Source organism: Sphingomonas hankyongi (assembly GCF_023516575.1).
Taxonomy (GTDB): Bacteria; Pseudomonadota; Alphaproteobacteria; order Sphingomonadales; family Sphingomonadaceae; genus Sphingomicrobium; species Sphingomicrobium hankyongi.
Map to the genome: position 1 here is coordinate 57,672 of NZ_JAMGBE010000004.1, position 42,329 is coordinate 100,000.

General features: G+C 63.8%; 43 protein-coding genes (2 of these 43 cut by a window edge). 31 read left to right on the forward strand and 12 right to left on the reverse strand.

Annotation, left to right across the window (positions count from 1 at the left end):
- A protein-coding gene (locus tag LZ538_RS12020; protein WP_249832274.1) for a S8 family peptidase crosses the window boundary here: on the reverse strand, positions 1 to 1,717 show its 5' portion. Its footprint begins 641 nt before the window's first position; 1,717 of the gene's 2,358 nt are visible here — the first part of the coding sequence; the start codon lies at positions 1,715 to 1,717; the stop codon falls past the left edge of the window.
- A 108-nt stretch (positions 1,718 to 1,825) separates the two neighbouring features.
- Between LZ538_RS12020 and LZ538_RS12025 the strand changes: the two genes are divergently transcribed.
- The 3 genes from LZ538_RS12025 to LZ538_RS12035 all read left to right on the forward strand — a co-directional run bounded on the left by LZ538_RS12025 (position 1,826) and on the right by LZ538_RS12035 (position 4,400).
- Positions 1,826 to 2,497 carry a pyrimidine 5'-nucleotidase gene (locus LZ538_RS12025; protein ID WP_249832275.1) on the forward strand — a complete coding sequence of 224 codons (672 nt, stop codon included), beginning with the start codon at positions 1,826 to 1,828 and terminating at the stop codon, positions 2,495 to 2,497.
- Positions 2,494 to 3,318 (forward strand): 2,3,4,5-tetrahydropyridine-2,6-dicarboxylate N-succinyltransferase, encoded by an 825-nt coding sequence (gene dapD, locus LZ538_RS12030; protein ID WP_249832276.1) that lies wholly within the window; start codon positions 2,494 to 2,496, stop codon positions 3,316 to 3,318. Before LZ538_RS12025 ends, dapD begins: the two co-directional genes overlap by 4 nt.
- A gap of 71 nt (positions 3,319 to 3,389) precedes the next feature.
- Positions 3,390 to 4,400: a DMT family transporter gene (locus tag LZ538_RS12035; protein WP_249832277.1), complete on the forward strand. Its 1,011-nt coding sequence runs from the start codon at positions 3,390 to 3,392 to the stop codon at positions 4,398 to 4,400.
- On the opposite strand, the gene LZ538_RS12040 is transcribed toward LZ538_RS12035, so the two are convergent.
- Complete coding sequence (locus LZ538_RS12040) at positions 4,339 to 4,923, reverse strand: TlpA family protein disulfide reductase (protein ID WP_249832278.1); 585 nt, start codon at positions 4,921 to 4,923, stop codon at positions 4,339 to 4,341. The genes LZ538_RS12035 and LZ538_RS12040 overlap by 62 nt on opposite strands.
- A 45-nt stretch (positions 4,924 to 4,968) precedes the next feature.
- On the opposite strand from LZ538_RS12040, the gene LZ538_RS12045 reads away from it, so the two are divergent.
- Both LZ538_RS12045 and LZ538_RS12050 read left to right on the forward strand, forming a co-directional pair.
- Positions 4,969 to 5,292, forward strand: coding sequence for a hypothetical protein (locus tag LZ538_RS12045; RefSeq protein ID WP_347402772.1), 324 nt, complete (start codon positions 4,969 to 4,971; stop codon positions 5,290 to 5,292).
- Positions 5,289 to 6,149, forward strand: coding sequence for a UTP--glucose-1-phosphate uridylyltransferase (locus LZ538_RS12050; protein ID WP_249832279.1), 861 nt, complete (start codon positions 5,289 to 5,291; stop codon positions 6,147 to 6,149). The genes LZ538_RS12045 and LZ538_RS12050 overlap by 4 nt, the downstream gene beginning before the upstream one ends.
- Here LZ538_RS12050 and LZ538_RS12055 read toward each other — a convergent pair.
- Positions 6,146 to 6,712, reverse strand: coding sequence for an HNH endonuclease (locus LZ538_RS12055; RefSeq protein WP_249832280.1), 567 nt, complete (start codon positions 6,710 to 6,712; stop codon positions 6,146 to 6,148). The genes LZ538_RS12050 and LZ538_RS12055 overlap by 4 nt on opposite strands.
- A gap of 174 nt (positions 6,713 to 6,886) precedes the next feature.
- Between LZ538_RS12055 and gluQRS the strand changes: the two genes are divergently transcribed.
- From gluQRS to LZ538_RS12095, 8 genes are read left to right on the forward strand one after another with little or no spacing between them, the layout of a single operon-like run.
- Positions 6,887 to 7,732: a tRNA glutamyl-Q(34) synthetase GluQRS gene (gene gluQRS, locus LZ538_RS12060; protein WP_249832281.1), complete on the forward strand. Its 846-nt coding sequence runs from the start codon at positions 6,887 to 6,889 to the stop codon at positions 7,730 to 7,732.
- A gap of 10 nt (positions 7,733 to 7,742) precedes the next feature.
- Entirely contained in the window at positions 7,743 to 7,949 is a 207-nt protein-coding gene (locus LZ538_RS12065) for a twin transmembrane helix small protein (protein WP_249832282.1), read from the forward strand.
- Between the two features lie 10 nt (positions 7,950 to 7,959).
- Positions 7,960 to 8,520 (forward strand): cob(I)yrinic acid a,c-diamide adenosyltransferase, encoded by a 561-nt coding sequence (locus tag LZ538_RS12070; protein ID WP_249832283.1) that lies wholly within the window; start codon positions 7,960 to 7,962, stop codon positions 8,518 to 8,520.
- A 42-nt stretch (positions 8,521 to 8,562) separates the two neighbouring features.
- Positions 8,563 to 9,798, forward strand: a complete 1,236-nt coding sequence (gene egtB / locus LZ538_RS12075; protein ID WP_249832474.1) for an ergothioneine biosynthesis protein EgtB — start codon at positions 8,563 to 8,565, stop codon at positions 9,796 to 9,798.
- A complete protein-coding gene (gene egtD, locus LZ538_RS12080) occupies positions 9,782 to 10,741 on the forward strand; it encodes an L-histidine N(alpha)-methyltransferase (RefSeq protein ID WP_249832284.1) in 960 nt (319 codons plus the stop codon). The genes egtB and egtD overlap by 17 nt, the downstream gene beginning before the upstream one ends.
- Positions 10,742 to 10,776: 35 nt before the next feature.
- Positions 10,777 to 11,079, forward strand: a complete 303-nt coding sequence (locus LZ538_RS12085) for a YggT family protein (protein WP_249832285.1) — start codon at positions 10,777 to 10,779, stop codon at positions 11,077 to 11,079.
- On the forward strand, positions 11,076 to 11,963 hold the full coding sequence (folD, locus tag LZ538_RS12090) for a bifunctional methylenetetrahydrofolate dehydrogenase/methenyltetrahydrofolate cyclohydrolase FolD (RefSeq protein ID WP_249832286.1): 888 nt from the start codon (positions 11,076 to 11,078) through the stop codon (positions 11,961 to 11,963). The genes LZ538_RS12085 and folD overlap by 4 nt, the downstream gene beginning before the upstream one ends.
- Entirely contained in the window at positions 11,960 to 12,592 is a 633-nt protein-coding gene (locus LZ538_RS12095) for a MarC family protein (protein WP_249832287.1), read from the forward strand. The genes folD and LZ538_RS12095 overlap by 4 nt, the downstream gene beginning before the upstream one ends.
- Here the strand turns inward: LZ538_RS12095 and LZ538_RS12100 are convergent.
- A complete protein-coding gene (locus LZ538_RS12100) occupies positions 12,589 to 14,385 on the reverse strand; it encodes an AcrB/AcrD/AcrF family protein (protein ID WP_249832288.1) in 1,797 nt (598 codons plus the stop codon). The two genes, LZ538_RS12095 and LZ538_RS12100, sit on opposite strands and share 4 nt — an antisense overlap.
- 46 nt (positions 14,386 to 14,431) lie before the next feature.
- Between LZ538_RS12100 and LZ538_RS12105 the strand changes: the two genes are divergently transcribed.
- Positions 14,432 to 14,833 carry a GtrA family protein gene (locus tag LZ538_RS12105; RefSeq protein ID WP_249832289.1) on the forward strand — a complete coding sequence of 134 codons (402 nt, stop codon included), beginning with the start codon at positions 14,432 to 14,434 and terminating at the stop codon, positions 14,831 to 14,833.
- Positions 14,833 to 15,561, forward strand: coding sequence for a class I SAM-dependent methyltransferase (locus LZ538_RS12110; protein ID WP_249832290.1), 729 nt, complete (start codon positions 14,833 to 14,835; stop codon positions 15,559 to 15,561). Before LZ538_RS12105 ends, LZ538_RS12110 begins: the two co-directional genes overlap by 1 nt.
- Here the strand turns inward: LZ538_RS12110 and LZ538_RS12115 are convergent.
- Both LZ538_RS12115 and LZ538_RS12120 read right to left on the reverse strand, forming a co-directional pair.
- Positions 15,495 to 16,508, reverse strand: a complete 1,014-nt coding sequence (locus LZ538_RS12115; RefSeq protein ID WP_249832291.1) for a glycosyltransferase family 2 protein — start codon at positions 16,506 to 16,508, stop codon at positions 15,495 to 15,497. The two genes, LZ538_RS12110 and LZ538_RS12115, sit on opposite strands and share 67 nt — an antisense overlap.
- Complete coding sequence (locus tag LZ538_RS12120) at positions 16,508 to 18,055, reverse strand: hypothetical protein (protein WP_249832292.1); 1,548 nt, start codon at positions 18,053 to 18,055, stop codon at positions 16,508 to 16,510. Before LZ538_RS12120 ends, LZ538_RS12115 begins: the two co-directional genes overlap by 1 nt.
- A gap of 178 nt (positions 18,056 to 18,233) precedes the next feature.
- Between LZ538_RS12120 and LZ538_RS12125 the strand changes: the two genes are divergently transcribed.
- The 4 genes from LZ538_RS12125 to LZ538_RS12140 all read left to right on the forward strand — a co-directional run bounded on the left by LZ538_RS12125 (position 18,234) and on the right by LZ538_RS12140 (position 22,219).
- Positions 18,234 to 19,280, forward strand: a complete 1,047-nt coding sequence (locus tag LZ538_RS12125) for a glycosyltransferase (RefSeq protein WP_249832293.1) — start codon at positions 18,234 to 18,236, stop codon at positions 19,278 to 19,280.
- Positions 19,262 to 19,915 carry a class I SAM-dependent methyltransferase gene (locus tag LZ538_RS12130; protein ID WP_249832294.1) on the forward strand — a complete coding sequence of 218 codons (654 nt, stop codon included), beginning with the start codon at positions 19,262 to 19,264 and terminating at the stop codon, positions 19,913 to 19,915. Before LZ538_RS12125 ends, LZ538_RS12130 begins: the two co-directional genes overlap by 19 nt.
- Positions 19,912 to 21,447, forward strand: coding sequence for an ArnT family glycosyltransferase (locus tag LZ538_RS12135; protein ID WP_249832295.1), 1,536 nt, complete (start codon positions 19,912 to 19,914; stop codon positions 21,445 to 21,447). Before LZ538_RS12130 ends, LZ538_RS12135 begins: the two co-directional genes overlap by 4 nt.
- Positions 21,448 to 21,520: 73 nt before the next feature.
- Positions 21,521 to 22,219 carry a CREC-EF hand family protein gene (locus tag LZ538_RS12140; protein ID WP_249832296.1) on the forward strand — a complete coding sequence of 233 codons (699 nt, stop codon included), beginning with the start codon at positions 21,521 to 21,523 and terminating at the stop codon, positions 22,217 to 22,219.
- Positions 22,220 to 22,270: 51 nt separating this feature from the next.
- On the opposite strand, the gene LZ538_RS12145 is transcribed toward LZ538_RS12140, so the two are convergent.
- Entirely contained in the window at positions 22,271 to 23,554 is a 1,284-nt protein-coding gene (locus LZ538_RS12145) for an SAM-dependent methyltransferase (RefSeq protein WP_249832297.1), read from the reverse strand.
- A gap of 95 nt (positions 23,555 to 23,649) precedes the next feature.
- On the opposite strand from LZ538_RS12145, the gene LZ538_RS12150 reads away from it, so the two are divergent.
- Positions 23,650 to 24,165 (forward strand): flavin reductase family protein, encoded by a 516-nt coding sequence (locus tag LZ538_RS12150; protein WP_249832298.1) that lies wholly within the window; start codon positions 23,650 to 23,652, stop codon positions 24,163 to 24,165.
- On the opposite strand, the gene LZ538_RS12155 is transcribed toward LZ538_RS12150, so the two are convergent.
- Positions 24,162 to 25,118: a DUF808 domain-containing protein gene (locus LZ538_RS12155; RefSeq protein ID WP_249832299.1), complete on the reverse strand. Its 957-nt coding sequence runs from the start codon at positions 25,116 to 25,118 to the stop codon at positions 24,162 to 24,164. The two genes, LZ538_RS12150 and LZ538_RS12155, sit on opposite strands and share 4 nt — an antisense overlap.
- Before the next feature lie 26 nt (positions 25,119 to 25,144).
- Between LZ538_RS12155 and serS the strand changes: the two genes are divergently transcribed.
- The 9 genes from serS to LZ538_RS12200 all read left to right on the forward strand — a co-directional run bounded on the left by serS (position 25,145) and on the right by LZ538_RS12200 (position 34,711).
- Entirely contained in the window at positions 25,145 to 26,434 is a 1,290-nt protein-coding gene (gene serS / locus LZ538_RS12160) for a serine--tRNA ligase (protein ID WP_249832300.1), read from the forward strand.
- 134 nt (positions 26,435 to 26,568) lie between these two features.
- Entirely contained in the window at positions 26,569 to 27,132 is a 564-nt protein-coding gene (locus LZ538_RS12165) for an alpha/beta hydrolase (RefSeq protein WP_249832301.1), read from the forward strand.
- Between the two features lie 163 nt (positions 27,133 to 27,295).
- Entirely contained in the window at positions 27,296 to 27,985 is a 690-nt protein-coding gene (locus LZ538_RS12170; RefSeq protein ID WP_249832475.1) for an alpha/beta hydrolase family protein, read from the forward strand.
- A 103-nt stretch (positions 27,986 to 28,088) separates the two neighbouring features.
- Entirely contained in the window at positions 28,089 to 28,340 is a 252-nt protein-coding gene (locus LZ538_RS12175) for a type II toxin-antitoxin system Phd/YefM family antitoxin (protein ID WP_249832302.1), read from the forward strand.
- Positions 28,337 to 28,603 (forward strand): Txe/YoeB family addiction module toxin, encoded by a 267-nt coding sequence (locus LZ538_RS12180; protein ID WP_249832303.1) that lies wholly within the window; start codon positions 28,337 to 28,339, stop codon positions 28,601 to 28,603. The genes LZ538_RS12175 and LZ538_RS12180 overlap by 4 nt, the downstream gene beginning before the upstream one ends.
- A gap of 97 nt (positions 28,604 to 28,700) precedes the next feature.
- Complete coding sequence (locus LZ538_RS12185) at positions 28,701 to 29,432, forward strand: ImuA family protein (RefSeq protein ID WP_249832304.1); 732 nt, start codon at positions 28,701 to 28,703, stop codon at positions 29,430 to 29,432.
- A complete protein-coding gene (locus LZ538_RS12190) occupies positions 29,356 to 30,858 on the forward strand; it encodes a DNA polymerase Y family protein (RefSeq protein WP_249832305.1) in 1,503 nt (500 codons plus the stop codon). The genes LZ538_RS12185 and LZ538_RS12190 overlap by 77 nt, the downstream gene beginning before the upstream one ends.
- Before the next feature lie 25 nt (positions 30,859 to 30,883).
- On the forward strand, positions 30,884 to 34,165 hold the full coding sequence (locus tag LZ538_RS12195) for an error-prone DNA polymerase (protein ID WP_430741984.1): 3,282 nt from the start codon (positions 30,884 to 30,886) through the stop codon (positions 34,163 to 34,165).
- A gap of 135 nt (positions 34,166 to 34,300) precedes the next feature.
- Positions 34,301 to 34,711, forward strand: coding sequence for a DUF2147 domain-containing protein (locus LZ538_RS12200; RefSeq protein WP_249832306.1), 411 nt, complete (start codon positions 34,301 to 34,303; stop codon positions 34,709 to 34,711).
- On the opposite strand, the gene hutH is transcribed toward LZ538_RS12200, so the two are convergent.
- From hutH to hutI, 3 genes are read right to left on the reverse strand one after another with little or no spacing between them, the layout of a single operon-like run.
- Positions 34,704 to 36,212, reverse strand: a complete 1,509-nt coding sequence (gene hutH, locus LZ538_RS12205) for a histidine ammonia-lyase (protein ID WP_249832307.1) — start codon at positions 36,210 to 36,212, stop codon at positions 34,704 to 34,706. The two genes, LZ538_RS12200 and hutH, sit on opposite strands and share 8 nt — an antisense overlap.
- Complete coding sequence (hutU, locus tag LZ538_RS12210; RefSeq protein WP_249832308.1) at positions 36,209 to 37,867, reverse strand: urocanate hydratase; 1,659 nt, start codon at positions 37,865 to 37,867, stop codon at positions 36,209 to 36,211. Before hutU ends, hutH begins: the two co-directional genes overlap by 4 nt.
- Positions 37,868 to 37,881: 14 nt before the next feature.
- The gene (gene hutI / locus LZ538_RS12215; RefSeq protein ID WP_249832309.1) at positions 37,882 to 39,093 is read right to left on the reverse strand and encodes an imidazolonepropionase; all 1,212 of its coding nucleotides are present in this window, start codon (positions 39,091 to 39,093) and stop codon (positions 37,882 to 37,884) included.
- A gap of 41 nt (positions 39,094 to 39,134) precedes the next feature.
- On the opposite strand from hutI, the gene LZ538_RS12220 reads away from it, so the two are divergent.
- On the forward strand, positions 39,135 to 40,016 hold the full coding sequence (locus tag LZ538_RS12220; RefSeq protein WP_249832310.1) for an arginase family protein: 882 nt from the start codon (positions 39,135 to 39,137) through the stop codon (positions 40,014 to 40,016).
- Between the two features lie 189 nt (positions 40,017 to 40,205).
- Here LZ538_RS12220 and LZ538_RS12225 read toward each other — a convergent pair whose 3' ends face one another.
- Positions 40,206 to 41,231, reverse strand: coding sequence for an ATP-dependent DNA ligase (locus LZ538_RS12225; protein WP_249832311.1), 1,026 nt, complete (start codon positions 41,229 to 41,231; stop codon positions 40,206 to 40,208).
- A gap of 87 nt (positions 41,232 to 41,318) precedes the next feature.
- On the opposite strand from LZ538_RS12225, the gene LZ538_RS12230 reads away from it, so the two are divergent.
- A protein-coding gene (locus tag LZ538_RS12230) for a M48 family metallopeptidase (RefSeq protein WP_249832312.1) crosses the window boundary here: on the forward strand, positions 41,319 to 42,329 show its 5' portion. 159 nt of this gene lie beyond the right edge of the window; only the first 1,011 of its 1,170 coding nucleotides appear in the window; it begins with the start codon at positions 41,319 to 41,321; the stop codon falls past the right edge of the window.

Consider the following 42,329-nt stretch of genomic DNA (forward strand, 5'->3'; position numbering starts at 1 on the left):
GCGTAACGCCGGTCTTGCCGAACTGATGGCGGAGCACGAAGCCGCCGTCCGCAATTGCGCTGAAGCCAGGATTCGCGGCGATGTCTTTCGCGATGAGGAAAGCTCCGGACGACGTTCCGTTCAGCCTCCGCTCCATCGCCTTCGCGCCCTCGGAAAAACCGAACGCGACGGCGGTTTTGTCGCTCAAGCGGGCGACGGCCGTGCCCGCGACGAGCCGAGCGTGGCGTGCGTCATCCGGACCGATGCCCATTCGCTCAACCTCGAAACCCTGCGCGAGGTCGTGTCGCTCGCGTACGGTCATTGCAACGCTGACCGGTCCTGCTGACGCGTAACCGGACCGCAGACCATTCTGAAGCGCGCGTTCGAGCGGATGCTGCTGCTCCGCCCGCCGCAGGGTCGCTGCCAAGTTCATCACATACGCGCGGTCGTACCCATCGAGGATGATCGCGCCCAGGGAAGCACCGCCGGTAGCATCACCGGCCGCCGCGGGAGCCTCGCCATTATCGGTCGTGCTGACAGGCGTCTGATTGCTCGCGAGGCTAGTGGCGCCGATCGGTTGCATCGCACGGCCGATGTTGAGGCGGCCATTTCCATAAACAGAATCGAGCCCGGCTTCGCCGAGATCGTCGGCGCTCTTGAACAGGATGTCGACAATGTCCTTGCCGCCAAGATTCGGGAACGCTTGAGCAAGCAATGCTACCGCACCGCTGATTGTCGGCGCCGAAAAGCTCGTGCCCGACCATAGATACTGCTTCCCGCTCTCGTCAGGTGCACGGTCGTTATAGCCGACCGCCGTCAGATAATATGACGCGCCAGTCCCTGCACGACTCGAGAAGGACGAAAGCTGACTGGGGTCGATCCCGCCATTGAGGCTGTCGACTCCCACGGAGCCGGCGATGATTACCATGCCGGGGAAGTTGCGCGCAGGGGTTAACGCGAACGGATCCGGGTTGGTCCCTTTCAACGTCTCCCCGTCATTGCCCGCCGAGATGACGAGCACCACTCCGGCGCTAACCGCGCGGTTCATTGCCGATAGCAAGGCCGTGCCCGGCGTCGATCCGCCGAGCGACAGGTTGATGACTCGCGCCCCCGCCTGACGCGCCGCATCGATGCCGGCGGCGATTGCGCCGTCGTAGAAAGCGCAGCCGTCATTGGTCGCGCAGCTTCCCGGATCGTCGGCCCGCTGGCTGACGATAGTGGCGTCGAAGGCGACGCCCATCGTGTTCGAGCCGTTGCGGGCGGCAGCGGCGACCGCACTTACCGCCGTGCCGTGCCCGCCCTCGTCGCTGACTCCGCGATTACCCGCGGCATCGCCGCTTGCCGGATCGATCTTGCCCGCGAACTCCGAGAGCGTTGGATTTATACCGCTGTCGACGACACCGATTTTGATTCCCTTGCCCGTTGCGCCGGCCTGGTAAGCCGTGATGGCATTGGCGGCGACCGAGTAATTGGACGCCTGATATTCAGCCGTGTTGAAGTTGGTGGTCGACGGCGTCGGTGTCGGCGTCGGCGTGGGTGTCGGAGTAGGTGTTGGCGTAGGCGTGGGTGTGGGCGTGGGTGTCGGGGTTGGCGTAGGCGTCGGAGTCGGCGTTGGGGTGCTGTTTTTGGGTGGCGGTGGCATCGAGCCCACACCACCGCCCGCGCCACCGCACGCGGTCAGCGCGAACGCCAGCACAACCGTGCAACCGGTCGTCGCAAAGAAGTTGCTACGCATCATTTAACTCCCCGCAAGCCGCTGAAAAACAACGGCTTCCCGCAGGAAGTTATGATTGCAAGCACCTTACAATTTGCTGACTCATAAAAAGCGGCTAGGCGGACGCGGCCAATGAACCCTCGTTTCGCCGATATCCGCGACTGGATCTTCGATCTCGATAACTGCCTCTATCCGGCATCGACCGGCCTTTTCGCGCTCATCGACGAACGCATGGGCGCCTACATCCAGCGCCTGCTCGACTGCGATGTCGCGGAGGCCAAGCGCGTCCAGAAAGCGCACTTCCACGAGCATGGAACCACCCTTGCGGGCCTGATGAAGGAGCATGGGGTGGATCCGCACGACTTTCTCGAAGACGTGCACGGCATCCCGCTCGATCGTGTTCAGCACGACGAGCGCCTCGGCAAACTACTGCCACGGCTGCCCGGCCGTCGCTTCGTCTTCACCAACGGCGACGCGCCCTATGCGAAACGCGTACTGGAGGCGATCGGGGTTCAGCAGCATTTCGACGATCTCCACGACATCCATGCCAGCAGCTACAGGCCAAAGCCTGACCCGCACGGCTATGCGCTGCTTTGCGAGCGGTTCGGGATCGATCCTGCGCATGCGCTTCTGGCCGACGACATGGTCCAGAACCTTGCACCGGCCAAGGCGCTCGGGATGACCACCGTCTGGGTGGACAACGGCTCGGAACGCGGCGACCACGGCTATGACGATCCCGTTGTCGATCACCGCATCGCCGATCTCGGCGACTGGCTGCAGTCCATATTGGGGGAGAAAGAATGAGCGACGCGCGGCAGGCGGTCATCGACCGCGCCTGGGAGGAACGCGACGGCATAAGCTCCGACACGCGCGGAGAGGTCCGCGAGGCCGTCGATTCCGCATTGAGAGCGCTCGACCGCGGTGAGGCCCGTATCGCCGAGAAAGTCGGCGGCGAATGGGTCGTCCATCAGTGGCTCAAGAAGGCAGTCCTGCTGTCTTTCCGCCTCAATCCAATGGAAGCGATCAGTGGCGGGCCCGGCGCCGCTCAGTGGTGGGACAAGGTTCCGTCCAAATTCACAGGCTGGAACGAGGAGGAGTTTGCGAACGCCGGATTCCGCGCCGTCCCCGGAGCGATCGTTCGTCGCGGAGCATATATCGCGCCCGGGGCCGTACTGATGCCGAGCTTCGTCAATATCGGAGCCTATGTCGGGGACGGAACCATGATCGATACATGGGCGACCGTCGGAAGCTGCGCGCAGATCGGCCGTAACGTGCACATCTCAGGCGGTACGGGCATCGGAGGCGTCCTCGAACCGCTGCAGGCCGGTCCCGTCATCATCGAGGACGATTGCTTCATCGGGGCGCGATCCGAAGTTGCCGAGGGAGTCGTGGTCGAGCGCGGATCGGTATTGTCGATGGGCGTATTTCTGGGCGCTTCGACCAAGATCGTCGATCGCGCCTCGGGCGAGGTGCATTACGGGCGAGTGCCGGCTTATTCCGTCGTGGTACCTGGTGCATTGCCGTCGAAGGATGGCGGCCCGTCCCTTGCCTGCGCCGTCATCGTGAAGCGCGTGGACGAGCGCACCCGATCAAAGACCTCGATCAACGAGTTGCTGCGGGACTGATAAGCAGGACTTATCGCCCGGACTCCAGCATTTGTTGGCTGGCGCCTGCCGCCAAACATTAAATTGCACGGATGAAAAGGGTCGAGCCTTCCGAGTTCGAGCGCAATTGCGCGGACGCTGCCGGCGCTCCGGATGTGTACGACGAGCCGGTGATCCGCACTCAGATGAACAAGGGCGACTGGGCTATCCTCGGCATCCTCGCACTGATCTGGGGCGGCGCTTTCGTATTCATCGGCGTCGCGGTCCGGCACGTGCACCCGCTGACCTATGTCTGGCTCCGCCTGACGATCGCGGCCGCCGCCATGTGGGTTTTTCTGGGCGTAAAGCGCCAGAACGTGGCCCTTCCGCGGGCAGTTTGGGGCTCGATCCTGCTCCTTGCACTTCTCAACAATGCCTTGCCGTTCACTCTGTTCGGCTGGGGGCAGACGCATATCGCCAGCGGCCTGGCGTCCATTCTCAACGCGACCACACCGATCTGGGGAGTCGTCGTCGCGCACTTCCTCACGCACGATGAGCGCATGACCCGCCGCAAGGTCGCCGGGGTTCTGCTGGGTTTCGGCGGCGTTGCAATCATGATCGGGCCGTCCCTCCTGTCTAACATAGGCACGGACGGGATGGCGCAGCTCGCCTGTGTTGTCGCCGCCCTCAGCTACGCCCTTGCGGCGGTGTGGGCGCGGCGGTTCAAGCGAATGGGCCTGTCGCCGATGTCCGTGACGATGGGCCAGCTGACTGCAGGCGCCGCGATGATGCTGCCCCTGGCGCTGTTCGTGGACAAGCCATGGACGCAGCCAATGCCGCCGATCGAGGCATGGGGGGCAATCGCGGCCCTGGCGTTGATGTGCACCGCCTTCGGCTATGTGCTCTATTTCCGGCTGATCGAGACTTCCGGCGCCACTAATGCCCTGCTGGTGACGCTCCTCGTGCCACCCGTGGCAATCGTTCTCGGCGCGCTGCTGCTCGGTGAAACGCTGGCTCCGCAGGACTTCATCGGTCTTGGACTGATCGCGCTGGGACTCGCCGCTATCGACGGCCGGCTGCTTGATGTGCTGGCATTCCGGCGCCGGATTCCGAAAGCAGCTTAGCGGCCTCCGGACCCGTCCAGTCGAGGTCGCCGACGTACCGCCAAACCTCCTTGCCATTGTCGAAAAGGATCGTCGTGGGCAGCACCTGGACCCCGAGCGCGCCTGACACCTTCATCTGTGGATCCTGCTCGAGTCCGAGTTCATTGATCTTCAGGCGGACATAAAATGCCTCGATCGAGGCCTGCGGGCCCGTGTCCTGATTCAAGGCGACGACTTCCAGCCCGCCCTTCTCGGAATATTTTCGTGAAAGCGCGCTGAGAGTCGGCAGTTCCTTGATGCACGGCGCACACCAGGTCGCCCAAAAATTGACCAGAACTGGACCGCGATAGTCGGTTAGGCGGGTCTCGGAGCCATCGGGGCCCAGATACGGAATATTCGGTGCCGGCTTACCCGTGTGGCTGCGGTCCACACCCTTCACCGCGCCTGCCTGCTCGGACGCGGACGGCTGGTTCGCGGTCTCTTCCTGAGGCTTTGAGCAGCCGGCGAAGAGCAGAAGCGGAATTAAGGGGAGGAGCGCGCGCATGGGTCGCGGCTGGCGCTAGCCTGACGGAGCGGCTAGGCCAAGCGCATGTCTCGCTCGCGGCTCGCACTACTTGCCCTGATTGCCCTTTTGGGCGGTTGCGGCAGCGTGACCGACCTGAAACCTGCCCCGGGCGAGCACCTGCCGGTGAAGCCGGCGATGGCGCGGACCACGCCTACTCCCGCGGAACTGCTCACCGCTCCAACCTATGCAAAGCCGGACCGCGTAGACGAGCTGGTCAAGCGGTCTCAGCCGCGCCACGTCGATCCCTTCGACCTGCCGCCGCCGACAGGAAGCGCGGCGCCCCCCGAGCCGGCCGGCACCGACCCTGAGCCGGCAACCAACGAAACAGGACCTGTCGTCCCACAATGACCAATCGCGTTCGCAAGGCCGTCTTCCCCGTGGCGGGTCTCGGCACCCGCTTGCTGCCAGCCACCAAAAGCATCCCGAAGGAGATGGTTACGGTCGTCGACCGGCCCCTCATTCAATATGCGGTCGACGAGGCGCGCGAAGCGGGGATCGAGCAGCTGATCTTTGTGACGGGCCGCGGGAAGGCCGCGCTCGACGATTATTTCGACATCGGGTTCGAGCTGGAAGCGACCATGCGCGACCGGGGCAAGAGCCTCGATTCACTGGCATCCTCGCGCTCCGGGTTCGGCGAGGTTGTGAGCGTTCGCCAGCAGCAGCCGCTCGGCCTTGGTCATGCGGTCTGGTGCGCGCGGCATATTGTCGGTGACGAACCCTTCGCGGTGCTTCTCCCGGACGAGCTGATGCTGGGTCGCCCGGGGTGCCTGGCGCAAATGGTCGAGGCCTATGAGAAGACAGGCGGGAATATCGTCGCTGCGCTAGAGGTGCCGGCCGACCAGACGCACAAATATGGGGTGATCGATCCCGGCGAGACAAATGGCCGCCTGACGGAAATTCGCGGGATGGTCGAAAAGCCGGCTGCAGGGACTGCCCCATCCAACCTTATGCTGCCTGGACGCTACATTCTCCAGCCGGAGGTCATGCGCCAGCTTGACGTACAGGAGACGGGCGCGGGCGGCGAAATTCAGCTCACTGACGCGATGGCTAAGCTGATCGGCAATCAGCCGTTTCACGCGCTGACCTTCGACGGCGAACGCTACGATTGCGGCAGCGCCGAAGGCTTTGTGATCGCCAATCTCGCTGTCGCGCTCCAGCGGGAGGACGTCGGTTCGAAGGTCCGCGAGTTCCTGAAGACCGTTTAAGGCTCCAGTTCGACATCCCAATAGAGATAGTCCCGCCAGCTATCGTGCAGGTAGTTCGGCGGAAAGGCTCGGCCATGCTCCTGCAGCTGCCACGTCGTCGGGCGGATCGGCTCGCGGTGCGGATGCATGTGCGCTTCGAAAGGAGTTCGCCCGCCCTTCTTCAGATTGCAGGGCGCACAGGCGGTCGCGACATTCTCCCACGTCGTGCGGCCGCCCTGCGCCCGCGGAATGACGTGATCGAACGTAAGCTCACGCGCGGAGCTGCAGTAGACGCAGCGGAATTTGTCGCGGAGAAACAGATTGAACCGGGTGAACGCCGGATATTCGTTCGGGCGGACGTAGTCCCGCAGCGCGATCACGGATGGCAGCTTCAGCGCCATGCTCGGGCTGTGCACTTCGCGGTCGTAATGCGCGACGACGTCGACCCGTTCTAGGAACATCGCCTTGATCGCGGTCTGCCATGGCCACAGCGACAGCGGGTAATAAGATAGAGGCGTGTAATCAGCGTTGAGGACCAGCGCCGGGCAGCTGTCGGGATGTCGGATCAGCTCAGGATGATACATGCGAGCGCCAAAAGCCTTTCGTTCGGTCGGTCCGAACTCCAGCTCCCCGGCCCCGTCGCACGCAAGGAGGAGAGGGCGTCACGGCCCGTCTTCCCTTGTTGACCGCCGGATGCCAACCCGACGTTACAGCAACATGAATCGAAGATTGCGGATTCGCCGTCAAGGGGGACGAGGGTGAAGGTATCGCGTTTCGCGCCATCTCCGACCGGAAGGTTGCATCTCGGCCACGCTTTCAGCGCCGTCCTGGGGCTCAATCGCGCTCGCGACAGTGGTGGCAAATGGTTGCTCCGGATCGAGGACCTGGACCAGACGCGAAGCCGCCCCGAGTTCACCGACGGCATTTATGAAGACTTGCGCTGGCTGGGCCTGCATTGGGATGAGCCGTTGCTCGTCCAGTCCCGGCGCGGCGCTGCATATCTCGACGCTCTCGAGCAATTGCGGGCGCAAGGGCTGGTCTACGCCTGCTTCTGCACCCGGTCCGACATAGCCGCCGCTCTGCAAGCGCCGCATGGAAGCGCGGGGACCAGATATCCGGGGACGTGTCGCGATCTGCCGGACAATCCCGAGCTACGGTCGAAGACGGCCCACAGCTGGCGGCTCGACGCCTCGAAGGCGCTCGCCCGCGCCGGCCTCCCGACCTGGTCCGAAGGCGGCGAACGCTTCGCAGCCGGGGCCTCGGATATCGACGACGTGATCCTCGCGCGCAAGGACGCACCGGCAGCCTATCATCTCGCGTGCGTCGTCGACGATGCCGCGACCGGCGTGACGTTGGTCGCGCGCGGTGAAGATCTTCGCTCGTCGACCCCAGTGCAGCGCCTGTTGCAGATGCTGCTCCATCTGCCGCAGCCGGACTATCTCCATCACCCCCTGGTGCTTCATGAAGATGGGCGCCGCCTCGCCAAGCGGGATTTGGCGCCAACCCTGGCTGCGATGCGCGAGGCTGGCGTGGATGGCAGGAAGCTCGCCGCCAATCTTGCCGAGGGGTGTCTTCCGGCTGGTTTTCGGCTTCGGCGAGCCTAAATAGGCACGCATGACACTTCCCCTGATGATCCTGCTTCTCCTCGCGATGGCCGCGACGGCTTACGTGCTCGTTCGCGGAGTGATCGCCATGGCCTCGGGCAAGGACGTGACCGGAGAACAGCAGCAGAGCTGGATGCGTCGCCGCGTCCTCTTTCAGGCCGTCGCGATCGTGCTCGTCGTCCTGATCCTGATTGTCGCGGGCGCGTCCGGGCGATAACCAGCTTACCTTGGTCAAGCTCAACAAGATCTACACGCGCACCGGTGATTCCGGCAGCGCCGGGCTCGTCGACGGATCGCGCGTAAGCAAGTCGGGCCTCCGAATGGCAGCGATCGGTGAGGTCGATGAGGCCAATGCCGCGATCGGGCTGGCGATTGCAGCGCTGAAAGGTGGCGAACTGGGCCTCCGGCTCCTTGCTGCCCAAAATGACCTGTTCGACCTGGGAGCGGATGTTGCAACTCCCGGTGAGGTCGACGGCGCCTTGCGGATCATCGCGAACCAGGTCGCTCGCCTCGAGATCGAGATCGACGAGATGAACGCGGAGCTCGACCCGCTGACGAGCTTCATATTGCCCGGCGGATCGCAGGCTGTGGCCGCCCTGCATCTCGCCCGGACGGTGGTGCGGCGCGCCGAGCGGGCCGCCGTCGCTCTCCACGAAGCCGAGCCGCTCAACCCACAGCTTCTGGCCTATCTCAATCGTCTTTCGGATCATCTGTTCGTCGCCGCGCGCTACGTCGCCAAGGACGAAGGCGGTGACATATTGTGGCAGCCCGGAGCGACCAGGACCTAAGTCCGGGCGACTTTATCGCCGTTGTTCGTTAAAGCGGACATGATGGCGACCCTCGCACGCCCAGGGGCAGACCAAAGCCTCGGCCCGCGCCTGTTCGCGACGCGGAAATTGACGCTGGACCTCGCGGCGCCGCTGAGCGATGCCGACGCGACGATCCAGCCGTTCCCCGATGCTTCTCCGGCCAAGTGGCATCTCGCGCATACCACCTGGTTCTTCGAGACATTCATCCTGCGCGACCATGTCCCGGGCTATCGTCTGTTCGACGAGCGCTGGCCCTTCCTGTTCAACAGCTATTACGACGGCGAAGGCCCCCGTCATGCGCGGCCGAAGCGAGGCATGCTCAGCCGCCCGTCGCTGGACGAGGTGAGATCCTATCGGGCGCACGTCGATGACGCGCTCGAGCGTGCGCTGCCGAAACTTGGACCGGTGGCTCTCGATCTCATCGAGTTGGGCATCAATCACGAGCAGCAGCACCAGGAGCTTTTCCTCACCGACATCCTGGCGACGCTCGCGGAAAACCCGCTCGAGCCCGCCTATGGCGAACTGCCCCTATCCGCCTGCTTCGCGATCGAGCCCCTGAGCTTTCATCCGGGGAGGGACGGGGTCGTCGAGATTGGCGCGGCGCAAACCGGATTTGCATTCGATAGCGAGCGACCTCGCCATCGAATCCACTTGGCTGGGCACGAGATCGCCAACCGCAAGATCACGAACAGGGAATGGCGAGAATTCATCGATGACGGCGGCTATCGCACGCCGACTCTTTGGCTGTCCGAAGGTTGGGACTGGGTCCAACGCGAAGGCATCAGCGCACCGCTTTATTGGCACGAAGACAGCACCGAATTTACGCTCGCCGGCCGGCGTGAGGTCGATTGGGCCGCACCGGTTGCGCATGTCAGCTATTTCGAAGCCGACGCATTCGCGCGCTGGGCGGGCGCGCGCCTTCCATCCGAGGCTGAATGGGAGGATTTCGCTGCCTCTGCCGATCCCAACTTGGGCAACCAGCTCGACTCTGGGGACGCCGTCGCGCCGCGGCCGGGCGGCGGCATGTTCGGTGACGTTTGGGAATGGACGCAGAGTGCCTTCGCCGCATATCCCGGCTTTGCACCGGCGGCAGGCGCGGTCGGCGAATACAATGGCAAGTTCATGTGCAGTCAGTTCGTGCTGAAAGGCGCGAGCTGCGCCACTCCCCGCGGTCACAGCCGAGCTTCCTACCGCAACTTCTTCCCGCCGAGCGCGCGCTGGCAGTTTACGGGGGTACGGCTTGCTCGCGACGCTTGATGAGCAAGCGCAAGCATTCCGCGAGGACGTGCTTGCCGGCCTGTCCGCGCCGATACCGGCAGTTCCCGCGCGCTGGTTGTACGACCGCCGCGGCTCGGAGCTGTTCGACGACATAACCAGGCTGCCTGCCTATTATCCGACGCGAACCGAAACGGGGCTGCTCAACGAGGTCATGCCAGACATCGCGGCTCGCATTCCTCGAGGCGCGGCAGTCGTGGAGTTCGGCGCCGGATCGCAGACGAAGACACCGATCTTGCTTCGCGCGATCGCGCCCGCTGCCTACGTCCCGGTCGATATTTCGGGCGATTATCTGAACGACAGTGCGGCTGAGCTTCAGGCAAGCTTTCCGGGCCTGGAAGTCTTGCCGGTCGTCGCGGATTTCGTCCGCTCCTTCAACTTGCCTGAAGGCATCGACAGCTTGCCCAAGCTGGGCTTCTTCCCCGGTTCGACTATCGGCAATTTCGTGCCGCGAAGCGGGACCGATCTGCTGCGCCATTTTCGGGCGCTGCTCGGAACGGGCGCCCTTCTTTTGATTGGCATGGACCGCGTCAAACCGATCGAGCGACTGCTGGCGGCTTACGACGATCCGGCCGGCGTGACCGCCGAGTTCAACTTGAACCTGCTCGAACGCATCAATCGCGAGCTGGACGGCGACATTCCGCTGGACGCGTTTCGTCATGAAGCGCGCTGGAACGACATATTGTCGCGCATCGAGATGCATCTCGTCGCCAGCCGCGACGTCGAGTTCAGCGTCGCCGGCCGCCATTTCCGTTTCTCCGCCGGGTCATCGATTCATACCGAGAACAGCCACAAATACGGACCGCGGGGGGCGCGGCTGATGCTGCTCGCGGGTGGATGGACCCCGATCGCGGAATGGACCGACCCCAATGATGACTTCGCCGTCATCCTGGCGGAGGCGCAACCGAACCGTTTCGCGCCCTGATTGCCGACCCGCAGACGCCCCGCTAAGCCGCCGCGATGGTCTACGCGCTTATCGATATTGCAAACCTGCTGCTCAGCGTCGTCACCTGGATCATCATAATCCAGGTGATCCTCAGCTGGCTGTTCGCGTTCAACGTTCTGAACACCAGTTCCAGCGGCGTGCGGGCATTCGCGCTCGCGCTCGAGCGGATCACAGATCCCCTCTACCGGCCCATCCGCCGCCTTCTTCCGGACTTCGGTGGAATCGATTTCTCGCCTTTGGTCGTGCTGATCCTGATTCAGGTACTGCGAAAGCTGCTGGCGGGCGTCGCGATGTCCTACGCCTACGGCGGCGCATGACGGCCAGTCGGATCGACGGAAAAGCGGCGGGCGTCGCGGTACGAGAGCGTGTCGCCAAAGGCGTCCGCGCCTTCGAGCAGCGCGCCGGGCGCCCTCCGGGCCTCGCCACCGTCCTGGTTGGAGAGGATCCCGCGAGCGCGGTCTACGTGCGGTCGAAGAACCGCGCGACCGCGGAAGCCGGCATGGCCAGCTTTGCGCACAATCTTCCCGACACCACGTCGGAGTCCGAACTGCTGCAGCTGGTGGCGGACCTCAACGCAGACAAGCGCGTGGATGGAATCCTCGTCCAGCTGCCGCTGCCGAGCCATATCGACGAGAAGAAGGTCATCGCGACCATCGAGCCGTCGAAGGATGTCGACGGCTTCCATGCGATGAACGCGGGACGGCTCGCGACGGGGCTGGACGCACTCGTGCCGTGCACTCCGCTCGGCTGCCTCTACCTTCTGAAAGCTGAGCTCGGCGATCTCTCTGGACTGGATGCCGTCGTGATCGGCCGCTCGAATATCGTCGGCAAGCCGATGGCGCAGCTGCTCCTGGGGGAGAATGCGACCGTCACCATCGCCCATTCCCGAACCCGTAATCTGGAAGAGGTCGTCAGCCGCGCGGACATCGTCGTAGCGGCCGTTGGTCGTCCCGAAATGGTGCGTGGCCATTGGATCAAGCCGGGCGCCACTGTCATCGACGTCGGCATCAATCGCCTGCCGACCGATGACGGCAAGGGGAGGCTAGTCGGTGACGTGGCCTTTGACGAGGCGGTGGAATTCGCTCGCGCGATCACTCCCGTTCCAGGCGGTGTCGGCCCGATGACCATTGCCATGCTGATGCGGAACACGTTGGTCGCCGCCCACCGTCGCGCAGGCCTCGCGGACCCCGAGAACCTATGATCGAGCTGTTCGGATCGGCGCTTGCCACCTTCCTGGTGATCATCGATCCGCCGGGTTGCGCGCCGATCTTCGCGAGCCTGACGCGGGGCGCGTCCGCCGCCGAGCGGCGGAGCATGGCGCTGCGGTCCTCGCTGATCGCCTGGGCGATCCTGATGTTCTTCGCTCTGCTCGGAAAACCCATGCTGCATGCGCTGGGCATAAGCCTGGCGAGCTTCCGCATAGCCGGCGGGATCATGCTGTTCTTCATCGCCATCGACATGGTGTTCGAGCGTCGGACTGAGCGACGCGAGAAACGTGCGCAGGAGATCGAAGCCACGCCCGAGGCCGAGGACATCAGCGTCTTTCCGATGGCGATCCCCATGATTGCCGGCCCGGGCTCGATCGCGAGCGCAATGCTGTGGGTCTCCCGCGCCGACACTCCTGGTCAAGTCGTCATCGTTCTTGCTGCGATCACGACCGTAATGCTTCTCACGGTCGTCACCTTGCTTGCGGCAGGACCGCTGATGCGGCTCATTGGTGAAAAGGTCGAAGCGATGATCACCCGCATCCTCGGCGTCATCCTCGCCGCGCTTGCCACGCAGTTCATCGTCGACGGGCTGAAGCAGAGTTTCCCGAGCGTCCTCGCCTAGGCGACGATCTTCCACATCCGGTAGGGCGAGTCCTTGGGCAGCGGAATCGGCTTCATCCAGCCCGGCACCTGCCCATGCTCAAGCTGCATGTAAAAACCCTTCGGCGTCTCGCTCATGAAGATCGTGGCGGTGGAGCTGTTCGGGCAGCTTAGAACGTAGGTCGCCTTATATTTGGCAGCGATCGCCCGCGCCTGCGCGGCATCGCCTCGCCAGAATTTCATGACGTCGGCGATCTGCTCGCCATTGCGATGATAAGGCCCGGTGACGGCGTCGTGATGCGTTACGGTGATGAGCCGGGGCCCGAGGTCCACGAATGTCATGACCATGCCTCGAGGCTGCTGCGCGATCGGGTGCAGGCCCCATAGTGACGCACAAAGACGATTGGCCACGCCGATCGATTTCTGGAACGGCGTCGTTTTTTCCGCAGGCACGAGGTTGAGTATGAGCGGCACGAGCGCCCCCGCGCAGACGATGACGGCTGCCGTAGTGCCTATCACTCGAACCGCCGAGACCCGGGAGTTCCAGAGGGGCGGAAGGAGAGTCCAGGCCAATGTCGCGGCGCCTACGGTGGCGAGCATCTGCGCCGCCGGACCGGTCCGCGTTTGCCAGAACAAGAGAAGCAATGCGGCAAAGCCCGGCATCGCAGCGCCGATCGTGCGGCGCAGCAATTCGCGATCGCCCCGTCGGAGCCAGATCAGCAAGCCCCATCCGATCGCGCCCGTAATCGGCAAGGCGATGATCAGCGGCGCAATGCGCCACCCGTGCCGGTAGAAGGGCCGCGCCTCGCGCACATGGCTCAGCCATAATTGCTCGACCTCCGGCGACACCCCCTCGAGGCGCTGCAGGCAGTGCGGCCAGGCGAGCGCGTGAAATGCCGCGACGGCCATTCCCGCCACTGCAGCCAGAGCCAAACGGCGCTTCCAGTCGGCAGGCGACAGCAACGCGAGGAGGAAGAGAAGCGCGCCAGCAAGCACCGCATCGGACAGCCAGACAGGGGAAAGCGCGTCGCAGACCGCCGCGCGGTTGTCGTTCGAAGCAAAGAGCAGGAACGCCAGAGACGTGCCTCCGCCGAGGGTTACGGCATATGGGCGAAGCCGGTCGCGCTCGGCCGGATCGTCGATCCAGAACAGGACCATCGTTACCCCGAATATGGCGAGGTAGATCAGCATCTCGAGACCGATGGCGAGCGACAGCGATGAAGCCACGCCAAGCGTGATCCCGCCCCTGATGCGGTTCGGGTCGGCGATCGCCGAGACGCTGAGCGCCAGGAGCGCCAGCTGCCATCCGTGATGATCGATCCTCATCGGCATGAACATGCCGTTCGTCGACGCCGCGAAGATCAATGCCAGGAAGGCAAGCGGATAGGCTCGCGGATCGATCAAACGCCTGACGGTCAGCGCGATCGAGAAGAGCAGGAGAACATAGGGGATCATCGGCGCAATGGCCGCTGCGATGCGGTCCGCTCCGGCGCCCGCGATTGGGCGGAACAGCAGGATCAGGCCGGCGATGGGCAGATCCACCAAGCGGGACCAGTGGATGTTGGCGCCGGTGGGCGGGTTCAGGCGATATTGCCGCAAGTCAAACCAACCTTGCCCGTTCAGCAGGGCGCGGACCTGCATCATCCGCATATTGTCGTCGGTGTCTGGCAGCGCGAAGAAGCGGATCACCTCGGCTTTGTTGATCACGAAATATAAAGCGAAGCAGATCGCGGCGAGGGCAACGAACCACCGCCAGCGCTGGGCGAGCGTCTCAAGCCCCCGCTCCTCGAACGTCTGATCCTTGCGCGCCGACATTTTTCGCGCTGTAGCCGCTCGACTTCAAACGGCAAGCAGTCGGGGCATGGCGACCAAGTTAAACGTCGATAAGGATACTTTTGGCCAGCTCGTGCGGTTCGGCATCGTCGGCTTTTCGCTCGCCGGCGTGTATTCGGCCATATACTGGTACCTCGCGACCTATGTGATGTCTCCGGTCCTCGCGGTGGTGATCGCCTTTCTCGTCGCGGTCAGCATCGGTTTCGTGCTTCACAGCCGGTGGAGCTTTCGCGGCCATGGCAAGAGCGAAGACCGCCGCATGAAGATCAAGTTCCTTGCCGTTCAGGGATCCGGCTTCGTCCTCAACGAGATCTTCACCTGGGTTCTCACCGGCCCGATGCACGGCCCGACCTGGTGGCCGCTCATCCCCGCGATTTTCGTGACCCCCCTCGCGACCTTCGTCCTCAACCGCCAACTGGTTTTCCGCTGATGGAACGCATCGTCTACGAACAGATGGCCGAGCTGGATCAGCGGCACTGGTGGTATCGCGCCCGTCGAGAGGTCCTTGCGGCGCTGATCCGCCGGCTCGCGCGCCCGCCGCGGGACGCCCGAGTGCTCGAGATCGGCTGCGGCACCGGTCATAATCTGACGATGCTTGGGGAGTTCGGGCGGGTCGATGCGCTGGAGCTGGACGAGCAGGCGCGGGGGGTCGCGGAGAAGCGGCTGGGCCGTTCCGTCATGAGCGCGCCGCTGCCCGAGATCGCGGGCGTGCCCGACGCTCATTACGACCTGATCGGCGCTTTCGACGTTATCGAGCATATCGACCATGACGCGGCGGCGATCGCGACGATCTCGTCCAAGCTCAAGCCGGGAGGAAAGTTCGTGATGACCGTTCCCGCGCATCAGTGGATGTGGTCGGCACATGACGTCGTGAATCATCACAAGCGGCGTTATTCGAAGCGTCAGCTACGTCGTCTGATCGACGATTCCCCGTTGCGTCTCGAGAAGGTTGGCTATCTCAACAGCCTTCTGTTCCCGCTGGCCGTCGCGGAGCGCATGTCATCGAAGCTGCGCGGCAAGGACAATGCCGACATCGCGCTTCCGCCGGCACCCTTGAACAAGGCGCTGGAGCGGGTCTTCGCGGCGGAGCGTCACTTGATCGGCAGGCTGCCGCTGAGCGCCGGGCTCTCCTTGTTCGCCGTCGCCTCGGCGATGTGACCGAGCCGGCCGGGATTATGACCGTCGCCGGCAATCTCTTGCACTATGTATAAAGGCCGGCGCTTCGATTCATTGTAGAGCCTGCCGATATATTCACCCATCAGCGCCAATACGAACATCTGAACGGCACCGAGCACGACCACTACTAACATCAGCGAGGTCCAGCCCGGGACGTTTCGTCCCACCGACCATGCATAGGCGATGTAGAGGATCAGGAGCACCGACCCGACGGACAATGCCAGGCCCGCGTGGCTGGCCAGCTTCAGCGGCGCCGACGAGAAGCCGGTCAGCGCGTCGAGCGCGAACCGGAACATCTTGTGGAACGGATATTTGGTCTCGCCCGCGAAACGCTCGGCGCGGTCATAGGCGAAGGGCACCTGCCGGAAGCCGATCCATGCCACCATGCCGCGAATGAACCGCGCCTGCTCGGGCATCGACAGCAAGGCATCCAGCGCGCGACGGCTCATCAGGCGGAAGTCGCCCGCGTCGAGCGGGATATCGACGTCCGTGGCACGAGACAGCAAGCGGTAGAAGCTATGCGCGGTAAAGCGCTTGAACGCGGTTTCGCCCGCCCGGCTCTTCCGCACACCGTAGACGACGTCCGCTTGCTGGTCCTGCATCGCTTGCATCATCGCCGGAAGCAGCTCCGGCGGATCCTGAAGGTCGGCGTCGATGATCAGGATATACGCGCCGCGGCAGAGATCGAGCCCGGCAGTCAGCGCCAACTGATGACCGTGATTGCGGGACAGGTTGACCGCCATCACGTGCGGATCGCCCGCAGCGATCTGCTGCATCAGCGACCAGCTCAAATCGCGGGAGCCATCATTGACGAGCACGATCTCGAAGTCCTCGCCAGCCGCAGCTTGCGCGGCCTTGGCCAGCCGCTCATGGAGCGCCGGCAAGCAGGCTTCTTCGTTGAAGCAGGGAACGACGATCGACAGCCTCATCAGTGCAGCCGATAGAGTATGGAGCGGTCGTTGCGCCAGACCGGCGTGAGTCCCTCGACGAGATGCGGATCGACCGGCGGCGCGTTCAGCAGCCAAAGGTAATCGAACGCATCTCGCGGCAGTTGCGGCAAAGCCCTCTCAACGAACCAGCCGCCCCGGCCCCGACAGTAGGACGGCCGAGTGATCTGTGAGGGATCGGCCCTGAACTTCCCCGCCTGGTGATATTTTAGGTCCAGCAGGTTCAGTCCCTCCATCACCCATTGATCGTTGGAGAAGCCCTCACGCCGAACGATGACCATCGCGCCCAGATGGCTGTTGCGCGGAAGCGCCCAGACGCGCCCGCATTCACCCTCGTCGGTGATCCATGCCACGCGAGCTCCCATGGGGATGTGATCGAGCGCCACCAGCTCGGCTTTCTGCTCGTTAGCCGCAATCGCCAGGCTGGCGGTGTTGGCCCCCAGACGGATGACGCAAAACGCCAACCCAGCGATCGCGAGCGTCCGGGCCAGGGGAGGGTAGGTCTCTCCCCTGGAACGGATCGCCAAAACCGCCGTGGCCAATACGTAGGGAAGCAATCGCATATCGGCGTAGGTCGATCCGAACACTGTTCGGGGAAGGATGAAGAAGCAGACCAGCAGCACGAAAGCGGTGAAGAGCAGGTTGCGGGAGAAGGTCAGCCGGCGGCTAATGAGGGCGGTGAGCAGGACCAGGCCGACGGCGCACAAGGAGGCGATGTCGAACCAGTGCCAGCGGTCCCGAAGGACCATCTGCAAATACTTCCACTTGAAGTCCCAGTCGAACCAGCCGCGTGTCATGCCGCCGTGAGCCTCTCGACGCCAGGCGATGGTGATGAAGATGGGGATCGCCATGACCGACGCATGGAGCGCGGCGTTCACGCCCGAACGAAACCAGCCCCTGCCCTCGTCATGCTGACGGACCGCCTCCGCGGAGAAGCACAGGAGGCCAAGCATTCCCCAGCCGAAGGTGTGCGCGAAGAAGACGACGATTGAAATCGGGACGAAAAGGACCGCTCTCAGGCGGAGCTTCTTTCGCGCGCCCAGGTTAAGCCACAAGCCGAAAGCAAGAAAGGCAAGCGCGACCGACAGTGCGAAATTGACGAAGCCGAACATGAATGGGTGGCTGTAGGCGAAGGGCAGTGCGAACAGCGCCGTGGGCGGCACCCGGTGGTGCACTTCGTACGCGACCCACAGGAAGCCCGCCACGGTCATCGGCGGGATGCACAGCACGATCAGCTTGACCGCGGTCTCGAGGCCGAGCAACCGGCCGAGCGGCATTACGAGCAGGTCAACGCCGAGGTTGCCGATCGCTGCCCAGTGAAAGCCGTAGTAGCGATGCAGCCAGGGCGAGCTGTCGATGTCGAGCTGAACGCGGTAGCGGCCCATGTGACCGAACAGGTCCACCAGCGGCGGGATCGGCGGGTAGAGCAACGGGACCGTGGCAAGAAGGACCAGGGCCAGCATGAACCACGGCCGTTCCCACCATCCGATCGGTTCGCCGGTGCTCAGGTTGGTGGGGGGATTAAGCATTCTGCCCTGTTAAGTGCCGCCGGCCGTAATTAACCGGGCCGTTAGCAGCGAAAGGGAAGCGATAGCTAGAAGGGGATGCCTCGACCGCATGCGCGCTCCTGAACATTTTTGGTTAACGCTTTTCACCTAAGCCCTCTCCGAAAGCGTCAACAGGCGCGTGTGGGGGAATATCGCCTTTATGTCAGTGGAGCCGAACAGCGCTTACTGGGCCGAGCAGCTCGTCACGCAACTGCCTCGGCCGCAGGACCAGCCGCGGCACACTCCCTTGCTGCTGTACGGAATATTGTGCTTTTCCGTTGGCCTTCTCGCTTATCTGACGGGCGTTCTGCTGGTGTTCCCGCGCTACCTGCTGGGCCTCCATGCGCAACTCGATCCCATCGCGGAATTGCTGGTCTGGTACAGCGGCATGCCGATCGTGCTCGGCCTCGGCCTCGCGCTCGTCGACCTGCTGGTCTTCCTCACGCGCAAAAAGCCCGCCGTACCCGTTCGCTACGATCCGGTGCAGACGCGCAAGGTCACGGTCGCGCTGACCGCCTATAATGACGAGGAAAGCATCACCGAAGCGGTGGAGGATTTCCTTTCGCACCCGCTGGTGGCGCGCGTCATCGTCGTCAGCAACAATAGCAGCGATGCAACCTTCCCCCGAGCCGAAGCGGCCGGAGCGATCACGATCAACGAGGAGGCGCCGGGATATGGCCGCTGCGTCTACCGCTGCCTGCGCGAAGCCGTTCGCTATACGGACACCGACTATGTCGTGCTTTGCGAGGGCGACCGGACGTTCCGCGCCTACGATGTCGAGAAGCTGCTCGCTTATGCCCCTCACGCCGACATCGTAAACGGCACCCGAATCGTCGAGCCGCTGCGCCATTACGTCACGCAGCTCAGCACCTTCATGTATTACGGCAATCTTTTCGTCGGAAAGCTGCTCGAGGCCAAGCATCTGGGGCGGAGCACCATCACCGACGTTGGGACGACCTACAAGCTGTGCCGGCGAGACTCGCTGATGCGGCTGCTGCCAAGGCTCGACCCGGCCGTGAACCTGGAGTTCAACGCGCATTTCCTCGACACTGCGCTGGGTACAGGCCAAGTTCTGCTGGAATGCCCGATCACCTTCCATCCCCGAGTAGGGGTGAGCAAGGGCGGGAACGTCAACAATTGGCGGGGCTTCACCGTCGGAACGCGCATGATCATGGGCCTGGTGTTCGGATGGAAGCGGCTCGCGTGATCGAGGGCTATCACGATACGCGGCTCGCCCATGACCCGCGACGCGACACCGTCTGGAAAGCGCTTTGGCGTTACTACTTCCGCCATCGCGTGAGGCCTTCGGACACCGTCCTCGACCTCGGCTGCGGCTACGGCGATTTCATCAACAACGTGGTCGCGAAACGGCGCATCGCGCTCGATCTCTGGCCCGGCTTCGAGCGGCATCTCGATGAGGATGTCGAAGCTGTTGTGGCGCCCGTCAGCGACCTGTCCAAAATCGCCGCGAGTGTCGATTTCGCATTCGCGAGCAACTTGTTCGAGCACGTCACGCAGGATGAATTCGCGGCTGCGCTGGCAAGCCTTCGCGAAAAGCTTTCGCCCGACGGATCGCTGACGATCCTCCAGCCGAACTATCGCTACGCCTATCGTGAATATTTTGACGATTACACCCACGTCAGCATCTATTCGCACATCAGCCTGTGCGATTTCCTCGCGGCGAACGGCTTCGAGCCCGTCGAAGTGCGGCCGCGATTCCTGCCGCTCACGGTGAAGTCTCGACTTCCGACCTGGAGCCCCCTGATCGGGCTTTATCTCAACTCTCCGGTAAAGCCCCTGGGCAAGCAGATGCTGGTCCGCGCGCGCCCGATACGGCGATGAACGCGCCGACCACCTTCAAGCCGGTCGAGACGCAAGCTGCGATCACGGCGCCTCGAATAGCGATCGGACTGCTCCTGGCCATTCTCGTCTACCGCTTCGCTTTATTTGCGGCGTCGGGCATCGGCGCTGTCGGATATCCGTGGGAGCTCGATTACGGTGAAGGCATCGTCTGGCAGCAGATGCGCCTCATTTTCACCGATCAGGCATACGGGCCGATCGACCATTTCCCGGCAATCGTCTTCCACTATCCTCCGCTCTACCACGCCCTAACATCCGTAACCGCCAGCGCCCTCGGGACCGACGAGCTCGGCACGGGACGCGCGATCGCACTTCTCTCGACGCTCGCTTCAGCCATCGCCTCGGGGTTCCTCGTCAACCAGCTGCTCAAGGAACGCGCGCCATCCATGCGGCGCCTGTGCTCCTGCATCGCCGGGCTGCTGGTGTTCACCACGGTGCCGGTCATCCACTGGGCTGCGCTGATGCGAGTCGACATGCTCGCCATTGCGCTCAGCCTGTTCGGACTCCTCTTTACCTTCAAGGCGCTCGAACGCCCGCAGCTGATCCATGTCGCGTCGCTGCTTTTCGTCGCCGCGGTGTACACCAAGCAGACGTCGATTGCGGCGCCCGCAGCCGCCTTTGCGGTGTTGCTGGCGGCCCGCCCCAGGCTTGCGTTCAAAGGCGTCGCGGGATGCGCTCTCCTCGGGCTTGCGGTGTTGGCGACCCTCAGTTGGGCCACGGATGGCGGGTTCTTCCGCCATATCTTCCTTTACAACGTCAATCGCACCGACCTCAGCCGACTGTCGGCCATCGTCTATGCCGGCACGCTGCACCTGTTCTTCATCGCGGTTGCCGCATTCGTTCTAGCGCGGCGCACAATCGAGCTGTGGAGAAGGTATCGCGGAACGCAGCATCGGCTCGCGGACAGCAATTCCGACACGCGGTTCCTGATTGCGCTCGCCTACGCGCTCACAACGACTGCGATGCTCGTTCTGGTCGCGAAGTCCGGATCGAGCATCAATTATTTCCTCGAATGGTTCTTCGCCATGAGCCTGTTCGCAGCGATGGGACCGGCGGAATTCAGTCATCGCGCCAAATCCCAACTGCAATCGGCAGCGGCGATCGGCATACCGGCGGCTCTTGCGCTGCACGCCTGGTTCGTGCCGTTGCCGCGTTCGGGCTATGATGCCAACAGCGAACGCGGGCAGGCACTTGCGGCATTGTCCCGCGAGATCGCCGCCGCCGACAAACCGGTAATATCGGACGACATGGTCCTTCTGCTCCGCAGCGGAAAACCAGTGCTTTGGGAGCCAGCGATCTTTGCCGAGCTCGCAAGCACGGGAGACTGGGACGAACGGCCGTTCGTTCGGCGAATCCGCAATCGCGAATTCGCGTTCTTCGTGACCTGGGGCCAGCGCGGCTTCGATCGCTTCGATGAGCGATACAATCCCGCTGTGGCGGACGCGATCGATGCGGCCTATCCGATCAAGCAGCGCGCCGCCGGCCTGATCGTCCATCGCACTGCAGCGCGTTAGGGCTGTTCAACCCGAATACAGCTTAACAACGGTAATCCTCCCCTCGACAAACATTCCCGTGGAGGAGTTTCAGATGAAAAAGTTCTTGCTCGGCGGCGCCGCCGCGGCAGCGGTCGTCGCCTTCACCCCCGCCCTCGCACAAACACCGCCGGCGCAGGGGCCAAAGGCTTGGCAGATGAAAGTGGAGAATCGCGCCGAGGTACAGGAGCATGCGGCGAAGATGTTCGCGCGGCTCGATGCAAACCGCGACGGCTTCCTAACCCAGGCCGAAGCCGATGCAGCGCGCGCGCAACGTGCGGAGAAGCGGGAGCAGCGCGCCGAAAAGCGCGATGCGCGCCGCGACCCGGCTAAGATGTTCGCCCGGCTCGACACGAACAAGGACGGCAAGATCACTCAGGCCGAGGCGGACGCCGCGCGCAGCGCCCGCATGGTGGCAAAGGGCGGTCAGCCGGCACAAGCGCATGCGACCGCCATGGGTGGGTTGTTCGCGCGCGCCGACACCAACAAGGATGGCGTCATCACGCGCGCGGAGTTCGATGCCGCCCCGCACCCGCAGCGGGGCGAGATGCGGCATGCCGGCCTCCGCGGCGGCCATGAAGGCGCGATGTTCGGGATGGCCGACGCCAACAAGGACGGCCGTGTTTCGCTCGCCGAAATGCAGCAGACGGCTCTGCAGCACTTCGATCGCGCTGACCTCAATCATGACGGCAAGGTGACGCCCGAAGAGCGCAGGCAGGCGTGGCAGCAAATGCGGGCTCAGCACAAAAGCTGATCGTCAGAACAAGGACTCGAAAGGGCTCGGCAGACGGCTGCCGGGCCCTTTTTACTTTGCGAGCTCCGGCACCTCCGAGCGGCGCTTGCGCGGTGACGGCCTTTTCGGCTGATCGAGCGCCGCCGAGCGATATCGTTCCTCCGCCTCAGCCATGTAGTCGCGCGTGATCGGAAGCGCGCGCCGGTCCCGGACATATTGGACCTGGTAATTGCAGGCGGCGCCGGTCTCGAACATCACGATGCCGCCAGCGAGATAATATTCCCACATGCGGAAGAAGCGCGCGTCGTACATCGCCTCGATCTCCGCCCTGCGTGCGGTCGCGCGCTTCAGCCAGTGACGCAAGGTGTAGGCGTAATGCAGCCGCAGATTTTCGACATCGCTGGCGATAAGCCGCGCCTTCTCGCTCGCAGCCGTCATCTGGCTGAGCGAGGGCAAATGATAACCGGGGAAGATATATTTGTCGGTGAACGGGTCCGGCCCCTTCGACACCTCGCCGAGCTTGCCGATCGTGTGCAGCAGCATCACGCCCTGAGGCTTCAGAAGCTCGCGGCATTTCTCAAAGAATTCATCGTAATGCGCTGCGCCGACATGCTCGAACATGCCGACCGAAACGATGCGATCGAACTGCTCGTCGAGCTTGCGATAATCGATGAGCTCGAACTTCACACGGTCGGCGACGCCGGCTTCCGAAGCGCGCTTGCGCGCGATCTCAAGCTGCCGTTCGGAGAGGGTGACACCAAGCACGTCGACCCCCGCCACCTTGTTCAGGTAGAGGGCCATCCCGCCCCAGCCACAGCCGATGTCGAGGACGCGCATGCCCGGTTCGAGCGCAAGCTTGGCCGCGATGTGGGCTTTCTTGTCGGACTGCGCCTGTTCGAGGCTGTTGGCCGGGTCCGTGAAATAAGCGCAGCTGTATTGCTTGTCCTCGTCGAGGAAGAGCTCGTACAATTCATCCTTCAGGTCGTAGTGATGAGCGACGTTGCGGCGAGCGCGCTTGAGGTCGTTGCGCCTGAACAGCCTCAGCAGCTTGGTCTTGCGCTTGTTGAGCGCCTTCCGCTGTCCGCCGCTGTCCTCCCAGCGATTGGGGCTGAGCACCAGCTCCATCAGATCGAGGATCGTGCCGTCCTCGATGATGAGGCGCCCGTCCATATAGGCCTCGCCGACCGCGAGCTTCGGGCGGCGGACGATCTGGAGAGCAGTTTTCCGATCGGTCAGGCGCACCGTCAGGTGACGGCCGCCGCCGGGCCCGAATGTCTCGGGCGGTCTTCCCGGCATCGATACGGTCAGGCTGCCGCTTGGAAGCAGCTTCTCGATTAAGCGCCCGATGACTGCCATCTCGTTTATCCTTTGCTCGCCGAGACCGTGCCACGCGACCGCCAGGCCCGCAACTGAAGTGGCGCTTGGTACGCATGCCGCTATAGCAGCCGGCGATGGCCGACCAGCCGAACAGGCAAGAATATCGCAGCGGGCATGACCTGCGCACCCTGCGCGATGCGCTGGGCTGCTTCGCGACGGGGGTTACGGTCGTTACCTGCCTCGCCGAGAATGGGAAGCCGGCCGGGCTTACCGTGAATAGCTTCACCTCCGTCTCGCTCGACCCGCCTCTGCTGCTCGTCTGCCTGGCAAAGAAGGCGGCCAGCGCGGAGGCGCTGATCGCGGCCTCGCATTTCGCGGTGAACGTGCTGCAGACCGGCCAGCAGCCTGCCTCGATCCGGTTTTCGACGCGCGACGAGGACCGGTTCGGCGCCACGTCCTGGTCATGCGGGGAGGCGGGGGCGCCGATCCTCAAGGACTCGCTCGGCGTCTTCGAATGCGAGCGGTTCGGAGTGCATGACGGCGGCGACCATCACATCCTGGTCGGGCGGGTGGTCAAGGCCAGCTTCGATGCGACGCTGGATCCGCTGCTCTATTTCCGCGGGAAATACCGGCGGCTGCACTTCGATTAGTCGACGATCAGCTCTTCCGGATGCTTCGTCAGCCGGCGGACGATTGCAGCGATGATTCCACCGGCCGCGAAGCCGACGACCGCGCCGCCGAGCGCGCTGACCGCCCAGGAGATCAGGCCCTTCGCCGCGCCTACGGCCTCGGCGGCAGCATGTCCCAGGTCATGGATGAAGCGGGGCACGGCTTCGAGGACGTGAAGCTCCTCCAGGCCGTGGACGAGGATTCCACCGCCCACCCACAGCATGGCGGCGGTACCAATGCCGGAGAGGCCGGTAAGGAGGCCCGGCACGATCCGGACCAGCGCATTGCCGACCGCGCGCGCCGCAGATGCCGACTGATCGGCCAGATGGAGGCCGATGTCGTCCAGCTTCACGATCAGGGCGACGACCCCGTAGACGCCGAACGTGATCGCGAATGCGACCGCGACCAGCGCGAGGGCGGTCGTCACCAAGGTCAAATGGTCAAGGCTCGCGAGCGCAATCGCCATGATCTCGGCCGAGAGGATGAAGTCGGTGCGGATCGCACCTTTGACCTGCAGCTTCTCGAGCTCCGCGGGATCGACCATGGCGTCGACCAATTGCTCCTCATGCTCATGCTCGTGGAGCAGCTCCTCGAGGATCTTCTCCGTGGCTTCGAAGGCGAGATAGGCTCCGCCCACCATGAGAAGGGGCATGATCAGGAAGGGAGCGAAGGCCGTCAGGAGCAGCGCCGCGGGAAGGAGGACCAGCAATTTGTTCCTGAGGCTGCCCACGGCGATCTTGGCGATGATCGGCAGCTCGCGCTCAGGAGCAAGGCCGACCACGTAGCGCGGCGTGACCGCCGTGTCGTCGATGACCACGCCCGCCGCCTTGGTGCTCGCCTTTCCGGCCGCCCCTGCGACATCGTCGAGCGACGAGGCGGCAAGCTTGGCGATGGTGGCGACATCGTCGAGGAGCGCGAGAAGGCCGGAGGGCATGGCGGCCGCCCTAGGCGAACTTGCGGTTGCCGCGCAATTCGCGCATCGCGCGCCGCATGCTTGGGCTCGATTTCATCAAGGCGAACCGCGAGACGGTGGAGCGCGCGATCCGGGACAAAGGGGTCGAGCTCGACCTCGATGACCTGCTGGCGCTCGACGCGCAGGTCCGGGCGAGCAAGACCGAGATCGATGCCTTGCGAGCCGAGCGCAATGCCGTCAGCGCAAAGTTCAAGGACGCCTCGCCTGAAGAAAAGGCCGAGCTCGGCCGGAAGGCCAAGGAAGCCGGCGCTCGAGCGTCCCTCATCGAAGGGGAGCTGGCGGACAAGGAAACGGAACTGAAGCAGCTGATGCTCAGGCTTCCGAACGTCCCCTACGAAGGCGCGCCCGTCGGACCCGACGAGAGCTTCAACGCCGTGGTACGCACCGAGGGCGAACTTCCGAAATTCGATTTCGAGCCGCTCGACCACGTCGCCTTGATCGAGCAGAACGACTGGGCGGAACTGAGCCGGATCGTGCAGGTCTCGGGCAGCCGGACCTATTGCCTCAAGGGCCGTCTCGCCATCCTCGAAGCCAAGCTCATGGGCTGGGCATTGCAGCAGATTGCCGGCGCGGGCTTCACGGCGATCACGGTTCCCGCAATCGCCAGGGAGCAGGCATTCCTCAACCAGGGACAGTTTCCGGGCCACCGCGAAGAGACCTACGAGCTTCCGAACGATGACCTGTGGCTCGCGGGAACCGCGGAAGTCGCGCTCACCTCGCTCCATTCCGGCGAGATCATCGATGGCTCGAAGCTGCCGATACTCTACGCAGGGATCTCCCCTTGCTTTCGCCGCGAGGCAGGAAGCGCCGGAAAGGACGTACGGGGGCTCCTCCGCGTCCACCAGTTCCTGAAGGTCGAACAATATGTGATCTGCGAGGCGGACGAAGCGCAGTCCGCAGAGTGGCATTCTACCTTGCTGAGGCTCGCCGAGGGACTGCTGCAGTCGCTTGAGATTCCATACCAGGTCATCGAAACCTCGACCGGCGACATGGGCCTCGGCAAATATCGCATGAACGACATCGAAAGCTGGGTCCCCTCGCTCGGCAAGTATCGCGAGACGCACAGCTGCTCGACACTGCACGACTGGCAGGCGCGGCGCGCGAACATCCGTTACCGTGGAACCGACGGAAAGGTTCGTTTCGCGCACACGCTGAACAACACTGCCCTCGCGAGTCCGCGTATCCTGGTGCCCTTGCTCGAAAATCATCAGACGGCCGATGGCCGCGTTCGCCTGCCCAAGGCGCTGCAAGAGCTGATGGGAGGGGAGTACCTCTGAAGTACCGCTTCGAAGGCGACGACCGCCCGCCTGCCGTTTCAAAGCGCTTTCGCGAGCTCGGCTGGAATTTCGCGCGGGTCGCACGAGGCTTTGGCCCGACGGGTCCAATCGGACCCACGGATGGACCGCCAGCGTTGGTCGTTCCCGGCTTCCTGGCGACCGATCGCACCACCCTGGCGCTGCGCAAGGCGCTCGCGAAAGCGGGCTGGCGCGTGCACGGCTGGGAGATGGGCTGGAACCTCGGCGTGCGCGCCGACACGCTGGAGCGGTTGCGTGACAGGCTCGACGTAATCGGGCACCATCAGCCCATTCTGGTCGTAGGCTGGAGCCTTGGCGGGCTGTTCGCGCGGGAGCTCGCGCGCCTGCTTCCCGATCGCATTCGCGCTGTGGTGACCCTCGGTTCGCCCTTCTCGGGTGACCTGCACCAGAACAATGTCTGGCGCATCTATGAGCTGGTCGCGGGCCACAAGGTCGACGATCCGCCGATCCCACGCATCACCGAGAAGCCTCCGGTGCCGCACCTCGCTTTATGGTCCCGGAAGGATGGATTGATCGCGCCGCGAGCCGCCCGCGGCCTCGACCATGAACGCGACGAGGCCGTCGAGGTGCCGGTCGCGCATATGGCCTTCGGCGTATCTGCGAGGGCCGCACGGCTCGTGGTGCAAGAAATCGAAAGGTTTCTAAAAAAATACGCTTGATTCTAGCGGCTTATTGTTTCGGTAACGCAAAGACGCCATGTTTCCCTGCATGAAGTGGGAACGAACTCCCGCACCGCTAGGCCCCTCTGAAGGGCTGCATCCGGACGATCTTGCACCGCCGGCCTGGCATCGGCTCAGGGAAATAGCCTGGCGATTGCCTCGGATGCTGGCGGGCCTGGGGCCAGTCGGTCCGCGCGGTCCGGAGGACGGCCCGCCGGCGCTGGTCATCCCGGGATTCCTCGCGACCGACCGTACCACGATGGACCTGCGACGAGCGCTCGCGCGGGCGGGATGGCGCGCGCATCCCTGGCTTCTGGGCCTCAACACCGGCGCCAAGCCCGATACGCTCGAGCTTCTCGAAGCGAGGCTGGACGAACTGGCCGACCGGCGGAAAGTGTTGCTGGTGGGGTGGAGCCTCGGCGGCATGTTCGCTCGGCAATTGGCGCACCGCTGCCCAGACAAAGTGCGGGCGGTGGTCACTCTCGGGTCACCCTTCTCCGGCGATCTCAAGACCAACACCAATGTCCGCGAGCTGTACGAGCGGATTGCCGGCCATGACGTCTATGAGCCACCCTTCCCGAACCGGGCGGAGAAACCACCGGTGCCGACGCTCGCTTTGTGGTCGCGCAGGGATGGGATCGTCGCGCCACGAGCAGCGCGCGGCCTGGCGCATGAAGTCGACAAGTCGGTGGAGGTCGACGCTTACCACACCGGATTCGCTATCCACCGTCCGGTGATGAGCCGTGTCGTGGCCGAGATCCGTCTCTTCCTCACCGAGGCCGAGGGCCGCGCTCCCGACCTGCGTCCAATGCCGGAAGCTGATGTAAGCTTCGGGATTCCCAGGATCGCCTGACAGCGCGCGGGCTCCAAAGAGGCCCTTTTGGCTCGCGAAGCGTTCGCACTTGTAACTGTACAGAAAATAGTACATATACAAGTACAAGAATGGAGCATTACAGATGGACGTTGTGACGTACACGGACGCCCGTGCGAACTTGAAGGGAGTCATGGACCGCGTTGTCGATGACAAGACCCAGGTCATTGTAACGCGCCAAAGGGCTGAATCCGTTGTAATGGTGTCCCTGTCCGACTGGAATGCCATTGAGGAGACCCTGCACCTGCTTCGGCGCCCCAACATTGAGCGTCTGCGTGAGTCTATCCGTGCGCTTGATACGGACGGTGGTGAAGAGCACGATATCGTCGAGCCGTGAAGCTCGTTTGGTCTCCCCAGTCGTGGGAAGAATATCAGTACTGGATTGAGAACGACAAAGACGTTCTCAAGAGGATCAATGAACTCATAAAGGAATGTAAGCGGGCTCCCTTCAGGGGAACTGGCAAGCCAGAGCCTTTGAAGGGACCGCTTCAAGGGTGGTGGTCGCGACGAATTACTGGCGAGGATCGCCTTGTGTACCGCGTCCGGGGAAAGGACGATGAGCAGCAGCTCGAAATCGCGCAGTGTAGATACCACTACTAATTCCGACTGACCCACTACCGGGCGAGTCGTACCATTGACTCACGCCCTTGAGTCGCGGGAATAAGAACAAAGAGAGAACAAAAGCGTTGTGAGTCGTGTGGCAAGAGATCTGTCTCTGGTCGCCGGCGGAGCCGTCTCCGCGTCGGGCGCAACTGCTCCTGCGAAGGCAGGAGCCCAGTCCCCTACGTCTTCGGGATTCCTGCTTTCGCCGGAATATTGGAGCTTGCCGCTTCCCCCATCGCCGACGCTTAGCGAACTATTCTCCGCCCATCCGCGTGACGGCGCATGGGCCGGCTTCCTCCTCGCCCAGATCGATACCACCAAACCGATCCTATGGGTCCAGGACCGCATGGCGATCCTCGAATCGGGCCGAGTCCATCCGTCTGGACTACCTTCAAAACAGCTCATCCATATCGAGGCACGTGACGCCCGGGACGCCCTATGGGCGATGGAGGAAGGGGTAAGATGCTCTGCCCTCTCCTGCGTCATCGGCGAATTATGGGGCGATCCCAGTGCCCTCGATTTCACCGCGAGCCGGCGGCTTGCAATGGCATCGGAACGCAGCGGCACGGCGTGCTGGCTGGTGCGGCTCGGCGGGACTGCAAATCTAAGCGGCGCCCGAATGCGCTGGCGCATTGGGAGCGCGCCGTCGCTCATGAACCCGCTCGATCATCGCGCGCCGGGCGTGCCGGCGTGGGATGCCGAGCTGTTCCGCGCTCGCGGCCATCCGCCGGGGCGCTGGGCCGTCGCGCATGAAGCGGGTGCTTTCCATCTGGTTGCCGGGCCTGGCGATCGAACGCTGGGCAAAGACCAGCGATTGTCCGCCTGACACGCCCGTCGTCCTCACCGTCGAAGGAACCCATGGGCCCGTCATTCATGCGGTGACGCGCGCCGCCCGCGAACGCGGAGCTCGGCCAGGCGCGCGGCTGACCGACGCCCGTGCGCTCGATCCGGCGCTTGTTGCGCTTCCCGCCGATCCGGATGGCGATGCAGCCCTCCTGCGGCGGCTCGCGAAATGGGCGGAACGCTGGTCGCCTTTGGTCGAGCTGGACGGCGATGATTCGCTTCGGCTCGACGTCACCGGAGCCGCGCATTTGTTCGGCGGCGAGTCCGCAATGGTTCAGGACATCCGTAGCCGGTTCGCAGGGCTAGGCCTGACGGCACGCATCTCCATTGCTCCCACGGCCGCCGCGGCCTGGGCGCTGGGGCATTATGCGCCGGCTATCTGCCGTGAAGGCGAGATCGGAGCGAAGCTCGGCCCATTGCCGGTTGCAGCGCTTCGACTGCCTGACGAAGCCGTGCGCACGCTGGAACGGCTTGGCCTCAAGTCGATCGAGACCCTGGCGGGGATCGAGCGCCGCGCACTCGCTCGACGCTTCCGGGAAGCCGACAATCCCGTCGATGCCCTGGACCGGGCGCTGGGGCGCAGGGCGGAACCGTTGACCGCTGCGCCGCCGAACCCGCCGCCAAGAGCGCTACTGCGGCTCGAGGAGCCCGCGACGCATCCCGAAGCTCCGATCCAGGCGCTCGACCGGTTGATTCCGAAATTGGTTCGAGAGCTTCAGCAACGACATCTCGGAGCCCGGCGGCTTTCCCTAACCGGATATCGCGTCGACGGGAGCATTGCAGTCGCATCGGTAGCGACCGCCATCGCGAGCCGCGAGCCGAAGCATTTGGCCCGTTTGCTCGCTGACAAGGCCGCGGCACTGAACCCCGAGTTCGGGTTCGACGCCTTTGCGTTGACCGCCGACTGGACTGAAGATCTTGGTGCGGCACAGGATAGCCTGGTCGAAGAGCCCGGCGGCTCACGAGAGCTGGCGCGTCTGGTCGATCGGCTGACGGTGAAGCTGGGATCGCATCGGGTGCGGCGGCCACAGCCCGCGGAAAGCCATCTTCCGGAGCGAGCTAACCGCTGGATCAGTGCCCTGGCGAAAGCGGAACCGATCGAGCCGCAGACGGTGCGCCGCCCTCAACGCCTTCTCGACCGCCCCGAAGCGATTGACGTCATCTACGCCACGCCCGAAGGCCTGCCGCGCCGTTTCGTGTGGCGTCGCGCAGTGCATGACATTGCCCGCGCCGAAGGGCCCGAGAGGATCGCACCCGAATGGTGGCGGCAGCCATCGTCGGCGCGGCTGCGCGATTATTACCGGGTCGAGGACACGAGCGGACGGCGGTACTGGATATACCGCGAAGGGCTCGCCGGCGACGGGCGCGGCGGAGCTCCCAACTGGTTCATCCACGGCCTGTTCGGATGAACGATTTTCACAAAGCTTTCGCCTGATGCCCGAGAAGGAAGGCTTTTCCCGGCTGAAGCTGGTTCGGACCGATGACATGCCTCCGCCACCGACCGCGCGTGCGCCTTATGTGGAGCTGGGTGTCGCCTCGCCCTTTTCCTTCCTGCGCGGAGCGTCGGACGCGATCGAGCTGGTGCTGACGGCGCTTCCGCTCGGCTACGATGCTATCGGCATCGCCGACCGCAACACGCTTGCCGGCGTGGTGCGGATGCACAGCGCTTGCACCGGTGCCGGGATCAGGCCGCTGATCGGCTGCCGCCTCGACCTCGCTGATGCGCCGAGCCTGCTCGCTTACCCGATCGACCGCGAGGGCTATGGCCCCCTCTCGCGCTTGCTGAGTCTTGGCAAGATGCGCGCCGAAAAAGGCGAATGCGTGCTGAGTCTGGCCGACGTCGCGGCGCACGCCGAGGGCATCGCCTTCATTGCCTGGCCAAAGGACGATCTCGACGTCTTCGAAACGGAGCTGCCGCGGCTTCGTGACGCCATTCCATCGCTGCGCCACATCGCGACGGCATATCTTTATCGCGGAGTCGATGTTGCGCGCATCGAGCGACTGGATCGCATGGCGCGGGCGCATGGCTGCACCATCCTTGCAACCAACGACGTCCATTATCACGCTCCCGACCGGCGCCCGTTGCAGGATGTCGTCACCTGCATCCGCGAAAAAGTGACGATCGCAACAGCTGGATATCTGCTCAATCCGAATGCGGAGCGGCACCTGAAGTCGCCCGAAGAGATGGCGCGGCTATTCGCGCGCTGGCCGCATGCGATCTCGGCAACACGCGGATTCGCCGACGCGCTGCAATTCAGCCTGGACGAGCTTCGCTACGAATATCCCCGGGAGACGGTGCCCGAAGGGCGAACGCCGCAGCAGCATCTCGAGCATCTGACCTGGGAGGGCGCCCGGTCCCGCTGGCCGGATGGAATTCCGGACAAGGTGCTGAGCCAGCTCCGCTATGAGCTGCCGCTGATCGAGAAGCTCGACTTCGCGCGCTATTTCCTGACCGTCCACGACATCGTCGCCTTCGCGCGAGGGCTCGACCCGCCGATCCTGTGCCAGGGCCGCGGGTCGGCCGCGAACAGCGCCGTCTGCTTCTGCCTCGGCATCACCGCCGTCGACCCGGCGACCAGCGACCTGCTGTTCGAGCGCTTCATTTCGGAGGAACGCCGCGAGCCGCCCGACATCGACGTCGATTTCGAGCATGAGCGGCGCGAGGAGGTCATCCAGCACATTTACGAAAAATATGGGCGCGATCGCGCCGGCATCGCCGCGACGGTCATCCACTATCGCCCACGCTCGGCGATCCGCGAGGTCGGCAAGGTGATGGGCCTGTCCGAGGACATATGCGCGGCGCTCGCCTCCACCATCTGGGGCAGCATGGACCCCGAGCTCGAAGACGCGCGGGCGAACGACGCGGGCCTCGACCTCAGCGACCCGCACCTGAGGCGAACGATGAAGCTGGCCGAGCAGCTGATCGGCATGCCCCGCCATCTCTCGCAGCATGTCGGGGGATTCATCCTGACCGAGCGCCTGCTGACCGAGACGGTGCCGATCGGCAATGGCGCGATGGACGACCGCACCTTCATCGAATGGGATAAGGACGACATCGAGGAGCTCGGAATCCTCAAGATCGACGTGCTCGCGCTCGGAATGCTGACCTGCATCCGCAAATGCTTCGACCTGATCGAGCAGCACCATAACGAGCTGTGGGATCTGGCGACCGTCCCGCCCGAGGTGCCCGAGGTCTACGACATGCTGTGCCGAGGGGACTCGCTCGGCGTCTTCCAGGTCGAAAGCCGGGCGCAGATGAACATGCTGCCGAGGCTCAAGCCGCGCTGCTTCTACGACCTGGTCATCGAGGTTGCGATCGTCCGTCCCGGTCCGATCCAGGGCGACATGGTCCACCCCTATCTGAAGCGGAGGTCCGGCAAGGAGCCGGTGACCTTCCCCTGCCCCGATCCGGCGCATGGTCCGCCTGACGAGCTGGAGCGGATCCTCGGCCGAACCCTCGGCGTGCCCATCTTCCAGGAGCAGGCGATGAAGATCGCGCTCGATGCCGCAAAGTTCAGCTCCGAAGAGGCCAACCAGCTTCGCAAGGCGATGGCCACCTTCCGCAGCAGGGGGAATATCGAAGTCCTGCAGGACAAGATGGTCGGGCGCATGGTTGAAAGGGGCTACGATCCGGCATTCGCCCAGCGCTGCTTCGACCAGATCAAGGGTTTCGGAGAATATGGCTTCCCCGAAAGCCACGCGGCCAGCTTCGCCCACCTGGTTTATGTGTCGAGCTGGCTCAGGTGGCGTTACCCCGCGGCATTCGCCTGCGCACTCCTGAACTCGCAGCCGATGGGTTTCTACGCGCCGGCGCAAATCGTTCGCGACGCGCGAGAGCATGGCGTCGAGGTCCGCGAAATCGACGTCAATCATAGCGATTGGGACTGCACGCTGGAGCAAGGCACGCTTCGCCTCGGACTGCGCCAGATCGATGGGCTGCAGCGGGACGCTGCCGATCGACTGGTTTCGCGCCGCCCCTATGATTCAGTCGAGGAATTGCGCAGCCGAGCAAAGATTCCGGTTCATGCGATCCAGCGCCTCGCGGCCGCGGATGCGTTCCGTTCGATGGGCCTGGATCGCCGCGCAGCGCTGTGGGATTCGCGGGCTCTCAAGCAGGCCCCTGACCTGCCGCTCTTCACTTATGCCGAAGAGCGCGACGAAGGGACGGAAGCGGAACCGGTACAGCTCCCGGTCATGCCACTCTCAGAGCATGTGGTGAACGATTACCAGACCATCCGACTAAGCCTCAAAGCCCATCCGATGCGCTTCCTTCGCGAGCATTATACCGCGAGGAAATTCATCACGGCCGATCAGCTCAAGACCATCCGCGACGGCAAGCGCCTGTCGATTGCAGGCCTCGTCCTCATTCGACAGCGGCCCGGCAGCGCCAAGGGCGTCGTCTTCATCACTATCGAGGACGAGACCGGCGTCGCCAACCTGGTCGTCTGGCCGGATGTGTTCGAAAAGCAGCGCAAGATCGTGATGGGCGCACGCCTGATGGCCGTCCACGGCATCATCCAGCGCGATGAGGACAGCAATGTGATCCACGTCGTGGCGCGGCATCTCGAGGATCATAGCGGCATGCTTCGACACCTGAGCGATTCAGAGATGCCCTCTACCCTGTCGCAAGGCGACGGGGCCGGAAGCTGGCGCCCGCCCGGGTCGCGGCACCCGCGCGATGTCGAAGTCATACCGAAAAGTCGGGATTTTCATTAAGTCAAAGCCGGCCCAAGCGACCAGCCACAGAGAGGAACGCCGACCCGTTGCCCGAACCAGATCAACCGCCCACGTTCATCAAGCGGCAATGTCACGGCGCGATTCTTGCCGCAAAGTTTGCCTAAGAACATGAGCATGAAACGGATTCTGACCAAGATCGCTCTCGTCGCCTTGGCTGCCACGGTGCCCGTCACCGCGTCTGCACAAGCGGCGCTCGAAGGACATTGGAAAAACGGCAAAGGCAGCGTCGTCGTGCGCGTAGCTCCGTGCGGCAATGCCTATTGCGGCACCGTCGTGGAGGCGTCGGAGAAAGCCAAGGCGGGCGCGCGCAAGGGCGGGACCAGCAACCTGATTGGTACGCGGATCCTGTCCAACCTGCGACAAGCCGGTGACAATGTGTACAAGGGACAGGCTTTCGAGCCGAAGCGCAACATCCGCGCTCCCGCAACCATCCGATTGATCAATCCGAACACGCTCCAGGTGAAGGGCTGTGCAATTGCCGGCATGCTGCTCTGCAAGGAGCAGCGCTGGACGCGCGTCAGCTGAGCGCGAAACCGTCCCCGACGCTAACTCCGCCGAGCACGAGTTGCTGCAGCGCTGCCATGTCGTCGGCCCAATAGCGGTCTGAGCCGAAACGCGGCGTAACGCTGCGAACCTTCGCGTGAATCTTCTGCAGCTTGGCGCTGGTTTTGAGCGGTGCGTGGAAGTCGATGCCCTGCGCGGCGGCGATCAATTCGACAGCAATCACCCCTGCGGCGTTCCGCGCAATCTGCACCGCTTTTCGCCCAGCGATCGGCGCCATCGAGACGTGATCTTCCTGGCCTGCTGAAGTCGGGATCGAATCGACGCTGGCCGGGAACGCAAGGCTCTTGTTCTCGCTGACCAGGGCGGCCGCCGTGACTTGCGGAATCATCAGGCCGGAGTTCGCGCCGCTGTCCTCGGTCAGGAAGGGCGGAAGGCCGCTCATCTTCGGATCGACCAGGACGCTCGTGCGCCTTTCGCTAAGCGATCCGACCTCGCACAGCGCCATTGCGATCGTGTCGGCCGCAAACGCGACCGGCTGGGCATGGAAGTTGCCGCCCGAAATGGCGACATCCTCATCGGGAAACAGGATCGGGTTATCGGTCACTGCGCCAGCTTCGATCGTCAGGGTCCGCGCGGCGTTCTGAAGGAGGTCGAGCGCAGCCCCCATCACCTGCGGCTGGCACCGGAAACTGTACGGATCCTGCACCTTGGGACAGCCGCTCTTGTGGCTGGCGAGGATTTCGCTGCCGTCGAGCAGGGCGTGGAGGATTGCGGCGACACGGATTTGACCCGGCTGCCCGCGCAATTCGGAAATGCGCGGATCGAACGGCTTGGACGAGCCCTTGAGCGCGTCGACCGATAGGGCGCCCGCAGCTAGTGCGGCGGCGAACACGCGCTCACCTAGGAAAAGCGCATCGAGCGCGATTGCCGTTGAAGCCTGCGTGCCATTTATGAGCGCGAGGCCTTCCTTCGGGCCGAGCTCCAGCGGCGCCATCCCCAACTTTTGCAGCGCTTCCTCGGCGGGCATCGCAATGCCGGTCACATCGATGCTTCCGTGGCCCATGAGGGCCGCGGTCATATGGGCGAGAGGAGCGAGGTCGCCGCTTGCGCCCACGCTGCCCTGCGATGGAATGACCGGCATGGCATCCTTGTCGAGCAGCGCATGCAGGGCCTCGATGACGATCGGGCGAACGCCTGAATGCCCGCGCCCGAGGCCGAGCAACTTGAGCAGGATCATAAGCCTCGTGACGTGACGCGGAAGCGGTTCTCCGAGTCCCGCGCTATGCGACAGGATCAAGTTGGTCTGGAGCTCGGCTAGACGCTCATCTGGAATGCGCGTGTTGGCGAGCAGGCCGAAGCCGGTGTTCACGCCATAGACCGTCTCGCCGCCCGCAACGATGCGATCGACGGAGGCGGCGGCAGTTGCGACACGCTGCATCGAGGCGTCGTCGAGCCGCGCATCAGTGCCGATCCACAGCAGACGAAGCTGTTCTAGTGAGACGCTCGTCGGATCCAGCTTCACGCCTTCACCATCGGCAAATCCAGCCCCTGCTCGCGCGCGCAATCGATCGCGATCGCATAGCCCGCGTCCGCGTGCCGCATGACGCCGGTCCCGGGATCGTTCCACAACACGCGTTCGAGCCGTCGCGCGGCATCGTCCGTCCCGTCGGCGACGATCACCATTCCGCTATGCTGCGAATATCCCATGCCTACGCCGCCGCCGTGATGCAGCGACACCCAGGTTGCGCCGGAAGCAGTGTTAAGCAGCGCATTGAGCAATGGCCAGTCGGACACGACGTCGCTTCCGTCCTGCATGCTTTCCGTCTCGCGGTTGGGCGAAGCCACCGAGCCGCTGTCGAGATGATCGCGGCCAATCACGATCGGCGCCGACACCTCGCCGCTCCGAACCATCTCGTTGAACGCCAGGCCGAGCCTGTGGCGCTGGCCCAGTCCGACCCAGCAAATGCGCGCAGGCAGGCCCTGAAATGCGATGCGTTCGCGCGCCATGTCGAGCCAGCGGTGAAGGTGGGGATCGTCCGGAATCAGCTCCTTCACGCGCTGGTCGGTGCGGTAGATGTCTTCCGGATCCCCCGACAGAGCCGCCCACCGGAAGGGACCAATCCCTCGGCAGAAGAGCGGTCGCACATAGGCCGGGACGAAGCCCGGAAAGTCGAATGCATGCTCGACGCCCATGTCTTTGGCTTCCTGCCGGATGTTGTTGCCATAATCGAAGGTCGGGACTCCCATCTCCCTGTAGGCGAGCATCGCTTCGACGTGGGTCGCCATCGACTCCCGGGCAGCCGCGGCGACCGCGGCGGGATCGCGTTCCCGCATTTCCTGCCAGTGAGCGACGCTCCATCCGGCCGGACAATAGCCATTGGCCGGATCGTGTGCGCTCGTCTGGTCGGTAAGCGCATCCGGCCGGATATCGCGCTTGATCATCTCGGGCAGGACTTCGGCTGCATTCCCGAGCAGCCCCACGCTGGTCGGTTCTTCCGCCGTGCGGATGATCTCCAGCGCTTCGTCAATGCTCGTCGCGCGCCGGTCGAGGTACCGTGTCTCCAGCCTTTTTTCGATGCGGCTTTCCTGAACCTCGATGGCAATGCAATGCGCACCGGCCATCACTGCCGCCAACGGCTGCGCGCCACCCATTCCCCCGAGCCCGGCGGTGAGGATCCAGCGGCCCTTTAGGTCCCCGCCATAATGCTGGCGGCCCATCTCCGCGAACGTCTCATATGTCCCTTGGACGATGCCTTGCGTGCCGATGTAGATCCAGCTGCCGGCGGTCATCTGGCCGTACATCATGAGCCCGGCGCGATCGAGTTGGTTGAAGCACTCCCAGGTGGCCCATTTGGGAACGATGTTCGAGTTGGCGATCAGTACCCGCGGCGCATCCTTGTGCGTGCGGAACACGCCCACCGGTTTGCCCGACTGGACGAGGAGAGTCTGGTCGTCCTCAAGCCGCTCCAGTGTCTCGACGATCTTGTCGAAGCATTCCCAATTGCGCGCGGCGCGGCCGATCCCGCCATACACCACGAGGCTTTGCGGATCCTCGGCGACCTCGTCGTCGAGATTGTTCATCAGCATTCGGACCGCAGCTTCTGTCGCCCAGCTCTTCGCCACGATATCGCTTCCGCGGCGCGCGCGAATGTGACGGCTGTTGTCGCGTCTGCTCATCTGTTCTGTGGCGCTCAGTTGTCGATACCCCCAAAAATTCGCCGCTCGGGACCTGGGAGGCCGACCCAATAGCCGAGCTCGGCGATAGATTCGATCCGCCAGACGGCCAGGTCCGCCTGCTTGCCCGCTGCAACGCTGCCTACGGCATAGGCCAGACCAAGCGCGCGAGCCGCGTTTATCGTCATTCCCGCAAGCGCCTCTTCGGGCGTCAGGCCGAAGAAAGTGCAAGCCATGTTCATCGCCAAGGTGGGCGAGAGCATTGGTGAGGTCCCAGGATTGCAATCCGTGGCCACCGCCATCGGCACCTTATGCCTGCGCAGCAGAGCAACGGGCGGCTTCTTCTCCTCCTGCAGAGCATAGAAAGCGCCGGGAAGCAGGACTGCGACCGTGCCGGCTGCCGCCAACGCCTTGGCCCCCGCCTCGTCGAGATGTTCCAGGTGGTCGGCGGAAAGCGCGCGATATTGCGCCGCGAGCGCCGCCCCATGCTGGTTCGAGAGCTGCTCGGCGTGAAGTCGCACACGCAGCCCGTGGTGGGCGGCGGCCTTGAACAGGCGCTCAACTTCCTCAGGCGTGAATGCGATGGTGTCGCAAAAAGCGTCGACGCTTGTGGCCAGCCCCTGCTTCGCGGCGGCGGGTATCAGCTTGTCGACGATCTCGCCGACATAATGCGCTCGTCGGTCGCGCTGGTCGGCAGGCAGCGCATGGAGCGCAAGCAAAGTGGGCGCGATCCGCACCGGTTCGTTTTTCCCGAGCTCCGCGGCGATCTTTAGCAATCGAAGCTCACTGTCAGGATCGAGGCCGTATCCCGACTTGATTTCGATCGTCGTGCAGCCCCCAGCCATCAACGCATGGAGACGGCGCCGGCTCTGCTCAAGCAAGGCCTCGTCGGAAGCGGCGGCCGTCTGCTTCACCGTCGACGCTATCCCACCGCCGGTCTTAGCTATTTCCTCGTAGCTCGCCCCCGCGCGGCGCATCGCATGTTCGTCGGCCCGTGTGCCGCCGAAGACGAGGTGCGTATGGCAATCGATCAGCCCGGGCGTGACCCACGCGCCGCCAAAAGCATCAACCTGCTTGGCGCGGAAGCCAGCAAGCTCGGTGCGTTTTCCGACTCGCACGACCTTCCCGTCGGCAATGCCGATGGCCGCATTCTCGATGAGCCCGAGCGGATTGCCCGGCCTTTCTTCGAATGTAGCGACATTGCAGTCGACGAGGAGCCGGTCCCACATGCGCGTCGCCTTAGGCGAGCACTGCTGCTAGCGTCAAAGCGATGGCGGGCTGGCCCAACCTTTCCGAGCTCCTTTCAGCCGATCATGTCGACGCCCGCGTCGGTTTTGTCGGCGCGCCGCTCGCCGCGGGCTCTGTCACTCCGGGCCGATGCGACCTTGCGCCCCAGCTGCTGCGTCAGACGCTGCGGCGAATGGGACGCTACGACGTCGAAACCGGCCGCGACTTGCAAATGGAGGTCGCCGACCGAGGCGATGTCGACATTGCGGGCCTCAGCATCGAGGACGCCACCCCGATCATCTGCGACGCAGTCGGTGCAAGCGCAGTCAGTCATGCGCTGACGCTTCTCATTGGCGGAAACAACGCCGTGACGCGACCCGCCGTCCTGGGCCTTGGCGTACCCCTCGGCCAGGTCGGGCTGATCACGCTGGACGCGCATTTCGATATGCGTGACCTCGATGCGGGGCTTGGCAACGGCAATCCGGTGCGCGCGCTTATCGAGGACGGTCTGCCCGGAGCGAACATCGCGCAGGTCGGTATCGCGCCGTTCGCAAACAGCGCCAGGATGCATCAGGACGCGCTCGCCGCCGGCAATCTCGTCGTCACCATCGGAGAAGTCTTCAGCGACGGTATATCCGGCGCGGTCGAGCGCGCGCTCGACCATGTGTCACATTGCACTTTGCTCGTGGTTGATTGTGACATCGACGTCATCGACCGGTCGCAGTTCCCCGCGGCGCCGGGGGCACGTCCCGGGGGCATGGCCGTGCGCGATTTCTTCGCTGCAGTACGACAGCTTGCATGCGACCCGCGTGTGCGCGTGATCGATCTCACCGAGTGGGATCCGCCTTTGGACTCTACCGACCTCAGCGCCTTGACTGCCGCCCGCTGGGTCGCCGAGTGCCTTGCCGGTTTCGAGAGCCGCTAGGACTGTAAGGCGACACCGTAGCCCTGCTCCACGCGTTAGCGTCCCGCAAGCGGAGATCATCATCCATCTCGATTGCCACTTCATGCGCCATCCGCGCGAGAGGATGCAGCGTCGGGGACGACGATCTCGGCAGGCTGCTCAATAAGGAGCGGCCTCCGCTCGTCTAAGATGGCGTATCGAACAAGCTCTTCATCTGCCGAATAATTCATCGAGCTCGGATGGCTTGAGCTCGGGGGCGAGCTGGTCGAAGGTGCACTGCGCCGGGTCCTTGTCCGGCCGCCAGCGCACGAAGCCGGTGCCATGGCGGAACCGGCGGCCGGTCACCTGGTCGTAGCGCACCTCGACGACCAGCTCGGTCTTTAGCGGCTGCCACTCGGCGGAGCGCGCGGTCGCCCACCGGCTGGGGCCGCCCGGTGCATCTCCGGTGAACCCGGGAGGCTTTATAAGGCTCTCTAGCTTCTTGGTCAGCGCCGGCCTGTCTTCCGCCTTCAGCGCGGATGTGAATCCAACATGGTGCAGCAACCCCGCCGAATCGTAGAGCCCGAGAAGCAGCGATCCGACTTCCTTCTTCTTTTCCGCGTAGCGGAAGCCCCCGACGACGCAGTCCGCAGTGCGCTGTTGCTTCACCTTGATCATCGCTCGCTCGCCTGACCGATATTCAAGGCCGGTCCGCTTCGCGATGACACCGTCGAGCGCTCCGCCGCTGCCCTTCAGCCAAGCGAGCGCCGTGTCACGGTCGCTCGTCACCGGCGAGAGATGAAGGCCGGCACGCGCATTGTTCTTGTAAAAGCGTTCGAGCGCAGCGCGACGCAGCGCGAGCGGCTCGCCGACCAAGGACCTTCCATCGAGTTCGAGCAAATCGAACAGCATCAGCTCGGCTGGCGTTTCGGTGCTGAGTTTTCGGATGCGGCTTTCGGCCGGGTGCAGCCTGAGCTGAAGCGCGTCAAAGGATAAGGAATCGTCGACCGAGATGATCAGCTCGCCGTCGAGCAGGAAGTCGTCGCGCGCCAGCCGGCGCAGCATCTCGGTGACTTCGGGGAAATAGCGCGCGAGCGGCTTGCCCGACTTCGACGTCAAAGTGACTTCATTCCCATCTCGCCTGGCCAGGCAGCGAAATCCGTCCCACTTGGGCTCGAATTGCCACCCCTCGCCGTCCGGCAGCTCGGATGCGAGCAACGCCTCCATCGGAGAGATTTGCGCGCTGCGCCTGGCCATTTGCAGACAATTCGCTGGTCCCTGCAGTCGTTCCCGTTGCGCGACGACGCGCGGCTGTTACCTATCGGCTAAAGGGGAGGCCACAACATGAAGGTAAATCCGCAAGTCGAAGCCGCGACCGCTCGCTACATCGACAGCCTTGGAACGGACGCTCTTCAAAAGGCGCATGATTATACGGTCGGCGGACATTGGCTGCTGCTCTGGGGCCTGCTCGTCTCGGCGATCGTCACCTGGCTGATCGTCCGCTCGGGTCTGCTTGACCGGATCGATCGTAAGTTTGCCGAGCGCCGCGCCAATCTGCGGGCCTTCGTGGTCAGCGCGATCTTCTTCCTCGTCTCCGGTTTGCTGACGATTCCGTGGACGATCTATTCGAGCTGGTACCGGGAGCGCGGCTATGGGCGCACTAGCCAGCCGCTCGGGGACTTCCTTTTGCAGGGAGGGATCTCCCTCGTCATCAGCACGCTCCTCGGCGCGATCTTCCTTATGGGCGTCTATTGGCTGATCCGTCGAACCGGAAAGCGCTGGTGGCTGTGGTCCGGCGGGCTGACTGCGGTGGCTCTTGCAGTGATCCTGTTGCTCGCGCCGGTCCTGATCGAACCCTTGTTCAACCGCTATGAGGCGGTGCCGGCCGGTCCCGTGCGCGATGCCGTGGTTGAGATGGCCGGCCGCGCCGGAATCCCCGCGAACAAGATCTACATGTACAACGGCTCTCGCCAATCCAACAATTTCACGGCCAATGCCGGCGGCGTTGGAAGCACCGCTCGCGTCGCCATCTCCGACGTAGCCTTCAAGAATGCGACGCTGGATGAAGTGCGGGCGGTCACCGGCCACGAGATCGGCCATTATGTGCTCAAGCACAGCTGGCAGGGCCTGGTGTTCTTCTCGATCGCGGCGGTCGTCCTGTTCTGGCTGGCGGACCTGCTGTTCCCGCGATTCGCGCGGGTGTTCGGATCGAGCGCGTCAATTGGCGACCCGCGCGGGGTTGCCGTTCTGATGTTCATGGTCGGCCTCTTCGCGCTTCTGGTGAGCCCTCTGTTCAATGCATTCAGCCGCACCCGCGAAAGCCAAGCGGATCTTTACTCGTTGCAGACCGAGAAT

Excerpts from the sequence above, each read along its gene's own strand:
- LZ538_RS12025 (WP_249832275.1), top strand. The coding sequence starts at position 1,826 with ATGAACCCTCGTTTCGCCGATATCCGCGACTGGATCTTCGATCTCGAT.
- dapD (WP_249832276.1), top strand. The coding sequence starts at position 2,494 with ATGAGCGACGCGCGGCAGGCGGTCATCGACCGCGCCTGGGAGGAACGC.
- LZ538_RS12035 (WP_249832277.1), top strand. The coding sequence starts at position 3,390 with ATGAAAAGGGTCGAGCCTTCCGAGTTCGAGCGCAATTGCGCGGACGCT.
- LZ538_RS12040 (WP_249832278.1), bottom strand. The coding sequence starts at position 4,923 with ATGCGCGCGCTCCTCCCCTTAATTCCGCTTCTGCTCTTCGCCGGCTGC.
- LZ538_RS12045 (WP_347402772.1), top strand. The coding sequence starts at position 4,969 with ATGTCTCGCTCGCGGCTCGCACTACTTGCCCTGATTGCCCTTTTGGGC.
- LZ538_RS12050 (WP_249832279.1), top strand. The coding sequence starts at position 5,289 with ATGACCAATCGCGTTCGCAAGGCCGTCTTCCCCGTGGCGGGTCTCGGC.
- LZ538_RS12055 (WP_249832280.1), bottom strand. The coding sequence starts at position 6,712 with ATGTATCATCCTGAGCTGATCCGACATCCCGACAGCTGCCCGGCGCTG.
- LZ538_RS12065 (WP_249832282.1), top strand. The coding sequence starts at position 7,743 with ATGACACTTCCCCTGATGATCCTGCTTCTCCTCGCGATGGCCGCGACG.
- egtB (WP_249832474.1), top strand. The coding sequence starts at position 8,563 with ATGGCGACCCTCGCACGCCCAGGGGCAGACCAAAGCCTCGGCCCGCGC.
- LZ538_RS12085 (WP_249832285.1), top strand. The coding sequence starts at position 10,777 with ATGGTCTACGCGCTTATCGATATTGCAAACCTGCTGCTCAGCGTCGTC.
- folD (WP_249832286.1), top strand. The coding sequence starts at position 11,076 with ATGACGGCCAGTCGGATCGACGGAAAAGCGGCGGGCGTCGCGGTACGA.
- LZ538_RS12095 (WP_249832287.1), top strand. The coding sequence starts at position 11,960 with ATGATCGAGCTGTTCGGATCGGCGCTTGCCACCTTCCTGGTGATCATC.
- LZ538_RS12100 (WP_249832288.1), bottom strand. The coding sequence starts at position 14,385 with ATGTCGGCGCGCAAGGATCAGACGTTCGAGGAGCGGGGGCTTGAGACG.
- LZ538_RS12105 (WP_249832289.1), top strand. The coding sequence starts at position 14,432 with ATGGCGACCAAGTTAAACGTCGATAAGGATACTTTTGGCCAGCTCGTG.
- LZ538_RS12110 (WP_249832290.1), top strand. The coding sequence starts at position 14,833 with ATGGAACGCATCGTCTACGAACAGATGGCCGAGCTGGATCAGCGGCAC.
- LZ538_RS12115 (WP_249832291.1), bottom strand. The coding sequence starts at position 16,508 with ATGAGGCTGTCGATCGTCGTTCCCTGCTTCAACGAAGAAGCCTGCTTG.
- LZ538_RS12120 (WP_249832292.1), bottom strand. The coding sequence starts at position 18,055 with ATGCTTAATCCCCCCACCAACCTGAGCACCGGCGAACCGATCGGATGG.
- LZ538_RS12125 (WP_249832293.1), top strand. The coding sequence starts at position 18,234 with ATGTCAGTGGAGCCGAACAGCGCTTACTGGGCCGAGCAGCTCGTCACG.
- LZ538_RS12130 (WP_249832294.1), top strand. The coding sequence starts at position 19,262 with ATGGAAGCGGCTCGCGTGATCGAGGGCTATCACGATACGCGGCTCGCC.
- LZ538_RS12135 (WP_249832295.1), top strand. The coding sequence starts at position 19,912 with ATGAACGCGCCGACCACCTTCAAGCCGGTCGAGACGCAAGCTGCGATC.
- LZ538_RS12140 (WP_249832296.1), top strand. The coding sequence starts at position 21,521 with ATGAAAAAGTTCTTGCTCGGCGGCGCCGCCGCGGCAGCGGTCGTCGCC.
- LZ538_RS12145 (WP_249832297.1), bottom strand. The coding sequence starts at position 23,554 with ATGGCAGTCATCGGGCGCTTAATCGAGAAGCTGCTTCCAAGCGGCAGC.
- LZ538_RS12150 (WP_249832298.1), top strand. The coding sequence starts at position 23,650 with ATGGCCGACCAGCCGAACAGGCAAGAATATCGCAGCGGGCATGACCTG.
- LZ538_RS12155 (WP_249832299.1), bottom strand. The coding sequence starts at position 25,118 with ATGCCCTCCGGCCTTCTCGCGCTCCTCGACGATGTCGCCACCATCGCC.
- LZ538_RS12170 (WP_249832475.1), top strand. The coding sequence starts at position 27,296 with ATGCTGGCGGGCCTGGGGCCAGTCGGTCCGCGCGGTCCGGAGGACGGC.
- LZ538_RS12175 (WP_249832302.1), top strand. The coding sequence starts at position 28,089 with ATGGACGTTGTGACGTACACGGACGCCCGTGCGAACTTGAAGGGAGTC.
- LZ538_RS12190 (WP_249832305.1), top strand. The coding sequence starts at position 29,356 with ATGAAGCGGGTGCTTTCCATCTGGTTGCCGGGCCTGGCGATCGAACGC.
- LZ538_RS12195 (WP_430741984.1), top strand. The coding sequence starts at position 30,884 with ATGCCCGAGAAGGAAGGCTTTTCCCGGCTGAAGCTGGTTCGGACCGAT.
- LZ538_RS12200 (WP_249832306.1), top strand. The coding sequence starts at position 34,301 with ATGAAACGGATTCTGACCAAGATCGCTCTCGTCGCCTTGGCTGCCACG.
- hutU (WP_249832308.1), bottom strand. The coding sequence starts at position 37,867 with ATGAGCAGACGCGACAACAGCCGTCACATTCGCGCGCGCCGCGGAAGC.
- hutI (WP_249832309.1), bottom strand. The coding sequence starts at position 39,093 with ATGTGGGACCGGCTCCTCGTCGACTGCAATGTCGCTACATTCGAAGAA.
- LZ538_RS12220 (WP_249832310.1), top strand. The coding sequence starts at position 39,135 with ATGGCGGGCTGGCCCAACCTTTCCGAGCTCCTTTCAGCCGATCATGTC.
- LZ538_RS12225 (WP_249832311.1), bottom strand. The coding sequence starts at position 41,231 with ATGGCCAGGCGCAGCGCGCAAATCTCTCCGATGGAGGCGTTGCTCGCA.